At 30.1% G+C, this 43,821-nt stretch carries 41 protein-coding genes and 2 pseudogenes; 35 read left to right on the top strand and 8 right to left on the bottom strand.

Annotation, left to right across the window (positions count from 1 at the left end; genetic code table 11):
* Positions 1-317: 317 nt before the first annotated feature.
* A complete protein-coding gene (locus tag Ctaglu_RS20500) occupies positions 318-959 on the top strand; it encodes a DUF4352 domain-containing protein (RefSeq protein WP_125005228.1) in 642 nt (213 codons plus the stop codon).
* Positions 960-1,005: 46 nt separating this feature from the next.
* On the opposite strand, the gene Ctaglu_RS25465 is transcribed toward Ctaglu_RS20500, so the two are convergent.
* A complete protein-coding gene (locus Ctaglu_RS25465; RefSeq protein ID WP_185732874.1) occupies positions 1,006-1,146 on the bottom strand; it encodes a DUF6364 family protein in 141 nt (46 codons plus the stop codon).
* An 85-nt stretch (positions 1,147-1,231) separates the two neighbouring features.
* Positions 1,232-1,459, bottom strand: coding sequence for a helix-turn-helix domain-containing protein (locus Ctaglu_RS20495; protein ID WP_125005226.1), 228 nt, complete (start codon positions 1,457-1,459; stop codon positions 1,232-1,234).
* 325 nt (positions 1,460-1,784) lie between these two features.
* Between Ctaglu_RS20495 and Ctaglu_RS25460 the strand changes: the two genes are divergently transcribed.
* The 8 genes and pseudogenes from Ctaglu_RS25460 to Ctaglu_RS20465 all read left to right on the top strand — a co-directional run bounded on the left by Ctaglu_RS25460 (position 1,785) and on the right by Ctaglu_RS20465 (position 8,890).
* The gene (locus Ctaglu_RS25460; protein WP_185732873.1) at positions 1,785-1,922 is read left to right on the top strand and encodes a hypothetical protein; all 138 of its coding nucleotides are present in this window, start codon (positions 1,785-1,787) and stop codon (positions 1,920-1,922) included.
* A 37-nt stretch (positions 1,923-1,959) separates the two neighbouring features.
* Positions 1,960-2,133 (top strand): annotated as a pseudogene (locus Ctaglu_RS20490) (YbaK/EbsC family protein); the annotation flags it as partial.
* 326 nt (positions 2,134-2,459) lie between these two features.
* Positions 2,460-3,806 carry a pyridoxal-phosphate dependent enzyme gene (locus Ctaglu_RS20485; RefSeq protein ID WP_125005222.1) on the top strand — a complete coding sequence of 449 codons (1,347 nt, stop codon included), beginning with the start codon at positions 2,460-2,462 and terminating at the stop codon, positions 3,804-3,806.
* Positions 3,807-4,233: 427 nt separating this feature from the next.
* Positions 4,234-4,899, top strand: coding sequence for an ABC transporter permease (locus Ctaglu_RS26030; protein ID WP_226098894.1), 666 nt, complete (start codon positions 4,234-4,236; stop codon positions 4,897-4,899).
* Positions 4,900-5,790, top strand: a complete 891-nt coding sequence (locus Ctaglu_RS26025; protein WP_233439890.1) for a glycine betaine ABC transporter substrate-binding protein — start codon at positions 4,900-4,902, stop codon at positions 5,788-5,790.
* A 71-nt stretch (positions 5,791-5,861) separates the two neighbouring features.
* Positions 5,862-6,797: an ABC transporter ATP-binding protein gene (locus tag Ctaglu_RS20475; RefSeq protein WP_125005220.1), complete on the top strand. Its 936-nt coding sequence runs from the start codon at positions 5,862-5,864 to the stop codon at positions 6,795-6,797.
* Positions 6,798-7,008: 211 nt separating this feature from the next.
* Positions 7,009-7,428, top strand: a complete 420-nt coding sequence (locus Ctaglu_RS20470) for a MarR family winged helix-turn-helix transcriptional regulator (protein WP_125005218.1) — start codon at positions 7,009-7,011, stop codon at positions 7,426-7,428.
* 19 nt (positions 7,429-7,447) lie between these two features.
* A complete protein-coding gene (locus Ctaglu_RS20465; RefSeq protein WP_125005216.1) occupies positions 7,448-8,890 on the top strand; it encodes an MFS transporter in 1,443 nt (480 codons plus the stop codon).
* 105 nt (positions 8,891-8,995) lie between these two features.
* On the opposite strand, the gene Ctaglu_RS20460 is transcribed toward Ctaglu_RS20465, so the two are convergent.
* On the bottom strand, positions 8,996-9,505 hold the full coding sequence (locus Ctaglu_RS20460; protein ID WP_125005214.1) for a DUF2179 domain-containing protein: 510 nt from the start codon (positions 9,503-9,505) through the stop codon (positions 8,996-8,998).
* A gap of 316 nt (positions 9,506-9,821) precedes the next feature.
* On the opposite strand from Ctaglu_RS20460, the gene cax reads away from it, so the two are divergent.
* On the top strand, positions 9,822-10,865 hold the full coding sequence (cax, locus tag Ctaglu_RS20455) for a calcium/proton exchanger (protein WP_125005212.1): 1,044 nt from the start codon (positions 9,822-9,824) through the stop codon (positions 10,863-10,865).
* Positions 10,866-11,255: 390 nt separating this feature from the next.
* Complete coding sequence (locus Ctaglu_RS20450; RefSeq protein ID WP_125005210.1) at positions 11,256-12,932, top strand: methyl-accepting chemotaxis protein; 1,677 nt, start codon at positions 11,256-11,258, stop codon at positions 12,930-12,932.
* A 236-nt stretch (positions 12,933-13,168) separates the two neighbouring features.
* On the opposite strand, the gene Ctaglu_RS20445 is transcribed toward Ctaglu_RS20450, so the two are convergent.
* Positions 13,169-13,738 (bottom strand): hypothetical protein, encoded by a 570-nt coding sequence (locus Ctaglu_RS20445; protein ID WP_125005208.1) that lies wholly within the window; start codon positions 13,736-13,738, stop codon positions 13,169-13,171.
* A gap of 95 nt (positions 13,739-13,833) precedes the next feature.
* On the opposite strand from Ctaglu_RS20445, the gene Ctaglu_RS25455 reads away from it, so the two are divergent.
* From Ctaglu_RS25455 to Ctaglu_RS20425, 6 genes are all read left to right on the top strand, one after another.
* On the top strand, positions 13,834-13,986 hold the full coding sequence (locus Ctaglu_RS25455; RefSeq protein WP_185732870.1) for a hypothetical protein: 153 nt from the start codon (positions 13,834-13,836) through the stop codon (positions 13,984-13,986).
* Positions 13,987-13,992: 6 nt separating this feature from the next.
* Positions 13,993-14,736, top strand: a complete 744-nt coding sequence (locus Ctaglu_RS20440; protein ID WP_125005206.1) for a copper homeostasis protein CutC — start codon at positions 13,993-13,995, stop codon at positions 14,734-14,736.
* Positions 14,737-14,797: 61 nt separating this feature from the next.
* On the top strand, positions 14,798-17,389 hold the full coding sequence (locus Ctaglu_RS20435; RefSeq protein ID WP_185732869.1) for a transglutaminase-like domain-containing protein: 2,592 nt from the start codon (positions 14,798-14,800) through the stop codon (positions 17,387-17,389).
* Between the two features lie 98 nt (positions 17,390-17,487).
* Positions 17,488-17,637 carry a hypothetical protein gene (locus tag Ctaglu_RS25450; RefSeq protein ID WP_185732876.1) on the top strand — a complete coding sequence of 50 codons (150 nt, stop codon included), beginning with the start codon at positions 17,488-17,490 and terminating at the stop codon, positions 17,635-17,637.
* A 195-nt stretch (positions 17,638-17,832) separates the two neighbouring features.
* A complete protein-coding gene (gene abc-f, locus Ctaglu_RS20430; RefSeq protein WP_125005202.1) occupies positions 17,833-19,728 on the top strand; it encodes a ribosomal protection-like ABC-F family protein in 1,896 nt (631 codons plus the stop codon).
* Positions 19,707-20,264: an MFS transporter gene (locus tag Ctaglu_RS20425; protein WP_307720509.1), complete on the top strand. Its 558-nt coding sequence runs from the start codon at positions 19,707-19,709 to the stop codon at positions 20,262-20,264. The genes abc-f and Ctaglu_RS20425 overlap by 22 nt, the downstream gene beginning before the upstream one ends.
* A 106-nt stretch (positions 20,265-20,370) precedes the next feature.
* On the opposite strand, the gene Ctaglu_RS20420 is transcribed toward Ctaglu_RS20425, so the two are convergent.
* A complete protein-coding gene (locus Ctaglu_RS20420; RefSeq protein ID WP_125005200.1) occupies positions 20,371-22,503 on the bottom strand; it encodes a methyl-accepting chemotaxis protein in 2,133 nt (710 codons plus the stop codon).
* A 280-nt stretch (positions 22,504-22,783) separates the two neighbouring features.
* Here Ctaglu_RS20420 and Ctaglu_RS20415 point away from each other — a divergent pair, with 280 nt between their 5' ends.
* From Ctaglu_RS20415 to Ctaglu_RS20365, 11 genes are all read left to right on the top strand, one after another.
* Positions 22,784-24,016, top strand: a complete 1,233-nt coding sequence (locus Ctaglu_RS20415) for an aminopeptidase (protein WP_207669511.1) — start codon at positions 22,784-22,786, stop codon at positions 24,014-24,016.
* Positions 24,017-24,176: 160 nt separating this feature from the next.
* Positions 24,177-25,418 carry a hypothetical protein gene (locus Ctaglu_RS20410; RefSeq protein WP_125005196.1) on the top strand — a complete coding sequence of 414 codons (1,242 nt, stop codon included), beginning with the start codon at positions 24,177-24,179 and terminating at the stop codon, positions 25,416-25,418.
* 81 nt (positions 25,419-25,499) lie between these two features.
* A complete protein-coding gene (locus Ctaglu_RS20405; protein ID WP_125005194.1) occupies positions 25,500-26,825 on the top strand; it encodes a sensor histidine kinase in 1,326 nt (441 codons plus the stop codon).
* Positions 26,826-27,103: 278 nt separating this feature from the next.
* Complete coding sequence (locus Ctaglu_RS20400; RefSeq protein WP_125005192.1) at positions 27,104-27,271, top strand: zinc-ribbon domain-containing protein; 168 nt, start codon at positions 27,104-27,106, stop codon at positions 27,269-27,271.
* A 338-nt stretch (positions 27,272-27,609) separates the two neighbouring features.
* Positions 27,610-29,091, top strand: a complete 1,482-nt coding sequence (locus Ctaglu_RS20395) for a spore germination protein (protein WP_125005190.1) — start codon at positions 27,610-27,612, stop codon at positions 29,089-29,091.
* A gap of 8 nt (positions 29,092-29,099) precedes the next feature.
* Positions 29,100-30,194 carry a GerAB/ArcD/ProY family transporter gene (locus tag Ctaglu_RS20390; RefSeq protein WP_207669510.1) on the top strand — a complete coding sequence of 365 codons (1,095 nt, stop codon included), beginning with the start codon at positions 29,100-29,102 and terminating at the stop codon, positions 30,192-30,194.
* Positions 30,191-31,303: a Ger(x)C family spore germination protein gene (locus tag Ctaglu_RS20385; RefSeq protein WP_125005186.1), complete on the top strand. Its 1,113-nt coding sequence runs from the start codon at positions 30,191-30,193 to the stop codon at positions 31,301-31,303. Before Ctaglu_RS20390 ends, Ctaglu_RS20385 begins: the two co-directional genes overlap by 4 nt.
* Before the next feature lie 2 nt (positions 31,304-31,305).
* Complete coding sequence (locus Ctaglu_RS20380; protein WP_125005184.1) at positions 31,306-32,394, top strand: GerAB/ArcD/ProY family transporter; 1,089 nt, start codon at positions 31,306-31,308, stop codon at positions 32,392-32,394.
* Positions 32,391-33,512, top strand: a complete 1,122-nt coding sequence (locus Ctaglu_RS20375; RefSeq protein ID WP_185732867.1) for a Ger(x)C family spore germination protein — start codon at positions 32,391-32,393, stop codon at positions 33,510-33,512. Before Ctaglu_RS20380 ends, Ctaglu_RS20375 begins: the two co-directional genes overlap by 4 nt.
* 38 nt (positions 33,513-33,550) lie before the next feature.
* A complete protein-coding gene (locus Ctaglu_RS20370; RefSeq protein WP_125005180.1) occupies positions 33,551-34,696 on the top strand; it encodes a Ger(x)C family spore germination protein in 1,146 nt (381 codons plus the stop codon).
* Positions 34,697-34,715: 19 nt separating this feature from the next.
* Positions 34,716-35,801: a GerAB/ArcD/ProY family transporter gene (locus tag Ctaglu_RS20365; protein WP_185732865.1), complete on the top strand. Its 1,086-nt coding sequence runs from the start codon at positions 34,716-34,718 to the stop codon at positions 35,799-35,801.
* 81 nt (positions 35,802-35,882) lie between these two features.
* Here the strand turns inward: Ctaglu_RS20365 and Ctaglu_RS25445 are convergent, their stop codons facing one another.
* Positions 35,883-36,047 (bottom strand): hypothetical protein, encoded by a 165-nt coding sequence (locus Ctaglu_RS25445; RefSeq protein ID WP_164945326.1) that lies wholly within the window; start codon positions 36,045-36,047, stop codon positions 35,883-35,885.
* A 278-nt stretch (positions 36,048-36,325) separates the two neighbouring features.
* Here Ctaglu_RS25445 and Ctaglu_RS20360 point away from each other — a divergent pair, with 278 nt between their 5' ends.
* From Ctaglu_RS20360 to Ctaglu_RS20350, 3 genes are all read left to right on the top strand, one after another.
* Entirely contained in the window at positions 36,326-37,051 is a 726-nt protein-coding gene (locus Ctaglu_RS20360) for a hypothetical protein (protein ID WP_125005176.1), read from the top strand.
* A gap of 159 nt (positions 37,052-37,210) precedes the next feature.
* Positions 37,211-37,636, top strand: coding sequence for an acyl-CoA thioesterase (locus Ctaglu_RS20355; protein ID WP_125005174.1), 426 nt, complete (start codon positions 37,211-37,213; stop codon positions 37,634-37,636).
* Positions 37,637-37,742: 106 nt separating this feature from the next.
* Complete coding sequence (locus tag Ctaglu_RS20350; protein WP_125005172.1) at positions 37,743-38,294, top strand: nucleotidyltransferase family protein; 552 nt, start codon at positions 37,743-37,745, stop codon at positions 38,292-38,294.
* A gap of 233 nt (positions 38,295-38,527) precedes the next feature.
* Here the strand turns inward: Ctaglu_RS20350 and Ctaglu_RS20345 are convergent, their stop codons facing one another.
* Entirely contained in the window at positions 38,528-39,136 is a 609-nt protein-coding gene (locus tag Ctaglu_RS20345) for a 3'-5' exonuclease (protein ID WP_125005170.1), read from the bottom strand.
* Positions 39,137-39,189: 53 nt separating this feature from the next.
* The gene (locus Ctaglu_RS20340; RefSeq protein WP_125005168.1) at positions 39,190-39,543 is read right to left on the bottom strand and encodes an MmcQ/YjbR family DNA-binding protein; all 354 of its coding nucleotides are present in this window, start codon (positions 39,541-39,543) and stop codon (positions 39,190-39,192) included.
* A 209-nt stretch (positions 39,544-39,752) separates the two neighbouring features.
* Between Ctaglu_RS20340 and Ctaglu_RS20335 the strand changes: the two genes are divergently transcribed.
* The 4 genes and pseudogenes from Ctaglu_RS20335 (at position 39,753) to Ctaglu_RS20325 (ending at position 43,670) form a co-directional block, all read left to right on the top strand.
* Entirely contained in the window at positions 39,753-41,426 is a 1,674-nt protein-coding gene (locus Ctaglu_RS20335; RefSeq protein WP_125005166.1) for a sensor histidine kinase, read from the top strand.
* A 4-nt stretch (positions 41,427-41,430) separates the two neighbouring features.
* Positions 41,431-41,949: a response regulator gene (locus tag Ctaglu_RS20330; protein WP_307720508.1), complete on the top strand. Its 519-nt coding sequence runs from the start codon at positions 41,431-41,433 to the stop codon at positions 41,947-41,949.
* A 12-nt stretch (positions 41,950-41,961) separates the two neighbouring features.
* A pseudogene (locus tag Ctaglu_RS26415) lies at positions 41,962-42,132 on the top strand (LytTR family DNA-binding domain-containing protein); the annotation flags it as partial.
* 101 nt (positions 42,133-42,233) lie between these two features.
* The gene (locus Ctaglu_RS20325; RefSeq protein ID WP_125005164.1) at positions 42,234-43,670 is read left to right on the top strand and encodes a carbon starvation CstA family protein; all 1,437 of its coding nucleotides are present in this window, start codon (positions 42,234-42,236) and stop codon (positions 43,668-43,670) included.
* The last annotated feature ends 151 nt before the right edge of the window (positions 43,671-43,821 follow it).

Raw genomic sequence — 43,821 nt, 5'->3', positions numbered from 1 at the left:
AGAAAATACACAACTTAAACAGACCATAGCAACCATACAAGGGGCTGTACAAGTAGCAGCACAATAATTCAAACCTCAGGGACTAATCTCCTTGGGGTCTTTTTTATTTTTTGTTAATTTATATATAAGTTTTTAAATACAGTGGGTTTAAATGTAAATTTTGAATGATTTTACCGATTGATAGATGCTGGCTTTTAATTATACTTACACATTAATATTCAAATGCTTGTAAATGCTTCTAAAATTATTTTTAATTGTATGATTATGGTCGGTATGGTACAATTCAATAGAATTTAAATATACGAGGGGGATTAATTATGAGTAAAATGGTAAATTGTAAGGCTTGTGGTAAAGAAATAGCAAAAGGGGTAAATAAATGTGTTCACTGCGGCAAAGACCAAAGAAATTTCTTTGCGAAACATAAAGTAATAACTGGGATTTTGGTAGTGGTGGTAATAGGCATTATCGGTAGTACAGCAGGTGGTAAAAAGGATGATACAGCTAAGGTAGCCGATAATAACAAAACAACAACGACCGCTACAGCTAAAGTAGCAGAAACGCCAGTAGTTAAAGATGTCTACGCAATTGGAGAAGCTGTTAAGTTAAAAGATGCAGTAGTAACAGTTACTAAGGTTGAAAAGTCTAACGGAGGCGAGTATGACAAGCCAAAAGATGGAATGGAATTTGTTATAGCAACGGTTTCTATTAAAAACAGTGGAACGAGTGAAATTTCTTATAATCCTTTTGATTTTAAAATGCAAAATAGTAAAGGACAAATTACGGATGAAGGTTTTACAACTATAAATACTGATTCTGCATTAGCCAGTGGTAATTTAGCTAGTAATGGAGAAATCACTGGTACAATGGCTTTTGAACAACCCAAAAATGATACAGCTTTGATTTTAAAATACAAAGGTAGTATGTTTAGTAATAAGGAAATCAAATTCAAATTAAATTAAATTAAATTAAATTAACATGAAAAGTAGCTAAGGGTATAAACCTTAGCTACTTTTCATGTTTCTTTTGTAAATACTCTGTCAAGAGTTTATTGACAATTGCAGATAAATTTGTATTCTCATCTATTGCAATTTTTTTAACAGCTTTAACAACGTCTTCATCTAGATACAAATCTTTTTTAGTCTTCATAATACACCCCAAAAATAGTGTAACGGAATGTATTAAATAAATATATGCAACAATGAGGTATGTCGCATAAAATTAACTGAAAAAATTACTTGCTGCACCTCCGCCTACAAATATGTTTACAATCAAATTCAATCAAATGGTGTGGGCAAATTCCCAGTGCTATTCCTATTTTTTCCACAGTGCAAACAGTGGGGCTTTTTCTTATGCCTTCTATAGCGGATATTGCCGTTTGGCTTACGCCACTTGCGATAGATAACCTTCTTTGTGACCACTTTTTTTTCTCTCTGTATTCCCTTATCTTCATCTTATACATAATCGTTCCCCTCAAATGCCCTTATATGGCTTTTATATTTCAATATATATTATATTTCTACAAAGTTCAACGTGTAAATTATGCCAATTGTCGTATTGAGGGGATTAAGAGCACTATAGTGCTCAAGAATAGGTTTATAATAAACTCATGATAAATAATTAACAAATATAAAATTGTAAGCTGTTTGACTATATGTAATATGCAATAATGGCATTGACTATATGAGAACAAACGTTCTATACATTTGCAAATTAATATGTTATTATTAATTCATTAAGGATAGATATGGAAGATTTAAAGGATAAAACGGAGGGGGACAAAACTGATGTCAAATGTGGAAGTAAAAACTGGGGATAAAATATTAAAAAAAGAAATTGATATTAAAAAAATAATTCAAAAAGAAAAGGAATATTATGTAAAAATTAGAAATTTAAAAAAACACTATGGCAAACAAAACCTATAGCGTTTTCATTTATTATATTTTTGTACAAACAGATAGTGGAGGATGTTCGCCTATAGGTATGAAGAAACAGTATAGAACATTTATCCATGAAAGTGCTTTAGAGATAGAAACCATAATAGTAAGTGCTGGGAAAATAGGATTTCAAATAGAAATTAATCCGAATTCGTTAAAGGATATTGTGGGCGGGCAATTTGAAGATTTGATAAAATAAACTAGATAATATTCAAGAAATAATAACAAAAACTTCCTCATATTTGCAAATTTCGACTTAAAATGCTATACTTAACATAAGCAAAGCATAGTAAAATGTTCATTTAGAGTAGATGAGCCCTAAGCAATGATATACTTGAAGTTTTTAAGTAAGATTGAAAAATTCAAAAAAAATTATAACTGCATTATGAGCAGGGCATACTATGTTAGATAGTAAAGTTTGCAAAAAAGTTGAAGTTTAAGAACGCCAGCTCTAGCTCTAACATTTAACAAATGAGTTAGAGTAATTTAAAAATCTATTTCTAATTAAATGTTGAAGGAGAGATTATGCGAAAAAGTGGAAGAACACCCTTAATGAGAGCGAAGAAATTAGAAAAAATATTAAATATCGGAGAGATATATCTGAAGCTTGAAGGAGCTAATCCATCAGGACATAAATATGACCGTATTTCAGAGGTTTTAGTAAAAGATGCTGTTGCTAATGGTTTTAAGCAAATTTTAGTTGATGGTTCTGAAAGTTACATAAAATCAGTAATGCTATTTGCAAAATTAAAGGAACTTGAAGTTAAGGTTCCACTATTTAAAAATGAAAAATGGAAAATATCTCGTTTAGATAAAGATGTTTTACTAGATTTACGAGATAAAAAAGATAATTTTTCACGCCCCCAATTAAGAAATATAGCAGAGCAAAGCAACATGTACTTGACCTGCGAATGGGATTTAAACACCATTATAAGTCATCTCATCTTTGAAGACATGACTAAAGAGTGTTTAGAACGTATGGATTTTAAAGTGGATACTATAACCACTAAATTAGGCTTTGGATATACACTTTCAAGTATTTATAGTGGCTTAATAAAAAGCTGGGTACATGAAGAATTGAGTGAAATACCTCAATTATTATGTGGTGCTAGCACATCATGGCAAGAGGATCTCAATCAATATGTTAGGAAAATGAACATTAGACAAATTGAAACTAATAACACTAAAAAAACAGTTTTGTATTCACCAGGCAGAGATACAGATATAGTTGAAAGCATTAACAAAATTATTGTGGAGACTGGTGTCGAAATGTTTGACATTGAAGAAGAAGATCTGAGGCAGGCAGTTACTATGCTACGTGAAACTGAGGGCGTTATTATTTCAAGGAAAGAAGCGTATGCAATGGCAGCCGTTATCAAGAAAGCGCAACAAGGGTTGCTTAAAAATGGAAAGCATTTAATTATTTTAAACGATGCAAGAAGTGAAGTTGAGGTATGTGAAATTACAAGTTTTAATGATAAAAACAAAGATGAGTTACTGAACATGACACGAACTTGGTTAGCAGATTATAATGATTCAGTGGGAGAGACAGTAGATGCTATAGAAAAAGCCATGAAAGAAGGATTTTTGTTAATAGCCAAACGAAATGGAGAAGAACAAGGTATCTGTATTGTTGTTAATATGGGATTTGAGACGTTTATCTCCACATATCATTTAGCTTATATTGGTGTTAAACCCGGTAATAAAGGGCGTGGTGTGGCATCAGAACTTATTGGGCGTGCAATAGAACTTACAGATGGTAACCTGTCACTTCACGTAGATCTTGATAATAAACGTGCGAAAAATCTTTATCGTAAGATGGGATTTAACCATGTATATGATCGTATGATTTATAACCATCCAATGGATTAATATAAAAGGTGAAAAACATCGAAATATATTTATATTTCGGTGTTTTTTTGTGATTAAACTAGATATATTTTCAATATTAAGGGGTTATCATCTCCAATGGTTACAAATTTATCATCTAAAACTAAAAAATTAAAGTTGGCATGAAAATTTTCATAGGTTAATCTAGAAAGAAAATTGAGAAAAAATAACATATACCAAATAGAAAGTGTTTGAATTCACAGAAAACACTGTATATAACAATTGCTTTTTCTTGACAATGTTTGTCCGAGGAAATATAATGAAAATATAAGAAAGATAATGTAAATTTCTAGAAATTTTATTCTGTATATTTAAATAAGAAGTTCTTACTAATATAAAACATAATTTAATTTATATTTTAGCAGTACTGCAAGGAATATATTTTAAGGAAAGGGACAACAGGTGAAAAATGAATTTTATTTTAGAAATTTTTAAACTATATAGCTCTAGATTTGATTTTTTTGTTCAATTATTTATCCAGCATATTTTGCTCTCTGGAACAGCAATTATTTTTATTACAATAATCGGTTTGATCCTTGGGGTATATATAACAAGAAATAAGAAGGCCGCTGGAATAGTGCTTGGAATAGCAAATTTTTTATATACTATACCATCCATTGCCTTGTTTGGGTTCCTAGTTGCAATATCTGGTATAGGAAATAAAAGTGCTTTAATTGCACTGACGGTTTACGGAGTGCTTCCTATCATAAGAAACACTTATGTGGGAATAAGTGAAGTGGATTCACAGATAATAGAATCTGCAGTAGCTATGGGAAGTACAAATAGTCAGTTACTTTTTAAGATACAGTTTCCATTAGCATTACCAGTAATAATTGCAGGATTTAGAACTATGGTGGTAATGACTATTGCCCTTGGTGGAATAGCTTCCTTTATAGGAGCAGGTGGTCTTGGCGTAGCAATTTGGAGAGGTATAACTACAAACTTTCCTGAAATGACAGCAGCAGGTAGCATACTTGTGGCAGCCCTTGCAGTAGTGTCAGATTTTTCCTTAGGTATTCTTGAAAAGAAGATAAGAAAAAGAGTTTTTGGAACAGTAAAAATTGGAGGAGTATAAATGAATAAAAAAATACTTGTAAGTGCTTTAGCTTTGATTATGCTTGTATCATTAGTTGGGTGTGGTAGTAAAACAAAAAAAGTTGTGGTAGCATCAAAACCAATGACAGAGCAATATATATTAGCAGAAATGATAACGGCGTTAATTGAAGGTAATACAGATATAAAGGTAGAAAAGAAATTAGGTATAGGAGGAGGAACTTCAAATATTCAACCGGCAATGATTAAGGGTGAAATAGATATATATCCAGAATATACAGGTACAGGTTGGCTTTTTGTACTTAAAAAAGATTTAATTAGGGATCCTCTTAAATTATATGAAGAAGTGAAAAAAGAGTACAAAGCTAAATATGATATAAAATGGCTCGGGTTATATGGATTTAATGATACCTATGCTCTTGCAATCAAAAAATCCGTTGCAGACAAGCTAAACATAAATACTTATTCTGATTTGGCTAGCAAGAGTGATAGCTTAAAATTTGGTGCAGAACCCGATTTTTATGAGAGAGAAGATGGATATAAAGGGCTACAAAAGGAATATAATTTTAAGTTTAAAGAAAAGCGAGAGCTTGACATAGGACTTAAATATGAAGCAATAAATTCTGACAATGTAGATGTAATAAATGCTTTTTCAACAGATGCTCTTCTAAAAAAATATGATATGAAAGTTATTGTGGATGATAAGAATTTTTTTCCATCATATTTTGCTTCAACTTTAATACGTGAAGAGACACTTAAGAAATACCCAGAACTTGAAAATGTACTTAATAAACTCCAAGGAAAAATAAATGATAAAGAAATGATTCAGATGAATTATTTAGTGGAAAGTGAAAAGAAGGATCCAAAAGATGTAGCAGTGGAATTTTTAAAGGGTAAAGGATTATTAAAATAGTAATCGGACCTGCCAGGTTCTGCTTACACTATATTAGCACCAAAAGGTTTGTAAAGAAAGGACTAATATAAATGGAACTTATTAAATTTGAAAATGTAGAGAAATCTTATAAAAATGGGATAAAAGTAATAGATAATCTGAATTTTACTATACATAGTGAGGAATTCATAACTTTAATTGGTAAATCTGGTTGTGGAAAAACTACTATGCTTAAACTTATAAATGGTCTAATTAAGCCAGATTCAGGGAAGATATTCATAAGTGGTAAAGAGATAAATCAGTGGGATATTATTCAGCTACGACGAAGTATAGGATACGTAATCCAGCAGATAGGTCTATTCCCACATATGAGTATAGAGGATAATATAGGTTATGTGTTAAATATTAAAAAAGTATCAAAAGAAGAGAGAGTTAAGAAGGCTAGTGAATTAATAGAACTTGTTGGTCTTAGCTCAGAATATTTAAAAAAATATCCAAGAGAATTAAGTGGTGGTCAAAATCAGAGAGTTGGAGTAGCTAGAGCTCTTGCATCAAATCCGGAAATAATTCTCATGGATGAACCCTTTGGTGCGGTGGATGATATAACAAGGAGAGTACTTCAGGAAGAAATATTAAAACTTAACGAGAAGTTAAAGAAAACTGTAGTATTTGTAACTCATGATATAGATGAAGCCTTTAGACTCGGAAGCAGAATAGTGCTTTTTGATAAGGGGAAAATAGTTCAACAAGGAAATAGAAAAGAAATGATATTTAATCCTAAAAATAAGTTTGTAGAAGATTTTTTTGGCACTAAAAATTTTACTGCTTATTTAAATGTAACCCTCGTAAAAGATGTCATGATGCCAGCTTTTGAAGAGAAAAGTATTCCTAGGGTCAATGAGGAATCTTCACTTATGGAAGGAATTAAAATATTGTTTAATTATGGATTAGACCACATAGCGGTGGAAGATAAAACAGGAAAAATTGTTGGAATGTTTTCGCTAAAGTATATAAAAGATAGAATTTAAAACAAATGAGAAAAGGAAATGAGATAAAATACATCTTATTTCCTTTATTTTAGGTTAAATTATGTGATTATAATAATTTAAATAAGGGAATAGGTGTATAGTTGACTTGTCAACGAAATTCAATTATAATAAGGTTGACTTGTCAATTAAAATAACAAAAGAAAAAGATGATTATATATAAGGAAGGTGAAAAATTTTGCAGGAAGGCATAATGTACTTAATTAAACTCAATAATAAAATTTTCAGAACTACGCAAGTTTATTTGGATAAGGTATTAAAAGAATATGAATTAAGTAGCGGTTCTTACCCATATTTACTTATATTAAGGGAAAATGAAGGTATTAGTCAAAATAAAATAAGCGAAGAAGTAGGTTATGATAAGGCAATGTCAGCTAGAACCATTACAAAACTTATAAAACTTGGATACATAGATAGGAAAAAAGATGAAACTGATTCTAGAGCCTATAAGCTATACTTAACAGAAAAGGCTAAGGTTATAATTCCCAAAGTTTTAGATGAAATTCATAAATTAGTACATATAATAACAGTGGATTTAAATGAAGAGGAAAAGGATATAACCATAGATTCCTTAAATAAGATTCTAAACAATATAAAGAAAATTAAATTATAAGGATAAAAGGAGAATAGAGATGAGTTTGAAAAATAATAGTAATAATAAAAATAGATGGGTAATTTTATTTATAGTTGTAATGGTAACTTTTATGTGTACTTTAGATAGTAGTATTGTAAATGTAGCTTTACCTGTGATGGCTAAAGCTTTGAATGTATCATCAGCGAATATTCAATTGGTAGTAACAAGTTATTTAATTATAATTTCCGCAACTATATTAGTTTTTGGAAGATTGGGCGATGTAGTTGGTAAAACAAAGGTATTTAAGTTTGGACTAGCACTATTTACACTAGGCTCTTTACTTTGTGGAATAACAAGTTCTCTTCCAGTTTTAGTGTTTGCAAGAGTAATACAGGGAATAGGAGCTGCGGGTACTATGGCCAACAATCAAGGGATTATAACTGAAGTATTCCCAGTAAATGAAAGAGGAAAAGCACTAGGAATAACAGGAACCTTCGTGGCATTGGGGGCATTGGTAGGACCAGCATTGGGAGGATTTATAGTAAGCACTACCAGTTGGGAATATATATTTTTAATAAACGTACCAATAGGTATAATAACACTATTTTATAGTTTAAAGATACTTCCTAAAGGTCACAAAACAGCGAAGGTAAAATTAGATGGTCTTGGAGCATTATTGTTTATGTTTGCTATAGTTCCTCTATTTGTAGCTCTAGGTAAGGGACAAGAGGCTGGGTTTACCAATCCAATAGTTTTATTAGGCTTTTTAATAGCAATTATTTCTTTCATTTTATTTATTAAGGTGGAAAAGGTGCGTGAAAATCCCTTATTACAGCTGGAGATTTTTGAGAATAAATTGTTTTCACTAAGTATATTTTGTGGGTTTATATCCTTTGTAGCCATCTTTTGTTCAATTATCATTCAGCCCTTTTATCTTCAGGATGTGCTTAAGTTTTCACCAGCATCTACTGGACTAATACTTATGATTTTTCCCTTGATTTTGTCAGTAGTGGCACCAATTAGTGGACATTTGTCAGATAAAATAGGTTCCGAAATTCTTACTTTTATAGGGCTTGTGCTTACAAGTTTGGGGCTACTATTAATGTCAACTTTAAATGAGCAGTCTTCAATAATAAGCATGGTGATTTTTATAGCAACTATGTCGATAGGAAATGGTTTATTTCAGTCACCTAATAATTCTTTGGTAATGTCTACAGTACCAAAGGATAAGCTAGGTATTGCAGGAAGTGTGAATGCACTTGTGAGAAATTTAGGGATGGTGTGCGGGATAGCTTTAGCTACTACTATTTTGTATAACAGGATGAGTTATAAAATTGGTCATAATGTAACTGATTATGTAATTGGGAGAAATGATGCATTTATTTATGGAATGAAAACTGTATATATAACTGCCGCCGCTATTTGCATGATTGGAGCGATTTTAACCTTTTTAAGATTACACAGAAGTAAAGCTAAATTGAAAAAGGTTTCATTAGAGTAAATGGAAGAAAATACTGTGGAAGTATACCGCATATAATTCATAAAAAAGAGCTGTCTCATTCTATAAATTACTTTCTAGTTTGAGACAGCCTCTTATTTTTAATTTTTATTTTTTAATACCATAACCACCATATATAGTTTTAGTATCCATTAGTGAGATTACAGCCTTTATATGAGAATTGTGTATTATTTTTAATATTTGAGATTTTCTTTTTCTTTTAACATGCAAGATAAGCATTTTCTTATCTTCTTTTAATCCTTCTGCATCAATAATAGTAACACCTACATTTTCTGCTCTCAATATTTTAGCCAAGGCATGGCCATCTTTTTCAGATACTATTGCATTTATTGTCATGAGTCCTAGTGCTAGTTTATCTTCTAAAATACATCCAATATAATTTCCACAAGAGAATCCTAATGCATAAATTACCATTTTAAATGGTTCTTTACTTATTCCAACAAGTACAGTACTAATTACATATAACCATATAAGTACTTCAAAAAAACCAATAATAGCTCCATAAAATTTTTCGCCTCTAGTTATTAGTACTACTCTAACCGTGGTTAAAGAAACCTCAATTATTTTAGCGAAAAAAATAAGGATATAACCAAACATAAGCAACGCTCCTTTATGAAAGTATTTAATGCTTGTGCGTCTTATAATATACAGCATGCTCCATTTAATGAGTTTTTACAAGACTTATTCATGAAAGTTAATACATATTTAACTAATAGGATATACATTCTTTAGTTACAATAATTAAAATAAGTGAAGAAAAATTGGTCATCCTGTAACTGACTATGCAATTTGGAGTAATTTCAAACTATATTATGGTATAATTGTTTGATTAATAATGGTTTCATTTTTAAAATTTATATGATAGGGGTGAAAAACTGCTAGAAAAAATAAATTTTCATGGCAGTAAAGGATTATGAAGTATCTTAGATATTTATTAATACTAATACCAGTTAGTATAGTGTTTGAATTTATGCATTTAAGTCCTACTTTAGTTTTTGTTACGTCGGCTCTTGCAATTATACCTTTGGCGGGACTCATGGGGGAAGCTACAGAAGAAATATCAGTGTATTCAGGGCCTAGGATAGGCGGATTTTTAAATGCCACATTTGGAAATGCTACCGAATTAATAATAGCTTTCTTTGCTCTTAAAGAAGGCTTGTTCGAAGTAGTTAAAGCATCAATTGTTGGGTCTGTAATAGGAAATATATTACTTGTGTTAGGGGCAAGTATGATTTTTGGTGGTTGCAAATTTAAGACACAAAGTTTTAACAAAAAAGCTGTTGAAGTTTCTTCTAGTATGCTTTTATTTTCAGTAATAGGTCTAAGTATACCAGCAATATTTACTCATACAGTTAAGGTTGATTTATTGACTTCAAAATATGAGAGTTTAAGTATAGCTGTAGCTCTAATTATGTTCCTTATATATATTTTGGGATTGTACTTTTCATTTTTTACTCACAAAGATATATATGGATCTGAGCATAAAGGCGAGGTTCAATCAAAGTGGAGTTTGAAAAAATCTATTTTAGTTCTTATAATTGCAACGCTATGTATAGCTATTGAGAGTGAATTTTTAGTTGGATCAGTAGAAGCAATGACGAAAGCTATAGGCTTTAGTAGTTTTTTTGTAGGAATAATTATTATACCTATAATAGGAAATGCTGCAGAACATAGTACGGCAGTTATAATGGCACTAAAAAACAAAATGGATGTAGCAGTAGAAATTGCAATAGGTTCAAGTTTACAAATAATATTATTTGTTGCTCCAATATTGATTTTTTTAAGTTTGTTATTTAAGCCTATGAGTATTATTTTTAACGAGTTTGAGCTAGTGGCACTAATAGTATCAGTGATTATAGCAAATAGAGTTGCTAGCGATGGTGAATCAAATTGGCTTGAAGGAGTTCAACTTATAGCAGTTTATATAATTATCGCTATATGTTTTTTAATACTTTAGCAAGTTCAGTTAGGACTTACTCACAAAAACCCTAAGAGTGCAGACTTTAAATAAAAGATATAGACTAATATCTATATGTAACACTTATGATTGTAAATAAGACCAGTACTTTAAAAATCAATGTTGATATTGAAAAATATTAACATTGATTTTGATGTGCTGGTCTTTATTATTTTAGATTACAAAAAACAAGCTGGGAGTTGTGAAAAAATTTGTTGAAAATAAGAGCTTTTCGAAATATATTGACATGGTACAACATATTATATGCTATGATAGTAAAGTTTTCTAAAATATGATATTATTACATTAAAATTATAAATTAAATATTAGAAAAACTGAGAAAGATATTGTAGTTTGATTCAAGTTCATTATATTAAAAGGAGGATACAAATGAAAAATAAAAAATCAAAGACATTAAAGGGAAAGTTAGTTTTTATAACCTTAGCTATTTTTTTAACAGTGTTAGTATTAAGTACATTTATTGTAAGCTTTCTCATAAAAAATGAGATGAAAACTGTTTTATTAAGTAAATCATTAGAAACTACAAAAGAAATTTCCTATGAGGTAAATAATATACTAAACACAAAAGATATTAATATTGAAGCCTTACAAAGTTTTGTTGTTAACAAATCAAAGCAGAGTAATATTACATATGCGGTTATAATAGATACTAATGCTAAAGCCATAGCTCATAGTGATAAGATGAAAATAGGAAAGGTTTATGATGATGATTATACAATAGACGGAGCAAAAAATGGAAATATAAAAACATCTAGGTTTTATGCAGATGTTCAAAAATATTGGACATATGACATTATGGTGCCAATATATGCAAATAAAACACTAATCGGAGCACTTGATATTGGTATACCGGAAAAAGGTATAACGGAGGTTGTAAATAAAATACTAGTTATTCAATTCATATTACTAATTATTTCACTTATAGTAATTAGCGTTCTACTTATGCTTATTTTTGGTAAAGCGCTCTCTCCAATCAATAAAATGGTAGTTGGACTTGATAAAATAGGCAAATTTGATTTAACTGATAGCGATGAAATTAGCGAACTTATAAAACGACAAGATGAGATGGGCAAAATAGCAAATTCAATACGCAATATGCAAACTGGAGTTTCTTCTTTGATAAAAGGAATTATGGATAATTCGCAGAATCTTAGGGGATCATCTGAAGAACTTTCAGCAACAATGCAGGAATTAACATCAACAATTGTAACAATAGATAGTGCTGTTAAGAATATTGCAAATGAAATTCAGGAATCAAGTTCAGCAACTGAGGAAATAAGCGCATCCGTAGAGGAAGTGGACGCAAGCATTAATGAGCTTTCACAAAAGGCGATGCAAGGAAGTAATAATGCAAATGGAGCAAAAGAAAGGGCTACAGAAGTTAAAAAGAGTAGCGGAAAAGCTATAGAAGATACACAAGAACTATACGCTGAAAAACAAGATAAGATGTTAAAAGCCATTGAAGATGGTAAGGTAGTAGATAGTATTAAGGTTATGGCGGACACTATAGCAAGTATTGCAGAACAGACTAACTTACTTGCATTAAATGCTGCTATAGAAGCAGCAAGGGCTGGTGAGCAAGGAAGGGGCTTTGCAGTAGTAGCTGATGAGGTTAGAAAACTTGCAGAACAATCTTCACAGGCAGTAATAAGTATTCAAGATACAATTATAAGGGTTCAGGATGCATTTAAAAGTAGTACTGATACTGGTAGTGATATATTACAATTCATTAATAAAGATATTCAGGAACAATTTGATGCGTATGGAGAAGCAGGAAATCAGTATTATAATGATTCTGATTTTGTAAGCAAAACATCAGAGGAAATTGCTACTATGTCAGAACAGATTACGGCCACAGTAGGTCAAGTAAGTGAAGCAGTGCAGATCATGGCACAATCTTCGCAAAAATCCAATGAACAGGCTGAAACAATAAAAGAGAGTATGGATGAAACTACGAAAGCTATAGAACAAGTAGCTTTGATTGCGAAAAGTCAATCTGAATTTTCACAAAAGCTTGATGAAATGGTGAAAGAGTTTAAGATATAGTTTTAGTCAAAGAGACAAAGACGAATCAAGGAGTAGAACTAAAACTCTATAAGGTGTAGATAAAAGTCCAGCGAAACTTAAAGTTTTGCTGGGCTTTTTACGTGGTTTATAAATCTTTATAAACAGTAATCCAACGTAAGTTCATAGCATCTTTGAAGAAATAATCACATAATTAAATACAATAAAAAATCAGTTGACCAATCCAATGACTAACTGATTTTTTATTGTATATTATGCTATTTTTTCATTTCCTGTTTTCCAGTGACTTTACTTGTAGCATCTATTTTGAATGTGGATTTAGATTCAGCCGTAGTAAAATATATATTTCCATCAACTGTAGCGTCTATTAACTTAAAATTGCTTGCTGAAACATAGAGATCCCCTTTGAAAGTTCCATGTTCTATACTGCCCATAGGACTTTTAAAAGTTAATTTTGGCGCAGTCAAAGTGTATCTAGCAGTTATGGTTTTATTTTGATCTTGTGCATATAGAGCTATTTTACGTTGTATAATGTCCTTGCCAGCTGTATCTTTTTTGCCGTTTTTAAACTCACCTTCAATCACAAGATCCTTATTAATGGCTAAATCTTTTGTTATTGCAATAATCCATGTACCTTTGCTACTTATTGCATTTTCAAAGGCAGCGGCGTTATCTACTATTGAAGCTGTGGTTACTACATTTGGGGTTGTTACTGATGGTTTTGTTTGTGGTGATGTTACCTGCGGTGTTTTTACAGGAGTTTTAGCACACCCAACAAACAATACAGTTGATAGGGATAATGTTAATAATATATTTTTGGCTTTCATTAGAAATCCTCCTTGTAAGTTATATAGTTTTTATTACAAATTTAGTATAACCAGAATAAAGAAAATTATTGTTCAAATAAAGTTAATCTGTTACCATGGCAGAAAATATAATAATTTTATGGGACGAGATAGGTTTTGAGGTAGAGATTTTTGAAAAAAAGTGTATAGTAAAGAGTGGAATGGATGCTTTTTATACTGTGGCAAGCAGTGGAAAGCCTCTAGGTATCACTTATTTGCAAAAGGAGTAGAATACTATGTCATTTATTTTAGAAGTCTGTGTGGATTCAGTAGAGTCAGCTATGGAAGCGGTAAAAGGTGGAGCAAATCGTCTGGAACTTTGTAGCGCTCTAATTATTGGGGGTACTACACCTAATATAAACCTATTCAAGTTAATAAAAGAAAAAACAAATATAAAAATGAATATTTTAATTAGGCCTAGATATGGTGATTTTTGTTATACAGAAAATGAATTTGAGATAATGAAAAGAGATATCAAAATCTTTAAAAAAGCTGGTGCCAGCGGAGTAGCCATAGGAATGTTAAAACCAGATGGAACCTTGGAGATAGAAAGAATGAAAGAGCTTATAGCTTTGGCAGAAGGAATGCATATAACTCTTCATCGCGCCTTTGATGTTTGCAGAAATCCTTTTACTACCTTAGAAGAGGCAAAAAAATTAGGAATTAGGTCTATTTTGACCTCAGGTCAGAAAAATAAATGTACGGAAGGTAGAGAAGTTTTAAAAGAGTTGGTAGAAAAATCAGAAGACAAGATTGAAATTCTCATAGGAAGTGGTATAAATTCAGGTAATGTAGAAGACGTAATAAAATACACTAAATCCTATGCAGTACATACTTCTGGAAAGATGGAAGTTGAAAGTTATATGGAATATAGAAAAGAAGATATAAGTATGGGATTTCCTATACTTAGTGAATATGTTATTCTAAGAACTCAAAGTGAAGAAATAGCAAAAATCAGAGAAATTTTAGAAAAGCTTTAGATAAAATGGACAAGTGAATGAGTATAGGATTAGCGATAGAATGTGTAAAAGGAGATGGAATATGGAATATACAGATGAGGTAAACCAATATGTAAATCATAGATTTATAGAGGCATTAGACTTATTTGGATATAAAAAAAAGGATATAATTTATAAGCTCTCCTTATGTAAGGAGGAGGAAAGGTTTTTAATAGAATATTTATATTCTAAAATGCCTTTAAGTGACATCTCTAATTATGATTTTGAGCTTTTTTACAAATATGTTGAACATGCTATTTTTTTAAGGGGAAATACTCCTTGGGCTGTTAAAATTCCTGAAGATATTTTTTTGAATTATGTGCTTCACTATCGTATTAATAATGAGGATATAGAAGACTGTAGAAAAACATTTTATGATATGATATATCATAGATTAGAAAATAAAAACATGTATGAGGCGGTTTTAGAAGTTAACTATTGGTGCGCTGAGAATGCAACATATAAATCAACGGATGAAAGGACAGCCTCACCTCTCACAGTATTAAAATGTTCATATGGAAGGTGTGGAGAAGAATCTACGTTTACAGTTACCGCCCTTAGAAGCGTGGGAATACCAGCAAGGCAGATATACACCCCAAGATGGGCTCATTGTGATGACAATCATGCTTGGGTAGAGGTATGGTGTGATGGAAGATGGCGTTATCTCGGAGCATGCGAGCCAGAACCTGTGTTAGACAAAGGGTGGTTTACCTCAGCAGCAGCTAGAGCCATGGTTATTCACAGCAGAGCATTTTCTGATTACTACAAAAATGAGGATATAATATCAAAGAATAATGCAGTAACAACTATTAATAATATTAGTAAATATGCTGATTCAAAAGTTTTTTATGTTAAGGTTCTAAATTCAAAAAATATGCCTGTAGAAAAAGCCATAGTGAGATTTGAAATACTTAATTATTCTGAATTAGTACCTGTAGCAATATTGTACACAGATGAAAAGGGCTTAGCCCACATAAATATTGGACTTGGAACCATAGCTATTAATGTGGTGAAAAGTGGTAGGTTTATATGTAAAATGGTTGATACAAAAGTTTCCACGGAAATTATATTTAACATTGATGATGCCGTAGATTATGAAGAAAAAATTGGAGTAGAACAGATTCATATAGTACCTCCAGTTGATAAAAGGCCATTGACCTACAACATAACAGAAGAAGAAAAAGACAAAGCAAAAAAGAGATTTGAATATTGCAATAGAGCTAGAGAAGAAAAGAACAATAAAATAGTGGACGCCATAGATAAAATTGAATATTTAGGTAAGTATGATTGTCAAATTAGAAACATACTATTAACTGCTATGGGAAACTATACTGAAATATTACAATTTTTAAATTGTAATCATAATGATGAGGACTTAAAAAAGAGGATAGATTTATTAATGTGTTTATCAAAGAAGGATTATGTAGACAGCAGATGCAGCATATTAAATTCCCACATTAATAGTATTGATGGTTTTGATAAAAATTACCCTAAAGAAATATATTTTAACTATGTACTTTGTCCAAGAATATACAAGGAAAAAATTACGGATTTTAAGCAGTTTATTATTAACTATTTTGCTAGTAATTTAAAAGATGGCTTTATAAAAAATCCTACCAATGTATGGAATTATATTAAGGGAAATATAACAGAAATCCTATATCATGACTATGAAGAATTATATACTACACCTGCAGAGGTGCTTAAAATAGGAAGGGGAGGCATTATAGCTAAGAAGATTTTGTTTGTTGCTATATGCAGAAGTATAGGTATACCTGCTAGGATAAATAGTAGTGATTTATCTATAGAATATTACAAATATTGTAATGAAAATCACAGAGGATTTATAAAGGTAGATGACAAATATAGCTCAGTAAATTCGCAAGTTATAATTAATAATATCAATAAAATAGAGCTTAAGTACTATCAGAATTGGACTATAGCATTATTAGAAAATGGGGTCTATAGAACCTTTGTTTTAAGTAAAAATATACTGCCGGGTAATAAAGCTAATATTAGTCTTGCTTTTGGGCATTATAGAATTTTAACCTCCAACAGATTACCTAATGGAAGCATATTTGTGAACAAGTATACTTTTGAGGTTAAAAACAAGGAAACAAAATCTATAAATATAAGCCTTAGAGATTCAAAAATTTCAGACATGTTAGAGAATTATGAGCTTGAAGATTTTAATCTTAGGGATAATAATAGAAATATAATCCATGCCTCTGATTTAATAAAAGATGAAAAAAGCATTATTATATGGATAGAAGAAGGCAAAGAACCCACAGAACATATCTTAAACGAAATAATAGAAAGGCAACAAGATTTTAAAAATATAAATGGACAAATTATATTTGTGCTAAGAGATAGTTCTGCAAAGCAGAATAAAACACTACAAAGAGTGTATGAATTAATCCCAATCATAAAAACTTATTTTGATGATTTTTCTGAAAATGTAAATACCATAGCGAGAAGAATGTATTTAGAACCAGATAAGCTTCCGTTAGTACTTGTTTCTAATAATTGTAATAACAGCAAAGATATTAATAATAACTGCATAAACGGAATCTATGCTTGTAGTGGATATAATGTGGGCATAGGAGATTTGCTCATTAAAATTATAAAGGAGTAATTATTAAACTTGTAGAATAATAAAAAATTACATTATTGATATTAAATAAAATTTATGGTAAAATTAAATTATTAAGTTTTTAATATACGGAGGTGAAAATGATGGCTAAGTTCTTTTTAGAAAATACAATTTTAGACAGACTACCAATGGCATTATCTGGAATTACACATACTGATTTCAATTTTACGGGAGAAGTCTGTTCAAAATTGAATATATCACTAAAAAGAAGTGAGTTATCTTTGCCTTAAATACATTATAATTATGTTATTTTGAAACCAGGTGAGGACTATCTTGCCTGGTTTTTTACTGCGATTATATAATGAATTAGTATATCTGATTTACATTAAAATCAAAACACAAAAACTCCGGCAAGTATTTATTGCGGGGGTTTTATTATTTTGTAGAGAAAAATTTATATTGCAAATATATAGGAGGAATTAATAATGATAGAAGTAGCGTTAAAAGAAGTAGAAAAATATTTTGGTGGAAATAGGATTTTTGAAAGTATTACTTTTGAAGTTCAAAGTGATGAAAGAGTTGGCTTAATAGGAAGAAATGGTTGTGGTAAAACTACAATTTTCAAAATTATTGCGGGTTTAGAAAGCCAAGATAAAGGTAGCATATCCATAAGAAAAAATGCCACTGTAGGATATTTACATCAAATACCAGATTATCCGCAGCAGTTTAAAGTAATAGATGTTTTAAAAATTGCTTTTAAAATTCAATACCAAATAAATAGAGAACTTAAAATATTAGAAGTGCAAATGGCGAGTTTAAAGGACCGTGAATTAGAATATGCATTAAGAAAATATGGTGAACTCAATGAACTTTATGAAGCAAAAGATGGTTACGAAATAGAAGAAAAAATGAGTAAGGTATGTACTGGATTAAAGTTTACTGAGGACTTTCTAAGTAGGGATTTTATAAGCCTAAGTGGTGGTGAAAAAACCATTGTGATATTAGGCAAAATTTTACTTGAAAATCCAGATATACTTCTTCTTGATGAGCCTTCAAATCATTTAGATGTGACATCTATAGAATGGCTGGAAGCTTATCTTAAAGGATACAAAGGTACAGTAATAGTTATTTCCCATGATAGATATTTTTTGGATAGAGTTGTAACAAAGATAGTTGAAATTGAGGATGGCGAAACATCACTTTATAATGGTAATTATTCTTATTACGTTAAAGAAAAGGAAAGAAGAGTTGTTGAACAATTTGAAGCATTTAAAGATCAACAGAAAAAAATAAAGGCTATGGAAAAAGCAATAAAACAACTAAGGGCATGGGCTATTCAGGCGGATAACGAAAAGTTTTTCAAAAGAGCAGCAAGTATGCAAAAAAGATTAGATAAAGTAGTAAGAGTCGATAAGCCTCTAATAAATCAACCTAAAATTCAATTGGATTTTGCGGAGACTGATAGATCTGGCAGGGATGTAGTAAGTATTAAAGGCTTATGTAAAAGCTTTGACCAAAAGGAAATATTAGAGGATTTAAATTTAGAGATTAGATATGGTGAATGCACGGCTTTATTAGGAGATAATGGAAGTGGGAAATCAACTATAATAAAAACGCTTTTAGGTGAAGTTCAGGGGGATTATGGCGAAGTCAAGTTAGGGTCTAACACTAAAATAGGATATCTTCCTCAAAATATAACTTTTAATAATGAAGATTTAACCGTGATTGATACTTTTAGAGAGGATATGTTTATCTTAGAAGGTCCAGCTAGAGGAATACTTGCTAAGTTTTTATTTTATGGAGAAAGTGTTTTTAAAAAGGTTAAAAATCTCTCAGGAGGAGAAAAAAGTAGACTTAAGCTTTGCATGCTAATTCAAAATGACATAAATCTTTTGATACTTGATGAACCTACAAATCATTTGGATATAGATTCAAGAGAGAACCTTGAAGAAGCTTTAATGGAGTTTAGTGGAACTATATTATTTATATCTCATGATAGATTTTTCATAAACAAACTTGCCATAAGAATATGTGAAATAGAAGATAAAAAGATTGTAAGTTACCAGGGAAATTATGAATATTACAAAGAAAAGAAAAATGAATTTAAGCGAACTAAAATAGAGACCCCTAATAAGGAAAAAGAGAAAAAGTCAAAGAATAAAGAAAACACTCAAAAACAAACAAGCAATAATAAGCTAAGAGAAGTAGAAACCTTAGAAAGTAGAATACAAGAGCTTGAATCAAACCTTAAAGAGATAGATATTGAAATGAATCAAAATGGCTGTGAATATGAAAAATTGTTAGAATTAGGTGGAGAAAAAGAAAAAATCAAAGAACAATTAGATAAAGCCATTGAAAGGTGGATGGAAATAATAAACTAGCATTTTTAATTGTGTTTTCACAAGGGATTTTTATGTTCAATGCAAGCATATTCTTTTATTTTCAGAACTACTTGTTGGATAGGGGGATTTCAAAAGGGAGCATAGGTGTAATACTAGCTACTTCAGCGTTAGCTGCTGCGATTACGGCATCTCAAACACATAAAATTGAGAAGAAAATAGGAGAGAAAGTAATCATAACACTATTTCCTATAATAATATCTATATGTATATGGGGAGTTGCCTTAAGTAAGTACTATTGTATATTTTTTATAGTAATAAATACTATAGATTCTATTGTTTTTGTAGCAGTTGGAGATTATATAAATAAATTAATACCCTCAGAAAAGAGGGCTACAATACTTTCAATGGCAAGTATGATATTTAGTTTATACATGATAGTGTTATTTCCTATTGTAGGTAAAATTGCAGATGAGTTTTCTTTGCAAATTGCGTTTCAGGTTTTAGCTATGGTAGCAACTATTATGGCCGCTATAAATATTATGGTTCTTAGGCATAAGAGAAAAATAGACAAATAGAATATTAGATAGCCTGTAAACAACTTAGTGTAAACTAAATAAAAATACTCTTTCTTGGCAATAATGGAGAAAATAAATCTCTAAATATTGCAAGAAAGAGTATTTTTTATAATTTAAATATAGACACAACTTCTTTTAGATTTTCGGTGCTTTGTGCGCTCTTTTTAACAAGCTCATTTACTTTATTTATGTTTTCAAGTATCTCATAGGTTTTTTCAGAAATTGATTGTGTGCCCTGTGATCCTTGATTTACAGTTGTAGTTACCTCATTTATTGCAGTAACTATTCCTTCTATGGAGGTTGAAAGGTCATCCATCTTTGTTCCTACTGATGTAACAAAACTACCTATAAATTTTGAATCCGTATTATAAGTTTCACCTGTATTAACCATTTCTTTATAATCGTTTAACACTTGGCTATCAATAAAATTTAATATTTGTTCAGAGCTTGTTGAAAGGTCTCTTACAGATTCCACAACTACAGAGGTTACGTTTTGAATTTCACTTACAGTAGATTTTGACTGCTCTGCAAGTTTTCTTATTTCCTCTGCAACAACTGCAAATCCACGCCCCGTTTCTCCAGCTCTTGCAGCCTCAATTGCGGCATTTAATGCTAAAAGATTAGTTTGAGATGATATTTTAAGTATTGAATCTGAAAGAACATTTATTTTTTCTACAGATTGCGATTTTTCTATTGCTAAGGATAAAATATCTTTTGTTTCATTATATAGGTCATAAGCTTTTTTAGAAGAATGGAGTGCATTATTTTTAAGTACTTCTGCCCTTAGCTTTATTTTTTGTGAAGCTACCTTACCTCCATCTGTTCTAGTTTTAATATTTAGTACATTAAATTGCATCTTATTTGTAGATTCATTCATCTCTTCTGCGGAGGCAGCGGTTTCTTCCATACCTGCTGCAAGTTCTTCAACAGTTGCTGAAGTTTCATCCGTTTTTACAATAAGATCGTCCATAGAAAACTGAACAGCTTTAAATACATCTTCTATTTCAGATGATTTATTTACTACATTTGAAATTATGCTTCTAAGCTTTATTATTGTAGTATCCAGGGCTATCATCATTTTTCCAATCTCATCATTAGTTTTATATGAGTCATCTATATTAATGCTTAAATCTCCCGCGGACATTCTATCTAATACTTTTAAGGTTTGTGATAATGGCTTTGTTATCTTATGTACACTAAACATTATTATAGTTATTAATAAAATCAATGAAAGAATACCTGTAATCAGACAAATACTAAGCATTTTATTATAATCAACTAATATATTATTCTTAGGTATAACACTTGAAAAAGCCCATTTTACATCAGAACCCTGAATTGAAATTGGGACTGTTACCCTAAGTACTTTTGTTTTTAGGATACTTGAAGTTTCAAAGCCTATGTAATCCTTATCATTATCAATAGTATTAAGTATAGTTTTCCAATTTTTATCTTTTTCTAATGGGTTTTCAAGTATAAGCTTAGGATTTAGGGGTTGTGCTGCATAAACTCCATTTTTGCTATTTATTTCAACATATCCTCCCATAGGTTTTATTTTAGATGCTAGTATTTGTAAATCAGATACTCCAACATCTAAAACAATAGCACCAGCAAAGGTATTATCATCTTTAATTATTGGAACAACAACTTGTGAAATCATCACATCTTTATTATCTATTGTATAATTACCTGGTTCACTTAAATAAGCTTTTTTGCTTTTTTTTACAGAATCATACCATTGCATTTCTTCTTTCGTGCTGTCATCTGGAAAGCCTGATTCTACTGCATAACCAGTTCCACTTCTTGAGACATATGGTTTGAATAAGCCTTTTTTACCATATATATATTCCTGTGATTTATTTTCGGCATACTTAATATCCTTTCCATCAAATGCATTTGGCTCATAAAAAACTCCAACTCCGTATATGGAAGGCGTTTTTTTCAAAATGTGTTTTTGAATTTCTATAACTTGTTCCCTGGTAAATTGACGCTTGTTTCTAAGGGTTTCTATGTTACTTGCCATAGTTTGTGCAATTACTACTTTTTCATTAAAAATGTTCTGAATCTCCATAGAATATCTATGTGAGGTCTCAATTGCAATATTTTCAGCTTGAGTAAGACTTTGCTTATAAATATTGTTTAGTAGTATAGAAAATATACCTAAGAAACATACCAATAAAACGAAAGACATAACTAGAATTATTTTGCTGGATATGTTTAGGTCTTTGTAACTTTTCATATTTAATCTCCAATCTATAAATATATGTATATTATTTACAAATAAGTATTTATAAATATATATTTACAAACCATATTACCATACATGAAATATTTGTCAATATTTGAAGTGATTTGTATTACTATCAGTGGATAAATTACTTATTCATTATCTTTAATAAGTAATCTAATATTAAATACCTAAAATGACCTTTTGTGGTATTATTTTCTCAAAGTATATGTTAGAATATCATAATTAGATTTTATACTATTATTTAAATTGTAGAAGGAGGAGTTTTATTGTGAAAAATGAATTATTAGAAAAATATGCTCTTTTATTGGTGAAAACAGGAATTAACATTCAAAAGGATCAAACACTTGTAATCAATTCGCCTATAGAGTGCGCGCCCTTTGCTAGAATCCTATCTAAAATTGCTTATGTTGAAGGTGCTAGGGAGGTAGTTATAAATTGGAGGGATGAATTATCTTCAAAAATAAAATTCATGCATGCTCCAGAAGAGGTTTTTGAAGAATATCCAGACTGGCAGAGAGACTTTTATGTGTCAAATGTACGTAAGGGAGCTGCTTTTTTAAATATTTCAGCCTCTGACCCTGAGCTTATGAAGGATGTTAATCCTGAGAGAATGGCAAAATCACATAAAGCAGCAAGTAATGCAATAAAGGAATATAGAGATAGGCTTATGAGCAATAGAAATGTTTGGTGTGTTGCATCAATTCCAACTATAGCCTGGGCAAAAAAAGTTTTCCCAGAATTATCAGAGGAGGTCGCCGTGGAAAAACTTTGGGACTCTATATTTAAAACAGTAAGGGCAGATACAATTGACCCTGTTGCTTCCTGGGAAACGCACAAAAGTAACCTAAAGAAAAGCATGGACTTTTTAAATGGGAATAATTTTAAATATCTAAAATATAAGAATTCATTGGGCACTGATCTTGTAATTGAACTTCCAGAAAATCATTTATGGCTTGGAGGATCAGAATATACACCAGAAGGCGTGGAGTTTATAGCTAATATGCCGACTGAGGAGGTATTTACACTTCCTAAAAAAACTGGAGTTAATGGAGTAGTAGTTTGCTCAAAACCTTTAAACTATAATGGAAATCTAATTGAAAAATTCTCACTTACTTTTAAAGATGGGAAAATTGTAGATTTCAAAGCAGAAAAGGGCTACGACATTTTAAAGAGCATCATTGAAACTGACGAAGGATCACATTATCTGGGTGAAGTAGCATTAGTACCAAATGATTCTCCCATATCAAATTCAAATATATTGTTTTATAATACACTGTTTGATGAAAATGCTTCTTGTCATTTGGCTATCGGAAAAGCATATCCAGTATGCATAAAAAATGGTGAAAATTTAAGTGATGAGGAACTTTCAAAATCAGGAGTTAATGATTCTACTGTGCATGAAGATTTTATGGTTGGCACAGAAGACTTGCAAATAATGGGTATTACAGCGGATGGAAGGGAAGTATCTGTATTTAAAAATGGAAATTTTGCAGCACTTTAGGTGATAATTTAACTTATAATTTGAATATCATAAAAAATAACAAGTAAGTATGCTATCATACTACTTGTTATTTTTTTATTATCTATATTTTTTGAATAAAACACAAATACATGTAAATAATTACAATATATACAATAAATAAGATAATAAGGAGTAAACTATGGAAATAATTGATTTGAAAAAAATGTTGGATAAGGAGGTAGAACCTGTTTGTAAATTAGAAGGAAAACTTTTTTTAAGGGAAACAGTAAAAGTTTTTGATGACTTGCTTAAAGACTCAGACATTATAAATTATTACACTTATGATATTGAAAATAATAAAATAAGCCCTGTTAATATAGGGAAAGAAAAAATACTATTGGATTTTTTTCAGCAGAGTGAAGTGGAGGGGGAGGATGGCTTTTATTATCTTACTGTTAAAAAACAGATTTTAATTAACGAATATACTTTGAATAGTGTTAACATAAATACTTCTGAGATTACATCAGTATTTAAATTTGAAATGGACACGCGATTTAATAATTTGTTAGTAGAAAAATTAGATGTGGGTGAATTCTTAGTGTTTTTCAAGCAAGAACATCAATTAACCTTTGAAGAATTTGAGAGTTTTGAAACGTCAATTGAAAGTTATGGGTATGAAAAGGCAATACTTTATAATATAAATAATGGTAAAAATTTCGAAGTAGAGGATAAAGCCTTCTTAAGGGGACTTCGCTCCGTATTTTTTAAGACCACTTTAAAAAATGAAGAATGTGTAGTTTATGAAGAAAATTATTTAGAACCTTATGATAAGCAGCAAATATATAATGAGGTACGTAGGGGGAGAAAATCTAAAAAAGAACAATTTTTTTACCGGGATAGTCTTAAATACTTACCACTAAAAAAATTCATTAGTGAAATTGAAGGTGGTTATGAAAAATTAAGCTTTGTAGATATGGAAATTCAAGGACTTGATGGTTATGAGTTTTTTTCTGGAGTAGATAAAGATAATATTTATTATGAAGTAAATAAGTTTGGAAAAGAAAATAGTGATGCTATGATTATATTAAATAAGGAAAGCCTTGAAAAAAAGACAATTAAATTACCTTCAGAATGTGAGGGTGATGAAATTATAAGTTCTTCCGATTATTCTTGGAATTTAGATGGTAAGTATAAAGTTATTTTTCGAAAAAGCCTTATTTCTAACAAGCAATTAAAAGTGAAAGAAATTATAAATGGTAATATTGATTACAATTATGAAAAAAAATTAGGATATCCAAAGGAGTGTATAAACAGCCGTTATTTAATTACTTCTACTAGTAGGGAGGGGCCCAATACGTCTATTATTGATATGGAAACACATAAGATACAAACACACAAAAAGGAACATATAGTTTTTGATGATTATTTAGTTTTATTTTAAGTTATAAATAGAGGAAAAAATGTATTTATGTGTAATTATATAGTATGGTAATTATTGTATCAAAAGGGGGTATCATTAGATATGATTGTATATGCTCATATTGCTTTTATAGTTATTGCATTAATAGTTATTAATTTTTTTATTTTTGCAAATATTTTGAAACATACAAGGGTAAAGAAAGGGGTAGTAAAAGAAAAGAAAATACTTCAAGCCATATTAGACTCAACTGGGGATGGTATTTTAGTCGTAAATGAAAATGGCAGGAAAATTCATCATAACAATAAATTTGCTAATATGTGGGGAATGTCTGAAGAAATTTTACAGAGAAATAATAATATAGAAATGATTAATTATGCTAAAAACCAATTAATAGATCCAAATGAGCTTGATAAAAGTATAAAAGCAAAGCTTAATGCTTTGCAAAGTGAAATAAACTTTATTAATTTCAAAGATGGAAGAGTAGTTGAACTATTAGTTCAACCGCTAATAATAGAATATAAATCAAGTGGTACAGTTTGGAACTTTAGAGATATTACTGAAAAAATACAAATAGATGAATTGCAAAAGGAAGTTAAGATAAAAGAAAACTTAATAGAAAAAGCAAAGGAATATGAAAACATAAAGGATCAATTTTTTAGTACTATATCTCATGAATTAAAAACACCTTTAAATATAATATTAGGTGTTGTTCAATTAATAGATAAAACCTTTTGTCAGGAAAAATTTTGTGTTAATCATGAAAAACTAAAGAAGTATATGAATATATCTAAGCAAAATTGTTTCAGATTGGTAAAATTAATTAATAATTTAATTGATATTAACAAGTTTGATTCAGGGTTTATGCATATGGAGTATAAAAATTATAATATTGTAAGTGTGGTAGAAAATATAACGCTTTCTATTGCAGAATATGTAGAGAGTAAAGGAATTCAACTTATATTTGATACAGAAATAGAAGAGAGAATAGTTTCCTGTGATGCAGAAAAACTTGAAAGAGTTATGTTAAACTTACTTTCTAACTCTATAAAATTCACAAAATGTGGGGGAACTATAATGGTGAGCATATATGATAAAGTGGGAAGTATACTGATTTCTGTAAAAGATACTGGTATAGGAATACCAATGGATATGAAGGAAAAAGTATTTGATAGATTTACACAAGTGGATTCTACCTTAAGGAGAGAAGCAGAGGGAAGCGGAATTGGGCTTTCACTTGTAAAAGCAATTGTAGAACTACATAAGGGAACAATTAATTTGGAAAGCAGTGTTGGGGTTGGAAGTGAATTTATAATTGAATTACCAGTGGTAGTAGTAGAGGAACAATCTTATGTTAGAGAAGAAGTAGCCGCATCCATTCACAGCAATGTAGAAAGGATAAACATTGAATTTTCTGACATATACTCATAAAATTACAGTATATTATCACATTTCAATTCGAAACAAACAGAGAAACCTGGTTTTTAAGTGGCAGTATTTGATTAAAAAAATTAGATATAATATATAAATATATTTAAAAATGTATTGTAAGTATTTATTAAATATGTTAATATAAGCATATAATAGTAATGAAAAATTATTATTATAGAAGAATCTAATCTGATAAACAACATATCCTCTTTTGCTTAGGAAATTATTGTTAATCAAATTTAGATCTTAATTTTCAAATAAAAGGGGGAATATTTAAAATGGCAGACAAAAATTTAGTTTGTAAAGACTGTGGAAAAGAATTCTTATTCACTGAGGGCGAACAAGCTTTCTACAAAGAAAAAGGATTTGAAAATGAACCACAAAGATGTGTTGAGTGTAGAAAAGCAAGAAAACAACAAAATAACAAACCATCTTTTAGAAAATAGTTTAAATAAGTAATTTACACCCTATAAGAATTTAATCTTATAGGGTTTTTGTTTTTTTTAAAACATTTAATATAATATTAATGCGATTATTCGAAATTTATATATAAGAGCACAGGATATAATACTATTACGCAGGAAGTATCTAGTGATCTTATATTACTTTTAAGAGATAAAATCTATTATTGGAGTTAGTAAGTAGTTAAAATTAACCTAGGAAAAATAAAAGTGGATATTTTAGATAAAACAAGAGAAACTATGTAATATAAAAATAAAAGTGGAATCAAATTATTAATAATTCCAATTATACGTATCTATGAGAAAAGGGGATGGTAATTGCAATGGAAGATGGAAATCTAAATGGAAATATTGATTTAATTAGAGAGGGGCTTGGCAAGCAAAGTCCTATGGTGGTAAAGCATTTTTATATTGGTATGGATGAACCTTTGGAAGCTGCTATTATCTATGTTAATGGAATTACAAACAAGGATATTATTGATAGAGACATATTAAATCCTCTGATGATTCATATAGGAGAAAATTTAAATGGAAGGGCAAATATAGGAGATTATCTATGTAAAAGATATATTTCCATGAGCAACACATTGGTAGAACTCGATTTAAATGTAGTTGTTGATCATCTTAAAAGAGGAAAAACTGCAGTGGTGATAAATGGCGCCTTAGAAGTGATAATAGCTGACACTACAGGGGGACAACAGAGGGCTATTATGGAGCCTATGAATGAGACAGCGGCAAAAGGACCAAGAGATGGCTTTGTAGAAAATTTAGAAGTAAATATTAGCCTTATTCGAAGAAAAGTCAAGGATAAGAATCTTAACATTGAGTTGTTTAATTTAGGAAAAAGACTTCAGAGTGACGTGGCAATGGTTTATATAGACGATATAGTAGATAAACAGGTATTGGGAGAATTAAAAAAGAGGATAGAAGCCGTTGATGTAGATGCTGTACTTTCAGCTGGAAAGCTTGAGCAATATATTGAAGACTATGCATATACGATTTTTCCACAAGCCTATGGTACAGAAAGACCAGATAGAGCTATTGGAAATATGTTAGAAGGGCGAATAATTCTTCTTATAGAAGGAACACCCATGGTGCTATTATATCCAGCAACATTTATGCAATTTTTTCAAGCCACGGAGGATTATACTCAAAGAGTTATGGTAGCCTCTTTTGCAAGACTTCTTAGGATTTTGGCGGCAATTATTGTTGTTACCCTGCCTTCTATTTATTTAACATTAATAAAGTTTAATGTAGAGCTTATACCTATAAAATTTGTAACCCCCATTGTTCAATCAAGGGTAGGAATTGCTTTAACTCCATTTTTAGAGATTATGGCTATGGAACTAGTTGTGGAGTTTTTAAGAGAGGGCGGCTTAAGGTTACCTACCAAAATAGCTCAAACCTTAAGTTTGGTAGGTGGTATTATTATAGGTGATACCGCAATTAGATCAAAAATGGTGAGCCCTACTACCTTGCTTATAGTGGGAATTACGGTAATAACTACCTTCTTAATTCCTAATTATGATATGTCTATTTCTATTCGATTGTTAAGGTTTCCCATGCTTATATTAGCAAATATTATGGGTATATTTGGAATAGCTGTAGGATGGTTTTTAATTTTAGCTCATCTTTCCTCTTTAGATAGTCTAGGTGTACCATATTTTGAGTTTCATAAAAGTGATATGAAGGACACCTTTATTAGAGCACCCTTGTGGAAGATGAACAAACGGCCAGAGGCGATTCCACATGGAGATCCAATAAGGCAGAAGGATTTTAGGAATAAGTTTAAGAAAAAAAGGTAGTGGATAAAATGCAAGAAGGCGCGAGTAAAAAACAAAATTACTTATCAGTAAGTCAGTTTGCCCTTATTATATTCGGGAGTATTGTTGGAGTTGGTGTTTTATCACTTCCAAATGCTGTGGTAAAAGTTGCTCATCAAGATGGATGGATTTCTACTTTAATAGGAGGAATATATCCATTGTATATTGTCATCGTAGCTAACTATATAAGCAAAAAATTTCCGAGTGATAGTATATTAATCTTAAGCAAAAAGTTTTTTGGTAAAATCCTTGGAAGTATTTTTAATTTGATTTTTGCAACTTATTTCATTTTTATTGCATCAATGGTAGCTAGTTATTATACTAATTTAATGCGAAATTATATAATGGGATTTTTAACTCCTTTTAAAATAATAGCTATCCTTTTTATATGCGTTATTTATGTGGCTTCTAGAGGGGTAAAGGTGATAGGGAGAATTAGTGAAATTTCTTTTTATTTTACAATAATTCTACTTTTGTCAACTGTAGTAGCACTGCGAGATGCGAACATGATAAATATTTCCCCTATATTTGGTTCTGGTATTAGTTCAATAATAAAGGGAACTGTGAAATCAGCTTTTAGTTATGGAGGAGCAGAAATAATTTTAATTATTTATCCTTTTCTTAAAGAGAAAAATAAGATGTTGGTCTCTTCACTTATAAGTGTAGCTATAGGTATAGTTCTTTATGTATGGAGTGTATTTATAACCACTTATTATTTAGGACCGGATATTGTGTCCAAAAACTATTGGTCACTTTTATTGGTGATGGGTAGTGTAACAGTATCAGTAATCAATAATTATAAATATATTTTTATGACTTTTTGGAGTTTAATTGCATTTAGCAGTATGAGCATTAACGGATACGCAAGTATATATATTTTAAAAGATTTTCGAAAAAAAATGGAGATGAAAAAAATTTACTTTTTAATTTATCCACTTCTTGTATATTTGGCAGTTATATATGGCAATGAAATAGGTAGACAAAACATTAGTGAAAATATCATGCCTTGCTATATAATATTTAATTTATTATATATGACGGCGATTGCTGTATTTATATTTTTCAAGGAAGGTGGTAAAGCTTGAACAAGAAAAAATACGCAATCATAATCATTGGTGTCCTTACTTATGTATTTATTATGCTTGGGCAGGGTAGGGTTCCTATTGAAGAGGTAGCAATTATTAATGGCGTTGGCTATGATATAGAGAGAAAAGGTGAAGGTATTATTGAATATAGTATGCCAATTAGTACAAATGTGTATAAACCAAGTGGTAGCCAAGTGAATTTGTTATTTAAAGATGAAGGTCTAAATTTGGGAGAAATAATTCAACAAAGGCAAGAAAAGATGGATAAAAAGTTTATACAAGGACATGAACGGGTAATTTTGATTAGCGAGGATTATGCAAGGTATGGTTTAAAAACAATGATGGAGGAGAGAGTTAGAAATTCAGAAGCAAACGATACGGCTTACATGGCAGTATGTAAAGGAAAAGCAGAGGATTACTTGAAATATCAGAAAAGGGGGTATATGAATGCTTCAGAGTATATAAGTGGGCTCATAGAAACTTATGGTGATTACAGTTTTTTTTCTAACAATTATAAGTTAATAGATGCATATGTGAGGATTGGAGCTGAGGGTAGAAGTCTGGTGCTTCCATATATAAATATAACAGAAGATGGAATAGAAATTACTGGCGCAGCAGTTTTTAATGAGGATAAAATGGTAGAACTTGCAGATGTAAAAAACGGTAGAATCCTTAATTTGTTGAAAAATGATGCAGTTAAAGGGATAATTTCACTGCAAAAGAGTCCTAAACAATACATTGATTTTGATGCAAAAACCAGTAAAAGAAAAGTGAAATGTTATAGGCAAGGGGATAAATATAGTTTCATTATTGATTTATCTTTCACAGGTACAGTTTCTAATAACGAAATGTATGTTGATATGATAAAAAATATAAACATACAAAAAGAATTTGAAAAAGACATGGCAAAAAGTATAGAGAGTCAATGTTATGATTTTATAAAGAGAATGCAAAATGATTATAAGATTGATTGTATTGAACTTGGAAAAGAAGCTGCCGCCAAGTATGGAAGGCAAAAAGGTATTGATTGGAATGAAGTGGTTTCCAATGCAGATATTAAAGTAAATGTAAAGGTTAAGGTGGATTTACAGGGTAGAGGAGATTATTAAGGATGCAGATAGAAAAGAAAAATCTACTAACTCCAAATGAAGTTACATTTTTATTAATAGGAATTATGCTTGATGTAACGGCGGCAAGTTTACCTAATAATGTAGTGGAGACTGCAAAACAAGATGGGTGGATTTCTGTAATAATAGGGGCTATATATCCACTATATGTAGCACTTTTAGCTATATATGTTAGCGGTAAATTTCCTAAGGAAAATATTTTATTGCTGAGCAAAAGATACATAGGTAAGACCTTTGGAACCATATTAAATTTTCTTTTTTTACTAAGCTTTTTTAGTTATTTTCCACCCTTGATTTCAACAATTGGGATTATTACAAGAACGGAGGTAATGCCTAATTTAACTCCACTAAAAATTTATGTAATTTTGTTTTTTATAGGAGCATATGCGGCTAGTAAAGGAATTAAAGTGCTGGGAAGGATAGGTTCCATAACCTTTTGTATGGCGCTGGGAATTATAATACCTACTATTTCTATTTTAAAACAAGGAAGCTATTTAAATATAAGTCCTGTATTTGGTAGCGGTATTGTAAACATTTTAAAAGGAAGTCTGGATTGTGTTTATGATTATTCATTAATGGAACTTATATTTTTAATTTATCCCTTTATAAATGATAGTAGCAAGATAAAGGCAGCAACTTTAAAGGCAGTAGGAATTACTGCTATTATATATACCTGGATTACCTTTATAACAATCTATTATATGGGGAAAGATATTATTCCTAAGACAATATGGAGTTTTCTTACAGTGACAGTAGGAGTAAAGATTGAGATAATAAATAATTTCACATATATTTTTATATTTTTCTGGATAATTATAGCTATTAAATCTGCAGCTATTTTTAATTATGTGTGTGTGTTTATTTTAAATGATATTAAAAAAATAAAAAGCAAAAGGATAATATATGTAGTTATTGCTGTTTCTGTTATTATCATTGCAAAGACCTATTATGGAGATAAGGTATCATTGAACGAAATTACAAAATATACATCTCCTATCAGTACTATATATAATTTAATATATATAACCCTCATCACAATTTTAATATGGATAAAAAAAGGAGGTGCAAAATGAAAAAATATATGAATACAATATTTATTGTTTTTTTATGTAGCACTTTCTTTCTTGTATTTTTTACTGGTAAAAAAATGGGCTCACTAAGTGTGGAGGATTTGGGTATATCTGTGGGGGTGGGAATGGGTATAGATAAAAATAGTGAAGGGGATATAATATATAGGGTTTCTACCACTGCTAATGAATATAAACAAGATGAGAGTGTGGAAAGTATATTAGGTAATGGTGTAGGCACTACTATTGGCAAAACAAGAGAAGATAGACAAAAAAAAATAGGGAAAAAGTTTTTTTTAGGGCTTTCAAAAATTTATTTAGTAGAGGAGGGGTATGCTGAATATGGAATAAGAGCTTTAATGGACGTTAATTTTAAAAACCCTGTGGTTAATGACAATTCATTTTTAGTGGTATGCAAAGGTAGGAATGAAGAATATTTTAAATACACCATCCCCGGATATGATAATTCAGCAGACTATATAAGCGATATGATTAAAAATTCATCAAACTACAATTTTTTCAAGGAAAACTATTTTTTTAAAAATGCAATATTATCAATGGATGCAGAAGGAAAAAATATAGTTAGCCCATATATTGAAATAATGGAAGATGGAATTAAAATAACAGGAATGGGAGTTTTTAAAAAGGATAAGCTTGCTACTATTTTGGATATGAATGATACAAAAATAATGAATATGCTACGGGAAAATAAGGTGAAAGGCATATTAACTATACAAGACCAATCAGGAAAATATGTAAATTATGAGGCTCAATCTAAAAGAAAAATTAAATGTATGAAAATAGGTGATAAATATAAATTTATTATTGACTTAAATTTAGAAGGAGAAATTATTAACAATACACTATATAAAAATATGGCAGGAGATACTAAGGTAATTAAAAAGTTTGAAGAAGACATGTCAAAAAAAGTTAAAGAAATGTGTGCTACTTTTTTATATAAGATGAAAAATGAATATAAAGTGGATTGCCTGCAACTAGGATGGGTGGCTGCAGCGAAATATGGAAGAGACACAGGGGTAGATTGGGATGATATTGTTTCTAACTCTGACATTGTGGTAAATGCAAAGGTTCATGTGGATAAAGTAGGAAGAGGAGAGTACTAAATATAAGATAAGTATGAAGAAATAGAAGGTGATACCTTTTGAAAAAGAAAAAAATAATAATTATGTTTTTAGTGGCACTTATATTTCCCGTTTATGCAGAAAAATTAAATGTAGTTCCTATGGAGCAGCTAAACATAGCTGCTGGATTTGGGTATGATATTGTAAAGGAGTTAAATGGTAATGTTCAATATAGCATTCCTTTTAGTATATATGATTTTAGCAAGAGGGAAAAAAAAGGTGCAAAGAGCACTGATAAAAAGGAAGAAATTACAGAACAAGGCAGTAGCAATATAAAGGCAAAGGCGAGCAGTATTGGTGAAACAAGGGAACAAAGACAACTAAATTCTAGCAAACCTATAATAATCGGAACTGAAGAAATAGCTATAATAAGCGAAGAGGCGGCAAACTATGGCATTAAGGATATAATAAATATACTGTTTGCCAATGCAAAAACTAATGATAGTGACTTTTTTTCAGTATGCAAAGGGAAGGCAGAAGATATATTGAGGTTTAAGGTTGAAGGGTATCCTAGTTCTGCAGATTACATGGGAGGAATTATTCGAAATTCCACAGACTATAATTTTTTATCTATAAACTATAGTCTGTGGAATATATATGTAGCATTGGAGTCGGAAGGAGAAAATTTAGTGCTTCCTTACCTAGAAATAAAAGATGAAAAGATTTGTATTACAGGTATGGCTTTATTTAAAGGAGATAAAATGGTTTATGTAATACCTATGGAGGAAAGTAAAATTATGAATATGCTTAGAGAAAAAAAAGGAAAAGGGATTTTAAGTTTGCAGGAAGGACCAGATAAGTACATTAATTATGATGCAATGGTTAAAAGGAAGGTGAAATGTAATAAGACAGAAGGAAAATATGAATTCATTATTGAGTTAGATTTTAAGGGAGACATCATAAATAATACGTTATACAAAGATATGAAAAAAGAAAATGAAAGTGAATTTGAAGAACTCATGGAAAAAAAAATAGAGAATATGTGTTATGGTTTTCTTAATAAAATGAAGAATGTTTATAAAATAGATTGCTTAAACTTAGGAATGGTTGCTGCAGCCAAATATGGCAGGGAAACCGGGGTTGATTGGAACAAAGAGGTGAGTAATGCAGATATTAAAGTAAATGTAAAAGTGGAAATAGATAAGATGGGAATAGGGCAGTACTAAAGTACAGATGGAGAAAAAAATGGAGAAAGTAAAAAATAACTTGTTAGAAGAGGTCGAATGCATAGCAATGGTAGTGGGGTTCGTAACCAGCATAGGTCTTTTATCATTACCCAATGGAGTAGTACAGGATGCTAAACAGGATGGATGGATTTCAGTGATTCTTGGTGGATTATATCCGCTATTTTTGGCTTTGTTAGCTATCTATTATGTAAAAAAACATCCCAATGAGGATATATTGGTTTTAAGTAAAAAATATTTAGGGGTAATTCTTGGGAACATATGCAACATTTTATTTATGGCTCAGTTTGGTATATATTTGATAGCGATTGCCTCTGGAATGAGTAATGTTTATAGGACTTATGCAACAATTTTTTTAACACCAATAAAGATTTTTATTCCGGCTATATTATTAGCTACTTATTTAGATCTTAAAGGGGTAAAAGTGTTGGCAAGAATAAATATAATTGCTCTTTATGCTATGGTGATGTCGGTGTTAACATTATCAATAGCCTTACAACGTGGTAATCATCTAAATTTTAGTCCTGTTTTTGGAAGCGGGTATAAGAATATTTTAAAGGCAAGCCTTGAATCCGCTTATGCTTATGGTGGAATAGAGGGAATGTTTTTAATTTATCCTTTTATGAGAAATAAAGATAAAATTAAATCAGTAGTGTTTAAATCTACTTTTTTAATTATGGTGATTTATACTTGGATAACTTCTATATGTATCTATTCTTTAGGATATAAGGTTACTTCTAAAGCATTATGGCCGGTTTTACTAGTAACAGAAGGAGTAAATTTACCGGTACTAAATAGCTTTCGTTTTGTATTTTTGTTTTTATGGAGCATGGCTATATTTAGGACCTTAGCGAATTATCAGTATTCAGTTACATATATTTTAAGTTATATATTAAAAGTAAAAGATAAAAAGAAGAGTTATTGGTTTACAGTTCCTATTGTAATTTACTTATGTTTAAAAGTTGGAGGTGAAGTACACAGAAGAGTTTTTCTTGGATATATTATTCCGAAGGTAACAATGTTTAATATTGCATACATATCTATTATTGCTATATTGATATTTATAAAAGACAAAGGTGGAAAATAAAGTTGCAAATAAATGATGCGAGCAGATAACTAACCCAAAATTGGTTGGGTATCTGCTCCTTATGACTGTGGTGATAAAATACTATTTGTTATGAGATAATTTGGAACGCTTTGTTAATTTGTCATTATTTGCATCTATTTTTTCGCCATTTTCAATTCCTATATCCCCACCACTTTGAGGGAACATTTTTCTAAGTTCTGCATTAGTTTTTTTATCAGTTTTCATATGACTTTTATTATTGTCCATAAATACTCCTCCTTTTATATTAATTGATAAAGTAGCCTTGAAAAAACAATTATTCAGTATTATAGTTTAATTTTTGAATTGCTTATATTAATATAACCCTAATATCATGAAAATATTTGTACGAAAAATTATTAAAAATACTTTTTTATTCTTAATTAACCAAATAAAATAATAATTTATAAAATTTGTATTTATGAATTTTAAATAGTGTGTATAATACTAATATGGAGTATTTTATGTATATAATAAAATAATAATTTACAAGGAAGTGACTTTATATGCCATTTAATGTATATGATAGAAATAAAAAATATTTAGGCTTTATTCAATCAGCATATCCTCAATATACAAATGTATTTATGGTTGCTAGTACAGATGTAAAGCTTTCAGATAACGATTTTAATGTAAATAAGATTAAATCTGAATTAGCTGGGTTTTTAGGCTGTAAAAGTATTTTAGGTAAAATCAATGAACTTAGATTAACTAAAAGTATAGACAATATAATAATTAAAGAATTTGGTAAATTCAAAGATAATACTTATGATGAATTATTGAAACTGGTATATCTTAGAATATTACGGTATGAAGAAGATGTTTATTATAAAAGTATTAAAAAAGAACAAATTAATGCATATTTTTTGATTGATATTAATAATGTTGTAATTGAAAATAACTCTATAATTATAGATGAGGAAATAGATTATATTAATAGTGAAAAATTAGAAAATCATATTCCTATGGTTGCAAAAATCATTGATTATCCAAGAATACAAATTGATAGTATATCCTCAGGACAGGGTTTGTTATTAGGAGCAGACCTTGCTGATTTGTCATTAAGAAACCATGTTCACAAGACAAAACTAAAAATAAAATCAGGGAATTTTGCTTATGAACTTAATTTACCTGTAGAATTGTACTTGAAAAAAGGTGATACAATTCAGATTTATGTGGATAATAGAGTTATTAAAAGGGTGTTTTGCGATGGTATAATATATGATTTCTAAAACTTGTTCGAATGCATTCTGCGCAATATATACTTTTGTTAGCATAATCTAAGAAAAAACATTTAAGCTTCAAAAGAAGTATTATTATGTGAAAGCAAACATGACTTAAAACTAATTAAGAGAGTTGACCTAATATTTATGCAGATGGGAGAAGTGGACATGTACATTAATGAAACAAAATTAAAAGTAAGGTATGTAGAGACAGATCAAATGGGAATAGTGCATCATTCAAATTATTATGCTTGGTTTGAAGTAGGAAGAACAGAATATATAACAGAAATAGGGATGACGTATAAAGAAATGGAAGAAAATAATATTATGTTACCAGTGGTAGAGAGTTCTTGTAGGTACAAAGAAGGGGCAAAATATGAGGATATAATTATAATTCAAACATTTATGAAAGAGTTAAATGGTGCTAAGGTAATATTTAATTATAATGTTATTAGAGAAAAAGATGGGAAAATTTTAGCTAAAGGCAGTACAACTCATGCATTTGTCAATGAAAAATTTAGAGTTGTAAACCTTAAAAAAGCTAATGGAGATATGTGGAGTAGGTTTCAAAAACTCTTTGAAAAGACAGAATAACGTCCTATTATAATTTAAGCGTTTTTTCTTAGAGAAGGCTATAAGGTCAAGTATATATTCCTATTAATAATAATGAAAACAATATTTAGTTAATTAGGGGGAAGAAATGATTTTTGAAGCTTTAAGTTATATTGGTGAAAAATTAAATGAAAATGGAGTTGTATGGGCTGTAGGTGCATCTATTTTATTGCATCATTATGGGCTTATAGACAATCCTAATGATATTGATATTTTAGTAGATTTAAATGATATTGAAAAAGTAGACAAAATTTTAAAAAGTATTGGTGAAAAGAAAGTCAGGGAAAAATCAGATACATATTCTACAAAATATTTTTACGAATATGTTGTCCATGGAGTTGATATTGATCTTATGGCAGGACTTAGCATTAATTACAAGAATGGAACATATGAATACATCTTTGATCATACGTCTATTTCAGAATATAAAAAAATTAATGGAGTAAATGTACCATTGAGTTCTTTAGAAGACTGGTATGTAATTTATCAATTAATTCCTGGTAGGGATATAAAAGTAAAGATGATAGAAAATTATCTATCATTAAATGGAGTAAAGAAGTCCACTTTATTAGAAAGAGCATTAAAAGGCAATTTACCAAGGGAAGTTAGAGATAAAATTCAAGGAATATTAAAATTGTAATATTCCTGTATCATTTCTTAATATGGGTAAAGCTAGTAGTAATATAGTGAATGTAACTTTTGAACTTTATTGTTTTTTATTGGATTATGCTAACAAAAGGATATATTGCGTAAAATGCATCTGAACAATTACTTAGCGATGTGAATGCATTTTTAGCGATATATCCTTTTATTTATAGCAGAATCCAAGAAAAAACTCGTAAATTGTAATAGCACATTGTATACCCGTAAAAATTACTTAGCAAGTTGCGAAAAATAATGTTTAGGGATAAAACCTTTCTTAATACCCTCTGTTACTAGTAAATAAGTTGCAGTAGTATCAAATCTAGCATCATGAAAATTTGCAGTATCTCCAAAATATTCATTACTTTTTAAATTTATTTCATTTTCATTTAATTCAAGGAAGGTAATGGCTTCTGATAATTTCGGATTTTTATAGCCTCCACGTGCAGAGTAAAGTTTGCATATGTCTTTATAATATTTCATTGTACAAAAAATATGGTTAGGATTTAGAGTATGTCCACAATTTTTGAGCTCGTGAGTTAAAAATTTTATATCAAAATTAACATTGTGTCCTATAAGAATATCTGCATTAATAAAATCATCAATAAAATCTTCATAAGAATCTTCAAAAGTTTTGCCATCGCTTAGTACAAATAATGCATCTACACTAAAACCATGCACATCTTCGGCAGAAGGTTCTACGTAGTCTACCGTAAAGAATGTATTTTTACCTATTGTTTTTATAGGTTTATAACTAGTATCAACAAGTATGTAACTTAACTGACATATGCTTCCTGGTCTTATACCAGTAGTTTCTGTATCAAAAAAAATCATTTTCATTAAAGACCCTCCTGTCGTTATCTGGGGCACGAAGCAATTATTAATTGCTTGGCCTATTCTAGTTCTTCTTTTTCGCTTTTCTTTAATCCAGTATATACAAGGTCGAAAGATAAATCCACTAGAAAGAGGATTTTATCATCAGAAATTGAACCATCAAGAATTATAGTGTTCCAATGTTTTTTATTCATATGGTACCCTGGAATAATTGAAGCAAAGTCTCTACGTAAATCTAGGGACATAAAAGGCTCACATTTTAAGTTGATTTCGAGTATTGGTTTATTGATATTTGTTAAGGCAAACATTTTAGAGCCAACCTTAAAAACTAGTGTTTCATCATCAAAGGGGAAACACTCTGTAACGCCTTTTTTGCTTAGGCAATATTTTCTGAAAGTTTCTAAAGATAACATAATAAATCACCCTTTATCTTTTTTATTCATTTTAAATAATGTTACATCAATTATAGCATAGATTTTATATCTTTATATATTAGAGAATATTGTATATAATATTTATAAAACCTTCTTTATGTACATGAAAATAAATCAAGCTAGAATAGACTAGTATACTGACTTGTTATTTATTTGAATAGGACGTTAGGTGAAATGGAGTTATATGTATGATTGAACTTTTAAGAAGTCTTACTAATAATTTAGGTTATGTAATTCTTATTGCTTTTTTTGTTTCTAGGATAGGAAGCTTTAAGAATATAGTGCAAAGGGATAAATTTAAAAAAAGAGATTTAATTATGCTTTCAATAATTTTCGGATCATTTGGAATTTTGGGAACCTACACAGGAACAGAAGTTAATGGGGCTATTGCTAACACTAGAATTATTGGTGTAATGGCAGGGGGAATACTCTGTGGTCCTTTTGTAGGGCTCATGGCAGGAGTAATTGCTGGAATGCACAGGTTACTAGTAGATATTGGAGGAATTACATCAATACCCTGCATGATAACCACTATAATCTCAGGAATATTTGCAGGAATCTTATATAAGATATCAAATGAAAATAACAAGTGGGTGTATGGGTTAATTGGTGGACTTCTAATGGAAATTTTAGAGATGGCTTTAATACTTACAATGGCACACCCTTTTAGCGAAGCTTTAACTATTGTAAAAAATATATATTTTCCTATGAGCTTTACTAATGCCATAGGTATTGCAATATTAATAGTAATAATTCAAAAAATCTATGATGAAAAGGAAGAGATTGCAGCAAAGCAAGCACAAATAGCACTGGAGATAGCTAATAAAACCTTGCCATATTTTAGAGAAATGGATGGAAACTCATTAGAACAGATATGTAGTATAATAAGAGAGTCTATTGGTGCAGATGCAGTAGCTATAACAAATAAGGAGTATATATTAGCTCATGTAGGTGTAGGTGCTGATCATCATATAAAAGGACATAGAATTATAACAGAGGCTACAAAAAAAGTTATTAAGGAGGGTGATTTGGTCTCCTTAGCTAATGCAGAGCAAATAGATTGTCCAAATATAAATTGTAATTTAAAATCTGCAATTATTGCTCCTTTAAGAGAAGGAAACAAAATGATAGGCACATTAAAAATATATTATTGCAAAAATAATGCAATTTCCTTTAGAAATATAAATTTAGCTGTAGGATTGTCTCAAATTATTTCTACTCAACTAGAAATAAGTAAACTTGGAGAGCTAAAGCATATGGCAAATAAGGCTGAAATAAAGGCGTTGCAAGCTCAAATAAATCCACATTTTTTGTTTAATGCGCTAAATACTATAATTTCCTTTATTAGACTTAATCCTAATCGCGCAAGAGAATTAATTATAAATTTATCCACTTACTTAAGGTATAATTTAGAAGCCGGAGAAAAGCCTGTAGACATTTATAGAGAACTAGAGCAGGTTAAAGCCTATATAGAGATAGAAAAAGCAAGGTTTGGAGAAAAACTTCATATAATTTATAATATTGAAGATAATTTAGATGTTAAGATCCCAAGTCTTATAATTCAACCAATAGTTGAAAATTCTATAAAGCACGGTATTTTAGAGGGCAGTGGACATGGAACAGTGACAATTGAAATAAAAAAAATTGTGGGCAATAATATTATGATAACAATTGAGGATGATGGGGTGGGTATTTCAGAAGAGATTATAGAAAAAGTCTATGAAAGTAAAATGGAAGAAAATAGAATAGGAATGTCAAATGTTCATAATAGATTAAAATATATTTATGGCGAAGGATTAAAAATAGAAAGACTCCAGAATGGTAGCAGGATCCATTTCAATGTTAGAAAAATAAGGGAGTGACAATGTGAACTGTATTATTGTTGATGATGAATTTCCTTCAAGAGAAGAACTAAAGTATTTCATAAACAATTTTAGTAACATTAAAATAATGGAGGAATTTGATGATTCGATTATTGCACTAGAATACATTGAACTAAACAAACCCGACATTATTTTTTTAGATATTAATATGCCCAAACTGGATGGAATGGCACTTGGCAAAATTATTAGCCACTTCCCAAAAAAATCTCTTGTTATTTTTATTACGGCTCATAAGGATTATGCTGTAGATGCTTTTGAAATTCAAGCTTATGATTACATATTAAAGCCCTATTCAGAAGAACGTATAGTTAGTACATTGAAAAAAATTGAGAAATGTTCAGATGAAAAATTTACAAATAGCAAAATAACCCTTTGGAAAGATAATAAAATGATTGTAAGGAGCATAACTCAAATTTCTTACTGCGAAGCAAAAGAACGGGAAACACTAATTTATATCAATGGGGAACAGTACAATGTGAGTTGTAGTATATCAGAATTCTAAAAAAAGCTTCCAAAGGAATTCTTTTTTAGAAGTCATAGATCATATATAATAAATATTGATAAAATACTAGAAATAGTTCCATGGTTTAACAATACCTATATGTTAAAGATACAAGGTGAGAACGCAGATATACCAGTAAGTAGAAATAATATAATTGAGTTTAAACACATAATGGGTATATAAAAGCACTTTATGTGCTTTTTTTGCTTGTTCATGTATGAAACCGTCTTCAATTCCCGAAAATATATTATAATTTAGTTATTAAACAATTAGGAGGAGTTCAAATGGTTTCATTTATTTTAGCAATTATTGCACTTGTTGCAGGTTATTTTATTTATGGTACAATCGTAGAAAAAGCTTTTGGCGCAGATGAGAAAATTCAAACTCCGGCTGTGAGGCTGGCAGATGGTGTAGATTTTGTTGAGATGCCTCAATGGAAAAATTTCTTAATTCAATTTCTTAACATTGCAGGACTCGGACCCATATTTGGTGCTATTGCAGGCGCAATGTGGGGACCAGTAGCATTTTTATGGATTGTCTTTGGATGTATTTTTGCAGGTGGAGTTCACGATTATTTTTCAGGTATGTTATCAGTAAGACATGATGGCGCAAGTATACCAGAAGTTGTAGGAAAATATCTTGGTAAGGGCTTTAAAAACTTTATGAGAGTGTTTTCAGTTATAGTTTTAATACTAGTTGGAGTAGTTTTCGTAACAGGACCTGCAGGTATATTAAGAGATTTAACAGGAATGAATTTACAATTATTAATTTACATAATATTTGCATATTATATATTGGCAACAATGCTTCCAATAGATAAGCTTATAGGAAAGATATATCCTATTTTTGGAATTTGTTTATTGATTATGGCAGTGGGTATTGCTGGTGCCTTGATTTTTGGAGGATATCCTATTCCAGAAGTTACAATATCTAATTTAGTTAATATGCATTCAGACCCAGGTAAGAACCCAGTATTCCCTATGTTATTCATAACTATTGCTTGTGGAGCTATTTCAGGCTTTCATTCAACTCAATCACCTTTAATGGCTAGATGTATATCTAGTGAAAAACAAGGTAGAAAAATATTTTATGGTTCAATGATAGTGGAAGGTATAGTTGCATTAATTTGGGCAGCGGCAGCAATGAGTTTCTTTGGAGGAGTTGAGCAGTTAAATGCTACTATGGCTTTGCCAGGTCATACAGCAGCTTGGGTAGTAAATCAATCTTCAATGAGTTTACTTGGAAAAGTTGGCGGAGTATTAGCTATACTTGGAGTTGTAGCTTGTCCTATAACTTCTGGAGATACAGCATTTAGAAGTGCAAGATTAACTATAGCTGATGCATTAAAATTTAATCAAGGTCCTATTAAAAATAGATTCATGATTAGTATCCCACTATTTTTAATAGGTTTCATATTAACTAAGATGGATTTTGCAATAATATGGAGATACTTTGGATGGTCTAATCAAACTTTAGCTGCTATAGTATTATGGACAGCAGGTATGTATATGGTTAATATAGGTAAAAATCATTGGATGGCGACTGTGCCAGCTACATTTATGACAGCGGTATGTACTTCCTACATTTTGATTGCGCCGGAAGGATTTAAGCTTTCTCAAGGCATTTCATATTCAGTAGGAATTATAGCAGCAATTGTAGCAATGATAATTTTCTTAATTGCAGCAAAAAAGGTAGAAGTAAAGACAACGGTTAAAATGTAAACTTTTTATAAATCCCCTTTATAAAATAGAGCGTTCACGGAAACTCCTTAGTTCCTGTGATTACTCATTTTTAGTATCATTAATTTTTGTTGATTCCCCCACTTTTTTCGCATAAAACACTTGACAAGTTTGTAGAATTTTGCGGTCCTTC

This window comes from Clostridium tagluense (assembly GCF_003865095.1).
Lineage (GTDB): Bacteria > Bacillota > Clostridia > Clostridiales > Clostridiaceae > Clostridium_AD > Clostridium_AD tagluense.
This window is presented reverse-complemented; position numbering and strand designations above follow the sequence as displayed.

Excerpts from the sequence above, each read along its gene's own strand:
- Ctaglu_RS20400 (WP_125005192.1), top strand. The coding sequence starts at position 27,104 with ATGGCAGACAAAAATTTAGTTTGTAAAGACTGTGGAAAAGAATTCTTA.
- Ctaglu_RS20390 (WP_207669510.1), top strand. The coding sequence starts at position 29,100 with ATGCAAGAAGGCGCGAGTAAAAAACAAAATTACTTATCAGTAAGTCAG.
- abc-f (WP_125005202.1), top strand. The coding sequence starts at position 17,833 with ATGATAGAAGTAGCGTTAAAAGAAGTAGAAAAATATTTTGGTGGAAAT.
- Ctaglu_RS20450 (WP_125005210.1), top strand. The coding sequence starts at position 11,256 with ATGAAAAATAAAAAATCAAAGACATTAAAGGGAAAGTTAGTTTTTATA.
- Ctaglu_RS20345 (WP_125005170.1), bottom strand. The coding sequence starts at position 39,136 with ATGAAAATGATTTTTTTTGATACAGAAACTACTGGTATAAGACCAGGA.
- Ctaglu_RS20340 (WP_125005168.1), bottom strand. The coding sequence starts at position 39,543 with ATGTTATCTTTAGAAACTTTCAGAAAATATTGCCTAAGCAAAAAAGGC.
- Ctaglu_RS25465 (WP_185732874.1), bottom strand. The coding sequence starts at position 1,146 with ATGAAGACTAAAAAAGATTTGTATCTAGATGAAGACGTTGTTAAAGCT.
- Ctaglu_RS20325 (WP_125005164.1), top strand. The coding sequence starts at position 42,234 with ATGGTTTCATTTATTTTAGCAATTATTGCACTTGTTGCAGGTTATTTT.
- Ctaglu_RS25455 (WP_185732870.1), top strand. The coding sequence starts at position 13,834 with ATGGCAGAAAATATAATAATTTTATGGGACGAGATAGGTTTTGAGGTA.
- Ctaglu_RS20445 (WP_125005208.1), bottom strand. The coding sequence starts at position 13,738 with ATGAAAGCCAAAAATATATTATTAACATTATCCCTATCAACTGTATTG.
- Ctaglu_RS20470 (WP_125005218.1), top strand. The coding sequence starts at position 7,009 with ATGTACTTAATTAAACTCAATAATAAAATTTTCAGAACTACGCAAGTT.
- Ctaglu_RS20465 (WP_125005216.1), top strand. The coding sequence starts at position 7,448 with ATGAGTTTGAAAAATAATAGTAATAATAAAAATAGATGGGTAATTTTA.
- Ctaglu_RS20365 (WP_185732865.1), top strand. The coding sequence starts at position 34,716 with ATGGAGAAAGTAAAAAATAACTTGTTAGAAGAGGTCGAATGCATAGCA.
- Ctaglu_RS20500 (WP_125005228.1), top strand. The coding sequence starts at position 318 with ATGAGTAAAATGGTAAATTGTAAGGCTTGTGGTAAAGAAATAGCAAAA.
- Ctaglu_RS20405 (WP_125005194.1), top strand. The coding sequence starts at position 25,500 with ATGATTGTATATGCTCATATTGCTTTTATAGTTATTGCATTAATAGTT.
- Ctaglu_RS20335 (WP_125005166.1), top strand. The coding sequence starts at position 39,753 with ATGATTGAACTTTTAAGAAGTCTTACTAATAATTTAGGTTATGTAATT.
- Ctaglu_RS25450 (WP_185732876.1), top strand. The coding sequence starts at position 17,488 with ATGATGGCTAAGTTCTTTTTAGAAAATACAATTTTAGACAGACTACCA.
- Ctaglu_RS20360 (WP_125005176.1), top strand. The coding sequence starts at position 36,326 with ATGCCATTTAATGTATATGATAGAAATAAAAAATATTTAGGCTTTATT.
- Ctaglu_RS25445 (WP_164945326.1), bottom strand. The coding sequence starts at position 36,047 with ATGGACAATAATAAAAGTCATATGAAAACTGATAAAAAAACTAATGCA.
- Ctaglu_RS20440 (WP_125005206.1), top strand. The coding sequence starts at position 13,993 with ATGTCATTTATTTTAGAAGTCTGTGTGGATTCAGTAGAGTCAGCTATG.
- Ctaglu_RS20495 (WP_125005226.1), bottom strand. The coding sequence starts at position 1,459 with ATGTATAAGATGAAGATAAGGGAATACAGAGAGAAAAAAAAGTGGTCA.
- Ctaglu_RS20355 (WP_125005174.1), top strand. The coding sequence starts at position 37,211 with ATGTACATTAATGAAACAAAATTAAAAGTAAGGTATGTAGAGACAGAT.
- Ctaglu_RS20475 (WP_125005220.1), top strand. The coding sequence starts at position 5,862 with ATGGAACTTATTAAATTTGAAAATGTAGAGAAATCTTATAAAAATGGG.
- Ctaglu_RS26025 (WP_233439890.1), top strand. The coding sequence starts at position 4,900 with ATGAATAAAAAAATACTTGTAAGTGCTTTAGCTTTGATTATGCTTGTA.
- Ctaglu_RS20460 (WP_125005214.1), bottom strand. The coding sequence starts at position 9,505 with ATGTTTGGTTATATCCTTATTTTTTTCGCTAAAATAATTGAGGTTTCT.
- Ctaglu_RS20350 (WP_125005172.1), top strand. The coding sequence starts at position 37,743 with ATGATTTTTGAAGCTTTAAGTTATATTGGTGAAAAATTAAATGAAAAT.
- cax (WP_125005212.1), top strand. The coding sequence starts at position 9,822 with ATGAAGTATCTTAGATATTTATTAATACTAATACCAGTTAGTATAGTG.
- Ctaglu_RS20375 (WP_185732867.1), top strand. The coding sequence starts at position 32,391 with ATGAAAAAATATATGAATACAATATTTATTGTTTTTTTATGTAGCACT.
- Ctaglu_RS20435 (WP_185732869.1), top strand. The coding sequence starts at position 14,798 with ATGGAATATACAGATGAGGTAAACCAATATGTAAATCATAGATTTATA.
- Ctaglu_RS26030 (WP_226098894.1), top strand. The coding sequence starts at position 4,234 with ATGAATTTTATTTTAGAAATTTTTAAACTATATAGCTCTAGATTTGAT.
- Ctaglu_RS20380 (WP_125005184.1), top strand. The coding sequence starts at position 31,306 with ATGCAGATAGAAAAGAAAAATCTACTAACTCCAAATGAAGTTACATTT.
- Ctaglu_RS20410 (WP_125005196.1), top strand. The coding sequence starts at position 24,177 with ATGGAAATAATTGATTTGAAAAAAATGTTGGATAAGGAGGTAGAACCT.
- Ctaglu_RS20485 (WP_125005222.1), top strand. The coding sequence starts at position 2,460 with ATGCGAAAAAGTGGAAGAACACCCTTAATGAGAGCGAAGAAATTAGAA.
- Ctaglu_RS25460 (WP_185732873.1), top strand. The coding sequence starts at position 1,785 with ATGTCAAATGTGGAAGTAAAAACTGGGGATAAAATATTAAAAAAAGAA.
- Ctaglu_RS20420 (WP_125005200.1), bottom strand. The coding sequence starts at position 22,503 with ATGAAAAGTTACAAAGACCTAAACATATCCAGCAAAATAATTCTAGTT.
- Ctaglu_RS20395 (WP_125005190.1), top strand. The coding sequence starts at position 27,610 with ATGGAAGATGGAAATCTAAATGGAAATATTGATTTAATTAGAGAGGGG.